55 protein-coding genes are annotated in these 53,627 nt (G+C 66.0%); 21 read left to right on the top strand and 34 right to left on the bottom strand.

The annotated features are described in order from the left end of the window. Positions 1 to 180: 180 nt before the first annotated feature. Both ACS8YF_RS14850 and ACS8YF_RS14845 read left to right on the top strand, forming a co-directional pair. Complete coding sequence (locus ACS8YF_RS14850; protein ID WP_440850928.1) at positions 181 to 1,848, top strand: chloride channel protein; 1,668 nt, start codon at positions 181 to 183, stop codon at positions 1,846 to 1,848. Between the two features lie 93 nt (positions 1,849 to 1,941). Beyond that, on the top strand, positions 1,942 to 2,370 hold the full coding sequence (locus ACS8YF_RS14845; protein WP_440850927.1) for a CopD family protein: 429 nt from the start codon (positions 1,942 to 1,944) through the stop codon (positions 2,368 to 2,370). An 82-nt stretch (positions 2,371 to 2,452) separates the two neighbouring features. Here ACS8YF_RS14845 and bfr read toward each other — a convergent pair whose 3' ends face one another. The 3 genes from bfr to ACS8YF_RS14830 all read right to left on the bottom strand — a co-directional run bounded on the left by bfr (position 2,453) and on the right by ACS8YF_RS14830 (position 3,920). Then, positions 2,453 to 2,950, bottom strand: a complete 498-nt coding sequence (bfr, locus tag ACS8YF_RS14840) for a bacterioferritin (protein ID WP_440850926.1) — start codon at positions 2,948 to 2,950, stop codon at positions 2,453 to 2,455. A 137-nt stretch (positions 2,951 to 3,087) separates the two neighbouring features. Then, complete coding sequence (locus tag ACS8YF_RS14835) at positions 3,088 to 3,309, bottom strand: (2Fe-2S)-binding protein (protein WP_440850925.1); 222 nt, start codon at positions 3,307 to 3,309, stop codon at positions 3,088 to 3,090. Positions 3,310 to 3,434: 125 nt separating this feature from the next. Continuing rightward, on the bottom strand, positions 3,435 to 3,920 hold the full coding sequence (locus ACS8YF_RS14830) for an RNA pyrophosphohydrolase (protein WP_440850924.1): 486 nt from the start codon (positions 3,918 to 3,920) through the stop codon (positions 3,435 to 3,437). A 195-nt stretch (positions 3,921 to 4,115) separates the two neighbouring features. Between ACS8YF_RS14830 and ACS8YF_RS14825 the strand changes: the two genes are divergently transcribed. Further along, positions 4,116 to 4,793, top strand: coding sequence for an HAD family hydrolase (locus ACS8YF_RS14825; protein ID WP_440850923.1), 678 nt, complete (start codon positions 4,116 to 4,118; stop codon positions 4,791 to 4,793). 21 nt (positions 4,794 to 4,814) lie between these two features. Here the strand turns inward: ACS8YF_RS14825 and ACS8YF_RS14820 are convergent, their stop codons facing one another. From ACS8YF_RS14820 to ACS8YF_RS14800, 5 genes are all read right to left on the bottom strand, one after another. Next, positions 4,815 to 5,624 (bottom strand): inositol monophosphatase family protein, encoded by an 810-nt coding sequence (locus tag ACS8YF_RS14820; RefSeq protein ID WP_440850922.1) that lies wholly within the window; start codon positions 5,622 to 5,624, stop codon positions 4,815 to 4,817. 87 nt (positions 5,625 to 5,711) lie between these two features. After that, positions 5,712 to 6,599 carry a regulatory signaling modulator protein AmpE gene (gene ampE, locus ACS8YF_RS14815; RefSeq protein WP_440850921.1) on the bottom strand — a complete coding sequence of 296 codons (888 nt, stop codon included), beginning with the start codon at positions 6,597 to 6,599 and terminating at the stop codon, positions 5,712 to 5,714. After that, the gene (gene ampD / locus ACS8YF_RS14810) at positions 6,590 to 7,168 is read right to left on the bottom strand and encodes a 1,6-anhydro-N-acetylmuramyl-L-alanine amidase AmpD (RefSeq protein WP_440850920.1); all 579 of its coding nucleotides are present in this window, start codon (positions 7,166 to 7,168) and stop codon (positions 6,590 to 6,592) included. The genes ampE and ampD overlap by 10 nt, the downstream gene beginning before the upstream one ends. Continuing rightward, positions 7,168 to 9,096 (bottom strand): Lnb N-terminal periplasmic domain-containing protein, encoded by a 1,929-nt coding sequence (locus ACS8YF_RS14805; RefSeq protein ID WP_440850919.1) that lies wholly within the window; start codon positions 9,094 to 9,096, stop codon positions 7,168 to 7,170. Before ACS8YF_RS14805 ends, ampD begins: the two co-directional genes overlap by 1 nt. 205 nt (positions 9,097 to 9,301) lie before the next feature. Next, positions 9,302 to 9,625: a hypothetical protein gene (locus ACS8YF_RS14800; RefSeq protein ID WP_440850918.1), complete on the bottom strand. Its 324-nt coding sequence runs from the start codon at positions 9,623 to 9,625 to the stop codon at positions 9,302 to 9,304. Positions 9,626 to 9,718: 93 nt separating this feature from the next. Between ACS8YF_RS14800 and ACS8YF_RS14795 the strand changes: the two genes are divergently transcribed. Beyond that, positions 9,719 to 10,045: a putative signal transducing protein gene (locus tag ACS8YF_RS14795; RefSeq protein WP_440850917.1), complete on the top strand. Its 327-nt coding sequence runs from the start codon at positions 9,719 to 9,721 to the stop codon at positions 10,043 to 10,045. Next, positions 10,036 to 10,482: a tRNA (cytidine(34)-2'-O)-methyltransferase gene (locus ACS8YF_RS14790; RefSeq protein ID WP_440850916.1), complete on the top strand. Its 447-nt coding sequence runs from the start codon at positions 10,036 to 10,038 to the stop codon at positions 10,480 to 10,482. Before ACS8YF_RS14795 ends, ACS8YF_RS14790 begins: the two co-directional genes overlap by 10 nt. An 11-nt stretch (positions 10,483 to 10,493) precedes the next feature. On the opposite strand, the gene ACS8YF_RS14785 is transcribed toward ACS8YF_RS14790, so the two are convergent. The 5 genes from ACS8YF_RS14785 to ACS8YF_RS14765 all read right to left on the bottom strand — a co-directional run bounded on the left by ACS8YF_RS14785 (position 10,494) and on the right by ACS8YF_RS14765 (position 14,058). After that, on the bottom strand, positions 10,494 to 11,150 hold the full coding sequence (locus ACS8YF_RS14785) for an HAD family hydrolase (RefSeq protein ID WP_440850915.1): 657 nt from the start codon (positions 11,148 to 11,150) through the stop codon (positions 10,494 to 10,496). Between the two features lies 1 nt (position 11,151). Further along, positions 11,152 to 11,766, bottom strand: a complete 615-nt coding sequence (locus ACS8YF_RS14780; RefSeq protein WP_158590681.1) for a CDP-alcohol phosphatidyltransferase family protein — start codon at positions 11,764 to 11,766, stop codon at positions 11,152 to 11,154. A 305-nt stretch (positions 11,767 to 12,071) separates the two neighbouring features. After that, positions 12,072 to 13,085: an NAD(P)H-dependent glycerol-3-phosphate dehydrogenase gene (locus tag ACS8YF_RS14775; protein WP_440850914.1), complete on the bottom strand. Its 1,014-nt coding sequence runs from the start codon at positions 13,083 to 13,085 to the stop codon at positions 12,072 to 12,074. Positions 13,086 to 13,105: 20 nt separating this feature from the next. Next, positions 13,106 to 13,600 carry a protein-export chaperone SecB gene (gene secB / locus ACS8YF_RS14770; RefSeq protein WP_440850913.1) on the bottom strand — a complete coding sequence of 165 codons (495 nt, stop codon included), beginning with the start codon at positions 13,598 to 13,600 and terminating at the stop codon, positions 13,106 to 13,108. A 32-nt stretch (positions 13,601 to 13,632) separates the two neighbouring features. Next, the gene (locus tag ACS8YF_RS14765) at positions 13,633 to 14,058 is read right to left on the bottom strand and encodes a rhodanese-like domain-containing protein (RefSeq protein WP_440850912.1); all 426 of its coding nucleotides are present in this window, start codon (positions 14,056 to 14,058) and stop codon (positions 13,633 to 13,635) included. 140 nt (positions 14,059 to 14,198) lie between these two features. Here ACS8YF_RS14765 and ACS8YF_RS14760 point away from each other — a divergent pair, with 140 nt between their 5' ends. Continuing rightward, positions 14,199 to 15,377 (top strand): murein hydrolase activator EnvC family protein, encoded by a 1,179-nt coding sequence (locus ACS8YF_RS14760; RefSeq protein ID WP_440850911.1) that lies wholly within the window; start codon positions 14,199 to 14,201, stop codon positions 15,375 to 15,377. Between the two features lie 149 nt (positions 15,378 to 15,526). Next, a complete protein-coding gene (locus ACS8YF_RS14755) occupies positions 15,527 to 17,149 on the top strand; it encodes a S41 family peptidase (RefSeq protein ID WP_440850910.1) in 1,623 nt (540 codons plus the stop codon). 49 nt (positions 17,150 to 17,198) lie between these two features. Here the strand turns inward: ACS8YF_RS14755 and ubiB are convergent, their stop codons facing one another. Genes ubiB through ubiE form a run of 3 tightly spaced genes read right to left on the bottom strand, consistent with a single transcriptional unit; the run spans position 17,199 to position 20,232 of the window. After that, positions 17,199 to 18,836, bottom strand: a complete 1,638-nt coding sequence (gene ubiB / locus ACS8YF_RS14750) for a ubiquinone biosynthesis regulatory protein kinase UbiB (protein WP_440850909.1) — start codon at positions 18,834 to 18,836, stop codon at positions 17,199 to 17,201. Next, positions 18,836 to 19,462 carry a ubiquinone biosynthesis accessory factor UbiJ gene (locus tag ACS8YF_RS14745; RefSeq protein WP_440850908.1) on the bottom strand — a complete coding sequence of 209 codons (627 nt, stop codon included), beginning with the start codon at positions 19,460 to 19,462 and terminating at the stop codon, positions 18,836 to 18,838. The genes ubiB and ACS8YF_RS14745 overlap by 1 nt, the downstream gene beginning before the upstream one ends. Beyond that, entirely contained in the window at positions 19,459 to 20,232 is a 774-nt protein-coding gene (gene ubiE, locus ACS8YF_RS14740) for a bifunctional demethylmenaquinone methyltransferase/2-methoxy-6-polyprenyl-1,4-benzoquinol methylase UbiE (RefSeq protein WP_440850907.1), read from the bottom strand. Before ubiE ends, ACS8YF_RS14745 begins: the two co-directional genes overlap by 4 nt. Before the next feature lie 392 nt (positions 20,233 to 20,624). On the opposite strand from ubiE, the gene dsbG reads away from it, so the two are divergent. The 3 genes from dsbG to ACS8YF_RS14725 all read left to right on the top strand — a co-directional run bounded on the left by dsbG (position 20,625) and on the right by ACS8YF_RS14725 (position 24,393). Continuing rightward, complete coding sequence (dsbG, locus tag ACS8YF_RS14735; protein ID WP_440850906.1) at positions 20,625 to 21,434, top strand: thiol:disulfide interchange protein DsbG; 810 nt, start codon at positions 20,625 to 20,627, stop codon at positions 21,432 to 21,434. Between the two features lie 246 nt (positions 21,435 to 21,680). Next, positions 21,681 to 23,192 (top strand): apolipoprotein N-acyltransferase, encoded by a 1,512-nt coding sequence (gene lnt, locus ACS8YF_RS14730; protein WP_440850905.1) that lies wholly within the window; start codon positions 21,681 to 21,683, stop codon positions 23,190 to 23,192. Positions 23,193 to 23,277: 85 nt separating this feature from the next. Beyond that, positions 23,278 to 24,393 (top strand): Rieske 2Fe-2S domain-containing protein, encoded by a 1,116-nt coding sequence (locus ACS8YF_RS14725; RefSeq protein WP_440850904.1) that lies wholly within the window; start codon positions 23,278 to 23,280, stop codon positions 24,391 to 24,393. 96 nt (positions 24,394 to 24,489) lie between these two features. Here ACS8YF_RS14725 and ACS8YF_RS14720 read toward each other — a convergent pair whose 3' ends face one another. Continuing rightward, on the bottom strand, positions 24,490 to 25,470 hold the full coding sequence (locus tag ACS8YF_RS14720) for a DMT family transporter (protein ID WP_440850903.1): 981 nt from the start codon (positions 25,468 to 25,470) through the stop codon (positions 24,490 to 24,492). Positions 25,471 to 25,571: 101 nt separating this feature from the next. Here ACS8YF_RS14720 and ACS8YF_RS14715 point away from each other — a divergent pair, with 101 nt between their 5' ends. Both ACS8YF_RS14715 and ACS8YF_RS14710 read left to right on the top strand, forming a co-directional pair. Continuing rightward, positions 25,572 to 26,480 carry a LysR substrate-binding domain-containing protein gene (locus tag ACS8YF_RS14715; RefSeq protein WP_440850902.1) on the top strand — a complete coding sequence of 303 codons (909 nt, stop codon included), beginning with the start codon at positions 25,572 to 25,574 and terminating at the stop codon, positions 26,478 to 26,480. 146 nt (positions 26,481 to 26,626) lie between these two features. Further along, a complete protein-coding gene (locus tag ACS8YF_RS14710) occupies positions 26,627 to 28,081 on the top strand; it encodes an aminoacyl-histidine dipeptidase (protein ID WP_440850901.1) in 1,455 nt (484 codons plus the stop codon). A 25-nt stretch (positions 28,082 to 28,106) separates the two neighbouring features. On the opposite strand, the gene ACS8YF_RS14705 is transcribed toward ACS8YF_RS14710, so the two are convergent. Beyond that, positions 28,107 to 28,565, bottom strand: a complete 459-nt coding sequence (locus ACS8YF_RS14705; protein WP_440850900.1) for a hypothetical protein — start codon at positions 28,563 to 28,565, stop codon at positions 28,107 to 28,109. A 206-nt stretch (positions 28,566 to 28,771) separates the two neighbouring features. On the opposite strand from ACS8YF_RS14705, the gene ACS8YF_RS14700 reads away from it, so the two are divergent. From ACS8YF_RS14700 to ACS8YF_RS14690, 3 genes are read left to right on the top strand one after another with little or no spacing between them, the layout of a single operon-like run. Further along, positions 28,772 to 30,484, top strand: coding sequence for a thiamine pyrophosphate-dependent enzyme (locus tag ACS8YF_RS14700; protein ID WP_440850899.1), 1,713 nt, complete (start codon positions 28,772 to 28,774; stop codon positions 30,482 to 30,484). Then, positions 30,481 to 30,966 carry a GNAT family N-acetyltransferase gene (locus ACS8YF_RS14695; RefSeq protein WP_440850898.1) on the top strand — a complete coding sequence of 162 codons (486 nt, stop codon included), beginning with the start codon at positions 30,481 to 30,483 and terminating at the stop codon, positions 30,964 to 30,966. Before ACS8YF_RS14700 ends, ACS8YF_RS14695 begins: the two co-directional genes overlap by 4 nt. Positions 30,967 to 31,025: 59 nt before the next feature. Beyond that, entirely contained in the window at positions 31,026 to 32,498 is a 1,473-nt protein-coding gene (locus tag ACS8YF_RS14690) for an AMP nucleosidase (protein ID WP_440850897.1), read from the top strand. A gap of 385 nt (positions 32,499 to 32,883) precedes the next feature. Here ACS8YF_RS14690 and ACS8YF_RS14685 read toward each other — a convergent pair whose 3' ends face one another. The 6 genes from ACS8YF_RS14685 to ACS8YF_RS14660 all read right to left on the bottom strand — a co-directional run bounded on the left by ACS8YF_RS14685 (position 32,884) and on the right by ACS8YF_RS14660 (position 36,871). Continuing rightward, on the bottom strand, positions 32,884 to 33,234 hold the full coding sequence (locus ACS8YF_RS14685) for a GFA family protein (RefSeq protein ID WP_440850896.1): 351 nt from the start codon (positions 33,232 to 33,234) through the stop codon (positions 32,884 to 32,886). Next, a complete protein-coding gene (locus ACS8YF_RS14680; RefSeq protein ID WP_440850895.1) occupies positions 33,231 to 33,638 on the bottom strand; it encodes a GFA family protein in 408 nt (135 codons plus the stop codon). The genes ACS8YF_RS14685 and ACS8YF_RS14680 overlap by 4 nt, the downstream gene beginning before the upstream one ends. Positions 33,639 to 33,648: 10 nt before the next feature. Beyond that, positions 33,649 to 34,293 (bottom strand): LysE family translocator, encoded by a 645-nt coding sequence (locus ACS8YF_RS14675; protein ID WP_440850894.1) that lies wholly within the window; start codon positions 34,291 to 34,293, stop codon positions 33,649 to 33,651. 6 nt (positions 34,294 to 34,299) lie between these two features. Then, complete coding sequence (locus ACS8YF_RS14670; protein ID WP_440850893.1) at positions 34,300 to 34,935, bottom strand: hypothetical protein; 636 nt, start codon at positions 34,933 to 34,935, stop codon at positions 34,300 to 34,302. Positions 34,936 to 35,059: 124 nt separating this feature from the next. Further along, positions 35,060 to 36,250, bottom strand: coding sequence for a putative hydroxymethylpyrimidine transporter CytX (cytX, locus tag ACS8YF_RS14665; RefSeq protein ID WP_440850892.1), 1,191 nt, complete (start codon positions 36,248 to 36,250; stop codon positions 35,060 to 35,062). A gap of 48 nt (positions 36,251 to 36,298) precedes the next feature. Next, positions 36,299 to 36,871: a helix-turn-helix domain-containing protein gene (locus ACS8YF_RS14660; protein WP_440850891.1), complete on the bottom strand. Its 573-nt coding sequence runs from the start codon at positions 36,869 to 36,871 to the stop codon at positions 36,299 to 36,301. A 95-nt stretch (positions 36,872 to 36,966) separates the two neighbouring features. On the opposite strand from ACS8YF_RS14660, the gene ACS8YF_RS14655 reads away from it, so the two are divergent. From ACS8YF_RS14655 to ACS8YF_RS14645, 3 genes are all read left to right on the top strand, one after another. Next, positions 36,967 to 37,869, top strand: coding sequence for an EamA family transporter (locus ACS8YF_RS14655; RefSeq protein ID WP_440850890.1), 903 nt, complete (start codon positions 36,967 to 36,969; stop codon positions 37,867 to 37,869). Between the two features lie 171 nt (positions 37,870 to 38,040). Continuing rightward, entirely contained in the window at positions 38,041 to 39,390 is a 1,350-nt protein-coding gene (locus ACS8YF_RS14650; protein ID WP_440850889.1) for an arylsulfotransferase family protein, read from the top strand. After that, entirely contained in the window at positions 39,380 to 39,949 is a 570-nt protein-coding gene (locus ACS8YF_RS14645; RefSeq protein ID WP_440850888.1) for a cysteine hydrolase family protein, read from the top strand. The genes ACS8YF_RS14650 and ACS8YF_RS14645 overlap by 11 nt, the downstream gene beginning before the upstream one ends. Before the next feature lie 7 nt (positions 39,950 to 39,956). Here the strand turns inward: ACS8YF_RS14645 and ACS8YF_RS14640 are convergent, their stop codons facing one another. From ACS8YF_RS14640 to ACS8YF_RS14610, 7 genes are all read right to left on the bottom strand, one after another. Continuing rightward, positions 39,957 to 40,442 (bottom strand): N-acetyltransferase family protein, encoded by a 486-nt coding sequence (locus ACS8YF_RS14640; protein WP_440850887.1) that lies wholly within the window; start codon positions 40,440 to 40,442, stop codon positions 39,957 to 39,959. 159 nt (positions 40,443 to 40,601) lie between these two features. Then, positions 40,602 to 42,023, bottom strand: a complete 1,422-nt coding sequence (locus tag ACS8YF_RS14635) for an amidase (RefSeq protein WP_440850886.1) — start codon at positions 42,021 to 42,023, stop codon at positions 40,602 to 40,604. A 203-nt stretch (positions 42,024 to 42,226) separates the two neighbouring features. Then, on the bottom strand, positions 42,227 to 43,147 hold the full coding sequence (locus ACS8YF_RS14630) for an oxygenase MpaB family protein (RefSeq protein WP_440850885.1): 921 nt from the start codon (positions 43,145 to 43,147) through the stop codon (positions 42,227 to 42,229). A 308-nt stretch (positions 43,148 to 43,455) separates the two neighbouring features. Beyond that, positions 43,456 to 45,225 (bottom strand): methyl-accepting chemotaxis protein, encoded by a 1,770-nt coding sequence (locus ACS8YF_RS14625; RefSeq protein WP_440850884.1) that lies wholly within the window; start codon positions 45,223 to 45,225, stop codon positions 43,456 to 43,458. A gap of 576 nt (positions 45,226 to 45,801) precedes the next feature. Continuing rightward, the gene (gene mgrA, locus ACS8YF_RS14620) at positions 45,802 to 46,830 is read right to left on the bottom strand and encodes an L-glyceraldehyde 3-phosphate reductase (RefSeq protein WP_440850883.1); all 1,029 of its coding nucleotides are present in this window, start codon (positions 46,828 to 46,830) and stop codon (positions 45,802 to 45,804) included. Positions 46,831 to 47,249: 419 nt separating this feature from the next. After that, positions 47,250 to 47,873: a PEP-CTERM sorting domain-containing protein gene (locus ACS8YF_RS14615; protein WP_440850882.1), complete on the bottom strand. Its 624-nt coding sequence runs from the start codon at positions 47,871 to 47,873 to the stop codon at positions 47,250 to 47,252. 535 nt (positions 47,874 to 48,408) lie between these two features. Then, complete coding sequence (locus tag ACS8YF_RS14610) at positions 48,409 to 48,966, bottom strand: hypothetical protein (RefSeq protein ID WP_440850881.1); 558 nt, start codon at positions 48,964 to 48,966, stop codon at positions 48,409 to 48,411. Between the two features lie 67 nt (positions 48,967 to 49,033). Between ACS8YF_RS14610 and ACS8YF_RS14605 the strand changes: the two genes are divergently transcribed. Further along, positions 49,034 to 49,384, top strand: coding sequence for a hypothetical protein (locus ACS8YF_RS14605; RefSeq protein ID WP_440850880.1), 351 nt, complete (start codon positions 49,034 to 49,036; stop codon positions 49,382 to 49,384). A gap of 150 nt (positions 49,385 to 49,534) precedes the next feature. Next, entirely contained in the window at positions 49,535 to 49,975 is a 441-nt protein-coding gene (locus ACS8YF_RS14600) for a hypothetical protein (RefSeq protein ID WP_440850879.1), read from the top strand. A gap of 118 nt (positions 49,976 to 50,093) precedes the next feature. Here the strand turns inward: ACS8YF_RS14600 and ACS8YF_RS14595 are convergent, their stop codons facing one another. The 3 genes from ACS8YF_RS14595 to ACS8YF_RS14585 all read right to left on the bottom strand — a co-directional run bounded on the left by ACS8YF_RS14595 (position 50,094) and on the right by ACS8YF_RS14585 (position 52,307). After that, the gene (locus ACS8YF_RS14595) at positions 50,094 to 50,834 is read right to left on the bottom strand and encodes a VC0807 family protein (protein ID WP_440850878.1); all 741 of its coding nucleotides are present in this window, start codon (positions 50,832 to 50,834) and stop codon (positions 50,094 to 50,096) included. A 412-nt stretch (positions 50,835 to 51,246) separates the two neighbouring features. Further along, positions 51,247 to 51,477, bottom strand: coding sequence for a hypothetical protein (locus ACS8YF_RS14590; protein ID WP_440850877.1), 231 nt, complete (start codon positions 51,475 to 51,477; stop codon positions 51,247 to 51,249). 302 nt (positions 51,478 to 51,779) lie between these two features. Beyond that, positions 51,780 to 52,307 (bottom strand): cysteine hydrolase family protein, encoded by a 528-nt coding sequence (locus ACS8YF_RS14585; protein WP_440850929.1) that lies wholly within the window; start codon positions 52,305 to 52,307, stop codon positions 51,780 to 51,782. A 189-nt stretch (positions 52,308 to 52,496) separates the two neighbouring features. Here ACS8YF_RS14585 and ACS8YF_RS14580 point away from each other — a divergent pair, with 189 nt between their 5' ends. Continuing rightward, the gene (locus tag ACS8YF_RS14580) at positions 52,497 to 53,363 is read left to right on the top strand and encodes a LysR family transcriptional regulator (protein ID WP_440850876.1); all 867 of its coding nucleotides are present in this window, start codon (positions 52,497 to 52,499) and stop codon (positions 53,361 to 53,363) included. Positions 53,364 to 53,627: the final 264 nt, after the last annotated feature.

Raw genomic sequence — 53,627 nt, 5'->3', positions numbered from 1 at the left:
CACGGCGCGCACTACGCCTCGTCTTGCCGCAAAACAGCGCTTGGCGCGGACTCGCACAAAACGGCAACAGGCCCTAGTCTCGCATTGGCGCCGGCAAGCCCGGCAGGCCTGGTCCCGCCGCACCGAGCGCTGGCGCAGCCAGCTTGCCGACATCGAAAACACGCCGGGCCTGGGCTTGCTTTGCCTGATGGGCGCGGCGACCGGGGCCTGGCGGGCTCGGCGATCCTGTTGCTCTACGGACTCATTCAGGCCCTGCAATTGCCACTGTTTGCGGCCTTCGGCGACCACCAGTCCACGTTCGTGGCATCCGGTCTCGCCTTCCGGCTGGCGGCGCCGATTCTCGGCGCACTCGTGCTCGGCCTGCTGGTCGAATGGCGCCGCAAGCCGCTCGAGAATGGCATCGTGCACGTGATCGAACGGCTGATGTATTACCAGGGCCTGCTGCCGCTGCGCGCGGCGCTGGTCGATCTGGCCGCCTCGGCAATCTCCATCGCCACCGGCCAGTCGGTCGGCCGCGAAGGCACGGCCGTGCATGCGGGCGCATTCACCGGCAGCTGGCTGGCCCGGCGGCTGTCGTTGCCCAACAACAGCGTGCGCACCCTGGTCGGCTGCGGCACGGCCGCCGGCATTGCCGCGTCGTTCAATACCCCGCTGGCGGCCGTGATTTTCGCCATGGAAGTGGTGATGATGGAATACACCATCGCCGGTTTCGCACCGATCATCCTGGCGGCGGTAACGGGCTCCCTGGTGACGCTGAACCTGCCCAACGTCCACCCGGGCCTGATCGGCGCCGCCGAGCATTTCCATGCCGCCGAACTGCCCGCCATGACGACGATGGGGCTGGTGCTGGGCGTGCTGGGCGGCGGTTTTACCCGCATGGTCGGCCAGATCATGCCGCACCTCGCCAAGGTGCGCATCAGCCTGCGCATGGCATCGGCCGGCCTGGTCACGGGCATTCTCGCGACCGTCTTGCCACAGATCATGGGCCTGGGCTTCGAGACCGTGAACCGCGCGCTGGACGGCGACTACGGCGCTACCCTATCGCTCGGCATCGGCCTGGCCAAGCTGGTGGCCACGCTATTCGCCGTCGCCGCGGCGATTCCGGGCGGCGTCATCCTGCCGATGTTCGTCTGCGGCGCCGCACTCGGCAGCGCGTTTGGTACCGCCGCCGCCGGTGTGCTGCCGATCCCGGTCAGCGGCCCCGGGCTGTACGCCCTGCTGGGCATCGGCGCGATGATGGCTGCGGTGCTGCAGGCGCCACTGTCTGCGCTGGTGGCGGTGCTGGAACTGTCCGGCCAGACCGACATGGTGCTGCCGGGCATGCTGGTGATCATTGCCGCACTCGTCGTCTCGCGCCGGATCGCGGTGTCGGATTCCATATTCCGACTGTTGTTGCGCCGTCGCGGACTGGACTATCGCAACGACCCGGTGTCGCAGTACCTGCGGCGTGCCAGTGTGCTGAATACCATGAACCGCCGCTTCCGTGTGCTCGATGCGAAAACCACCCGAGCCGCGGTCGCCGATGCGCTCGATGCCGGCATTGACTGGCTGCTGATCCGGCCGGCCGAGGGTCGCGCCCAACTCATGCGCCCCGACGAGCTCAAGCGCATACTGGCCGAAGACGATGGCGACGCGGACCGCGAGATCGATCTCATGGATATCCCGGCGCACCGGGCCGATGCTTATCCGATCGACGTCCGCGCCACGCTGCAAGAAGCCTACGATCAGTTCGAATCGACCGAGGCCGAGGCGCTGGTGGTGCAACGCGCGAGCGCGCTCAGCGGGCGCCGGCCGACGCCCTACGGCATTCTCACGCCGGATACGGTGGCCGCGACCTACCGCCGCTGACCGCGACGCGGGGTCGCGGCCGGACCGTCGGCGGCCAACCGCCGATACAATGGCCCGGTCGCCCGAGCCACCCACGTCTGCAGGAGTTACCGCATGCTTTTTCTATGGATCAAGGCCTTCCACGTCACTTTCATGGTGGCCTGGCTCGCCGGGCTGCTCTGCCTGCCCTGGCTGTTCGCCGCGCACGCCGAGGCGCGGGGTGCCACCGACCGCGGTCGATTCAGCGCGCTGGAACGCCAGCTATCGATGCTGATGTCGATTGCCGCACTCGGAACGATTGCGTTCGGCGTCTGGATGCTGGCAATGCTGGGCGGCGGCTGGATCGCCGGCAATGGCTGGTTCCACGCCAAGCTCGCGCTGGTCGTGGTATTGATCGGCTACCACGGCTGGTGTCAGGTCCAGGCCAAAAAGCTGCGTGAAGAGCGGGCCACCGGTACGCCGGCGTTCTATCGCATGATGAGCGCGGTACCGGCAGTCATTCTGCTGCTGATCATGCTGCTGATCTTCATCAAGCCGTTCTGACCGCCGTGCCCGACATGAAAAAACCCGCCGCGAGCACCCCGCGGCGGGTTTTCTGCCGGGCCGGCATGAACCATGCCGTTGCTTATTCGGCGTCCGGCGTCTGGTTGATGTTCGCACCGGTCTGAGACTGCAGGAAGTTCGCTTCGCCCATGCTCTTGATCAGATCGAGCTGGGTTTCGATATAGTCGATATGTTCCTCCTCATCGGAGAGAATCTCGACGAACAGATCGCGTGTGGCGTAATCGCCCGCGTCCTCGCAGACCTTGATGGCCTCCTTGTAGTGGGCGTGGCCCTCGTACTCGGCGGCGAGATCGCATTCGAGCATTTCCTGCGGCTTCTCGCCGATGCGCAGCTTGCCCAGGTCCTGCAGATTGGGCAGGCCATTGAGGAAGAGGATGCGCTTGATGAAGCGATCCGCGTGCTGCATTTCCTCGATCGACTCGTTGTACTCGTGCTTGCCGAGCTCGAAGAAGCCCATGTCCTCGTACATGCGCGCATGCAGGAAGTACTGGTTGATCGCGGTCAGCTCCAGCTTGAGCGCATCCTGCAGATACTTGATTACGGTCGCATCGCCTTTCATTGCCTGTCCTGTGTCGGCCTGAACTCCAGTCAAGGTTAGCGGAGGTCAGGTTGGCGTACAAACGAGGCGCGTGTTCGCCATCGGCCGCCGCGGCGCTGCCGCGACCCGTGCCGGGCAGCCGTTCCGAATACGATCGATCAGGCGGTCGCGACCGCCGGCGCTTCGGCGGTGGCAATGGCCTCCGCACGGTCGCGCTCCTGGCGACATTCGCGGAGCAGGTCACGTGCGCAGGGCGCACAGCGGCCACAGCAACCGGCCACACCGAGTTTCTGGCGCAGCAAGCGCATGCTGCAGACGCCCTCGCAATAGGCTTCGCGAATCTGGCAGTCGGTGACCGCGTTGCACACACAAACGTACATGAGCGTTACCTCCGACGCGCAGTACAACGCTAATGAGAATTATTGTCAACTACGAATGTCGACGCCATTTGCTGCCGGGCGATTTGCCGTCCCGCCGGCGCGGACGGGGTTCGCTGCCGCGCCGGTCAGGAGGCTGCGCCCGTATTCAGATAGCTGGCCAGTTCATCCAACGCGCGGCGGTAGACCTGGCGCTTGAAGAACACGACTTCATCGACCGGGTCCCAGTAATCGACCCAGCGGTAACCGTCGAATTCCGGTTTTTCGGTGGCATCGAAGCGCACGCAGGACTCGGGCGCAAGCAGTTGCAGCATAAACCATTTCTGTTTCTGACCGATGCATAACGGCTGTCGATGGCGCCGGATATAGCGCTTGGGCAGGCGGTAGCGCAACCAACTGCGGGTCGCGCCGATGATCTCCACGTGCTCGGGCCGCAGCCCGACCTCTTCTTCCAGCTCCCGATACAGCGCCGCCCGCGGCGCTTCACCTTCGCGGATACCACCTTGAGGGAATTGCCACGACTGCTGGCCGATGCGCTTGGCCCAGAACACCTTGCCTTGCTGATTGCTCAAGATGATGCCGACGTTCGCTCGGAACCCTTGTGCATCAATCACGACGCCACCCTCGGTAAAACTACTGAATCAATTCTTTCATAAAATCGCAAGAAACGAAAAAACACAGGCTGAATCGACGGAACCCATGCTTCGCCGGGCGCAATTCTATTGTGCTCCACTTCGGTCGCTTCCCACGGCTCCATGCAGGCGTCATCATTGGATATCTGCCATTTCATTTCCAGCCGGGGCGCCGACGTGCGACTGACCTTTTTTGATCTCGACAATACGCTGCTCGCTGGCGACAGCGATTATGAATGGGGCCGTTTCCTGGTCGACGAGGACGTGGTCGATCAATCGACATTCGCGCGCGCGAACGACACCTTCAGGGCTCAGTACGAGGCTGGCGTACTGGATATCCATGCGTATCAACGCTTCGTGCTGCAACCGCTGATCCAGGAGTCGGCGACGCGCATGGCCGCGCTGCGCGAGCGCTTCGTGGCCACGCGAATCGCGCCGATCGTGGCTCGTCATGCGGCTTCGGTGATCGATTTTCACCGCCAGCGCGGGGATCTGGTCGCGATCATTACCGCCACCAACCGCTTCGTCACTGAACCGATCGCGCACTTGCTGGCAGTCGAACACCTGATTGCAACCGAGCCAGAGATCGTCGACGGCGCGTATACCGGCGCCATCGCCGGCACCCCGTCTTATCGCGAGGGCAAGATCACCCGCGCCCGCAGTTTCCTGGCGGCGTTGTCCATTCAACCCGAGCACGTGACCTTCTACTCCGATTCACACAACGACCTGCCGCTGATGCGGTGGGCCGACCGCGCGGTCGCAGTCGACCCCGACGAGCGGCTCGCGGCGGCGGCGCGCGAAACCGGCTGGCCGGTGATCAGCCTGCGCGGCGAGACCATGCCGACACTCGCCTGAACAGACCCGCCGGTCGACCGATCAGCCGCCCGGCGCGTCGCGCTGTTCATCCCACGCGGCCAGGTAGGGCACAAGCTGCGGCCGGAGCCGCCCATTGGTCGCCATGATGGTGCACGATTCCAGATCGATCGGGCCACCGCCGAGTTCGGTGACATCGCCCCCGGCCTCGCGCACGATCACGGTGAGCGCGGCGATGTCGAGGATATTGAGATCCGACTCGATGATCGCGTCGATCGCGCCACTGGCCAGCAAATGGTAGTGGTAGAAATCGCCGTAGCCTCGGATGCGATGGGCGTCGCCGGCCAACTCGCCGATCTTCGCCCAGGCCGGAGACGCGCCCAGCGCGGCGATGTTGCCCAGCGACAGGCTGGCTTCGGCGATCTCGTCGACGGCCGACACATGGATCGGCTCGCCGTTGAGGAACGCGCCCTGCCCGCGCGCCGCCCAGGCCATATCGCCATTACCGAAGGCCGGGGCATTGGATACGCCCACGATCAACTCGCCCTGGTGCAGCAGCGCGATCTGGGTCGAGAAGAACGGATAACCGCGCACGAAGCTCTTGGTGCCGTCAATCGGATCGATCAGCCAGACATAATCGGCGTCGATCGACTCGCGGCCGAGTTCCTCGCCATAAAAGCCATGATCCGGAAACGCGTCCGATAACACGCGCTTGATGACGCGCTCGCACTCGACATCGGCGATGGTGACCGGCGAGGCGTCGGCCTTGCGTTCGACCTCGAAGTCACCGTGATAATAACGATTGATCACGGCCTCGGCGGCGCGCGCCGCCTCGATCGCGGTCTCCAGATAACGGCTCAGATCCTCGGCCACGGTCTCTCCTTGGTTGCATGTAAGGGGCTTATGCTAGGGCCTGTTACCGTTTCGTGCGACCGGCCGACGCGCGCCAGCTGCCGTGCCCTAGCGCAGGACGCCCGCCAGCGTGAACGCGGCGAATACGGCGAGCAGAATCAGTACTGCCCGCGAGATCAACGACAGCGCATCGATCAGGGCCTGGTTGAAGCGTTCGGCCGGCATGCCCGCGGCGTCGGTGCCGGTTTCGCCCAGCGCGGCGCGCCCCACCGCGGCCAGCAGCCGCCAGCTGGCCACGCCACTGACATGCGTCGTCGCGCGCGCCGTCCGCCAGGCGGCGAACCCATGTCGGGTCTGGCCGGCGACGGCATAGATCACGGCGACGATGCGCGCGGGGATCCAGGCGGCGATGCCGTGCACGTATTCAGCGACGCGGGCCGTCGCCCGGGTTGCCGGATCGCGCGCAGCCAGGGCCGGCAGCTCGCGCACCAGCCGATAGAACAGCGCCCCGGTCGGCCCGGCAACGAAGAACCACAGCAGCACGCCAAGCACGCGTTCGTGCCCCTGCACCAGGACCGCGCCGAGAATGGTCGGCGCCGTGACATCGGCGGAGCGGCGCCCGGTCGCCCGTCGGCACAGCGCGATCGCACGTGCCTCGGCTTCGTCGTGCGCGGCCTGAGTGCGGGCGTGGGCCAGCGCATAAACGTCTTCCCACAGATCACGCGGGCCCAGGCTGACCAGCAGGCCGGCCAGGCCGAAAAGAAGCTGGGCACCCAGCCAGAGATGGGTATCGACCGCCCATTGCGCTGCGCCGACGACGATCAGCGGCGGCAGAATGACCGCCACGCCAGCCGGCCGCGCCAGCCAGAGCCGGCCGATGCGGGTGCGCTCGATCAACCGCACGTAGGCGGCGAACGCATTGACCTGCCGCCAGCGCGTGAGCTGGCCCAACGTGCGCTCGATGAGCAGCGCGGCCACGATCACGATCAGATGCATGCGCGATCCAGCAAGCGGTTGAAGGCGGCCCAGTCGAATGCCGGCCCGGGATCGGTCTTGCGACCCGGGGCGATATCACTGTGGCCGACGATACGCGAACGATTCATGCCCGGATAATGAAGCAAAAGCGCGGCGCTGACAGCCGCCAGCCCGCGATACTGGGCCGGCGCGTAGGGACAGGCGTCGGTCCCCTCCAGCTCGATGCCGACGCCGAAATCGTTCACGCGCTCGCGGCCATCGAATCGCGACAAGCCCGCATGCCAGGCCCGATCGTCGAAACCGACGTACTGAGTCAGCCGGCCGGTGCGCTCGATCAGCAGGTGCGCGGACACCTGCAGATGCGCAATCCCGGCGTAGAACGGGTGTGCGGCCGGATTCAACGTGCGGCTGAACAGTGCATCGACCTGGCCATGGCCGAAGCGCCCGGGCGGCAGGGTGATCCCGTGGACCACCAGCGTATCCACAGCGATGCCCGCCGGGCGCGTGTCGTGGTTGGGCGAGAGCACACGGCGTACGCCGCGCAGCCAGCCGTGCTGGTCGATCCGCAGTCGGGTGCCGGTTGGGTCCATCAGAAATAAGCCTGAATGCCGAAATCCACGCGCAGACCATCACTTATCCGGGTGTTTTCATAGCCAACGGTGGAACGAAAAGCGAAATTATCCACGATCGGCACCTGCGCGCCGAGCGTCGCCCAGCCATAGTGTCCGTTCGCGCCGGCGGCGTATTGCAGCCAGCCGGCCTCGGCCTTGAGCTGGACACCCGGCACGGGATAAGCCAACAGCCCGGCGCTGCCGCCGGCGCCCAGCGCCCACGCCGGCTGCAATCCCGGATTGGCGTCGAAGGACATCAGGCCGAAGGTATAACCGATCAGATCGCGCCCGCCCCAGGCCAGCCCCGGCCCGCCCTGCAGGTAGTAACCGAGATCATTGCGCGCATCGGTGAACACATGAGCCGACGGCCGGCGCCGCAGGCCGGTGTCGACCGTGAACGAGACCGGTTTGAACCAGGCATTGCGCGGTGACAACGAAGTGATCGACAACAAACGCATGTCGCCGAGCCGGACGCGACCGTCGCTCGGGTCCAGGCGCAGGCCGATGTCGGCGAAATCGATCGCCGCCCCGCGCGTGTAACCGCCCGGATTGTCGAGCAGGTCGTGATAGGCGGGCCGGATACGAAAGCCGAGCGAAAAACGGCCGTCGGCATAGACGCCCGAGGCATTCACGCGCAGCGAGCGATGCCCGTCCTCGGGCGAGACCTTCGGCGCCGGCACGCGTCCGAATGGCGAACGACGCGGAATCGAGGCGCGCACCGCGAGAATGTGATTGGCATAGTCGCGCCCGGACCGGCCGGGCACCGCCGCCTTCACTTCCTTGCTCGACAACTGGTAGTTCAACGCGTCGTAGGCCACTTCCAGCACCGCCGCCCGACGTTCCGGCTTCAGCGCCCGCACGGCCGGCGCATCCGGCGCGAGTTCGCGCCGCGAGATCCGGCGCGCCAACGCCTGCGCCGTCGGCGAGAGTTGCTCGGTCTCCCAGCGCAGCGTCGTTTCCATCGACGGCCGATAGGTCGCCGACCCCATCAGACCGGGGACATCCGCCAGCGACCGGATCGTATCGGATGGAATCGCATACCAGCTGTACTGGCGCGTCAGATGCAGATGCGGCCGGGCAACATCGAGCAGGCTCAAGAGCTGGTAGGCGCAATTCTTGTTGAGGAAGTAATAGACGAAATGGACGCTGCCCATCTCCCAGACATGGTCGACCAGACGCGACAGCTGCGCCCGGGTCAGGTTCAGCGGATACGACCAGACATCGCGATTCTCGATCCAGGCGTATTGCTTGACCTTCTTGTAATACGGAAACAGGCCGAACACACCCGGATAGCCACCGGTCAGCCCCTTCCAGACGAACCCGAGGCCGTGCTTGCCCTGCGGCGCGGCCGCCGCGAAATTCACCGCGTACGACAACAACTCGGTCCCCGGGCCCTTGCGGGACGAATCGATGCGCAACAGCGTATGGCCGAACATCGACGACGGACTGTTCGGAAACGCGGTGGGAAAAACCAGGCTCGCCGAAGACGGTGCGATCAAGGCGCGCCAGCGACGATAACCGGGGCAGTCATGGACCGGAAGATGCGAGGTATCGATATCCAGCGCCTTGACCAGGAACTTGCGGCGCGCGACGAACAGGCAGTACACCGGCAACTGACGCGGGCCGATCGGCCGCTTCGAGAACAGCCCGGCCAGCGTGGCGTCGAGCTCCGCCGCCGGGTCGGTGCGGCCGTCGGCGGCCAGAAAGAACCAACCGGAGGCCACTTCGCTGTGGACGCCGCCGTGCAGCCAGTTCGGCTCATAATGCAACAGCGCATGCCATTCGTCGGTCGCCGCCAAGTGCGCGCTCGCAGCGCGCGCCTGGAGCCGTTGCAGTTCGCCGCCCGGCACCTTCGCGGCGGCGGTGCCGGCAACCAGTGACAGCACGGCCACCAGCGTCGCTGCCACGCCCTGCCGACGCCGCCGGCCGAACCGCACCGCCGTCGTCGCTTGCGACCGGCCGGCCGCCGCTCGGTCGAGCGCCGGAGCCGGCGGACCACAGCGCACCATGCGTCCGCCTGGCGCGTTCGCGGGGCGATATGCGGCGAATCGCGCCTTGCCGGACACGATTTGCGGACGCCAACGCGGCGCTCGCACGAAACGGCAACAGGCCCTAGTCGTTGCCCGGGGTCTGGGCGTCGAAATCGCCCAGCGGCCGGGTAAAGGTATACTTGGCCGGCTCAGCGACCAGACGTTCGCGTGCCTTGTCGGTGTTATGCCCAAGCAGCGAAAACGGCAGGGACACGATGAACAACCCGGTGCCTGCCACCGTGGCCACCAGACTCAACGGGCGTACCACCGCAGCGTCGAAGGTCATGGCGGCGGCCGAGGGGGTTGCGGCATCATCGTTGCTCGCCGCCAGCGCCGGGGCCGCGACCACCAGCGACAGGGCGACGACGCTTGCGACAAACGCGCGCCGGATCAGGAGAATAGACATGTGGCGACCCCCGGAGTGCTGCACCACCGAAAGATTAGGCGCTGGTGCCATTTCATACAAGCCCGTCAATCCAATCGAGCCTTGGGATCCATCATGACCGCGCGCGAAGTCTATCTGGCCGCCGATCCGGTCAACGCCGAGATCGTCAAGGATATGCTCGTCGACCGGGGGATTCCCGCCCACGTTCGTCGCCAGCATCTCTGGGGCGGCATGGGCGAGTTGCCGGCCAACCTCTATCCCCAGGTCTGGATCGACGACCCGGCCGACTTCGAGCGTGCACATGAGCTCTTGACCGCGTTCGAGCAGGGCCCGGTGGAGGGCGGCCGGGCGTGGCACTGCCCCGGCTGCGGCGAAACCGTCGAGGGCCAGTTCAACGCCTGCTGGCACTGTCAGCATCCCCGCCCACACCCATGCACCTGATCCTGCATCGGCCCGAGATCCCGCCCAACACCGGCAACGTGATCCGGCTTGCCGTCAATATCGGGGCCGAGCTGCATCTCATCCATCCGCTGGGGTTCTCGATCGACGACAAGCACCTGCGCCGCGCCGGGCTGGATTATCGTGAGCGCGCCGTGATTCGCGAATGGCCGGACTACGACAGCTGGCGCGCCGCGCATCCCGACAACCGCGTGTTCGCCGCCACCAAGCGCGGCGACGTGCGCTACGACCGCCTGCGCTATCGCGCCGACGACGCCTTGTTGTTCGGCTGCGAAACCAAGGGTCTGCCCGCCGAGCGAGTGAACGCCGCGGATGCCGCGATCTATCTGCCCATGCAGCCCGGCAATCGCAGTCTGAACCTGTCGAACAGCGTGGCGGTGATCGCCTTCGAGGCCTGGCGCCAACTCGGCTTCGCCTGAACGCTCGCGCGTCAGGCCTTCGCGCCCGGGTCCAGCACTTCCCAGCCGGCGTTGTCCGCCTCGGCCGAGAGCTTGCGGTCGGGCGCGACCGCCACTGCCCGCCCCACCATGCGGAACAGATAGGCATCGTTGATCGAATCGCCGAAGGCGACGGCGTCGGCCAGCGGCAACCCGGCCCGGCTCGCCAGGGTCTCCGCCGCGTCGACCTTGGTCGGCCCGTAGGGATGGCGCCGCGGCGGCGCCGGGGTGAAACGGCCGTTCTCGGTACAGCAGGCCGCCCCGATGCAAAGTTCGATATCGAGCGCTTCGCCGAGTGCGTCGGCCAGAAACTGGGGCGTACCGGACAGCAGCACCACAGTGTCGCCGGCCGCCTGATGCGCCTTGAGACGCTCGACCGCCGGCGCATGCAGCACCGGCACGAGCACGTCGGCCACGAACCGACGTGCGAGTTCGACGATATGCCCGTATTCATGGCCCGAGAGATAGGCCTTGTTCTTCTGCATCACATGCTTGCCGAAGCGCGGCAGGTAGCGCAGCGCGAACCCGGCGAAGGCCAGCAACTGGCGCGGCCCGAGTGCGCCCACCTGCCAGAGATAGCGCGCGAAGCGCATCTCCGAAGAGGCCCCCGGCACGAGCGTGCCATCGATGTCGAAGATGACCAGACGCATGTCAGCCTCTTTGTGCGGCAGGCCGCTCATTCACGCAGAACTCCACGATCACCGGCAGACCACGGGCGACGCAGATCGCCGCCGAGGCCCAGGCCAGCACCAGACCGGTCGCCGACAGCGCACCGCCCCAGGCCGCCCAGAATTCGGGCGCAATCGCCGGAAACGGCTGCCAGAGCAGTATCCAGGCAAAGGTCACGGCCTTGAGCACGGCATAGAAGCCGCGCATGAAACGCCCGGCGACCAGGAAACGACCGATGGGCGACTGCATCATGTCGAACGCCGCCGTGCCGCTCGCGGCCCCCTTGCTGCGGATGGCGTCGACCAGGTTGCCGCGAATGATGAACAGCAGCGGCACCCAGACCCCGATGAAGCCCAGATGCGCAAGCACCACCCACAGCACCGTTTCCACGATGCGATCGATGGCGATATCAAAAGTGGCGCCGAACAGTGTTTCCTCGTTGAAACGCCGCGCGACCCAGCCATCCACGCCGTCGAGCGCGATGATCAGAATCGTGAGCGGCGCATTGACCAGCTGCAAGGCGGGAACGCCCGAGTAGACGATGCCCAACAGCAGGAACAGCAACAGAAAACGCCCGAAAGTGACCCAGTTCGCCATATGCCCGTTTATGTCTCGCCGGGACTGGTCGATATATCGCACCATGCCGTTGGGGCGAGGGCGCATCGACCGCCCCCGGGGCGGTGCTTGGTTTTCGATTCCTCGGCCGTGCCCGCGCTGAACGCCGGCCGCACGATTTCACGATCCTGTCATACGTATTCTACATGAGCGGCGCGCGCCAAGGGTTAGCACGGCTGCGCCCGCATCGCGACCGGTCCCGCTCCCGGAGCCCGGCCGGCCCGCCGATCAGCGGCACCAGCGCTGGCGCTGGACCTCGACCGCGATATGGCAAAGGCAATGCGCCCCTATTCGGCCTCGGCTCGAGACGGGCGATCGGTCAGCCGGCGCGCCGCGGCCTGCGGCGAATCGCCTTCGTGGAGTACGCGATACGCCTGCGCCGCGATCGGCATGTCGATGCCGTGCGCCTGGGCCATGCGGTGCACCTCGCGTGCCGCCCGCACGCCTTCGACCACCTGGCCGATCCGCGCCTCGGCCGTGGACACGTCATCGCCGGCCGCCAGCGCCAGGCCCATGCGACGATTGCGCGACTGGTCATCGCTGCAGGTCAGCAGCAGATCGCCCAGACCGGCCATGCCGGTCAGCGTATCGCGACGGCCGCCGAGTTCCACGCCCAGGCGCATCATCTCCGACAGCCCGCGCGTGATCAGCAGTGCGCGGGCGTTGGCGCCGTAGCCCAGGCCGTCCGACATGCCGACCGCGATCGCCAACACGTTCTTCACCGCCCCGCCCACGCCGACGCCGATCACGTCGCTCGAGGTGTAGACCCGGAACACGCCGTCGTGGAACGCCCGCGCCATGTCGGCGGCCAATGCCGGGTCGGCCGAGGCGATGGTGACAGCGGTCGGCAGGCCCCGCCCCACCTCACCGGCGAAGCTCGGCCCCGACAGCACGCCGGTGGCGCGGGCAGAGCCCAGCACGGCCGTGGCGACCTCGTGCGGCAACAGGGCCGTATCGGGCTCCAGCCCCTTGGTCGCCCAGAGCACGCGCTGGTGCGGGGCCAGCCATGGGGCCAGCGCTTCCAGGCCGGCCCGCAGCGCGTGGCTGGGCAGCACGACCACGACATCGTCCGCGCCGTCCATCGCCGCGGCCAGATCGGCCACGGGCTCCAGCGTGGGCGGAAAGGTCACATCGGGCAGGTAACGCGCATTGACGCGCGTCCCGGCCATGGTCTCGATCGCGGCGGCGTCGCGGCCCCACAGGCGCACGGCATGGCCGCGCCGTGCCAACTGGACCGCAAGCGCCGTGCCCCAGGAACCGGCGCCGACGACGGCGAAACAGCGCGGCAGAGCCACCGACACGATCAAGCCTGCAGAAACGCCTAGTGCGTCGCCTGGCTGGCGTCGCCGGGCGTGCCGTCCTCGCCCGCAAGATGCTGGGCATACAGCAGGTCGAAGTTCACCGGCTGCAGCAGGAAGTGCGGAAAGCCCGCGCGCTGCACCATGTCGCCCACCGACTCGCGAATATAGGGGAACAGGATCGACGGGCAGTAGGCGCCAAGCACATGATCGCGCTCATCGTCGGCCGAAAAGCCCTCGAGCTGGAACACGCCGGCCTGCTGCACCTCGACGATATAGGCCGTGCGCTCGCCCTGCTTGGCGGTGACCGTCACGGTCAGAACCACCTGATGGGTCTCCTCGGACAGCGACTGGATCTGCGTGTTCAGATCGACGTTGACCTCGGGGTTGTACTCCTCTGTGAACACGCGCGGGCCATCCGGCACTTCGATCGAGGCATCGCGGATGTATATCTTCTGCAGACCGACCTGGCGCTGGGCCTCGGTCTGTTCGGTTTGGCTGTCGTTATCTTCGGCCATGATCCCTCCTGTGGGGCGCGAAAGCGCGCCGCTTATTTACTGGTGACCGGCAGACCGTCGGCCCGCCAGCCGTTGATGCCACCCTTGAGCGCATAAACCCGGGTATAGCCCTTGGCCCGCAATTTGGCCGCAGCCGCCGGCGCGGCATTGCCGGCGCCGCAATAGACGATGACCGGCTTGTTCGGGTCGCGCGAGATTTCCTTGGCGCGCTCGGCGATGCCGGCGGCGGGCACATGCTTGGCGTTGAGAATATGATGCTTCTTGTATTCCGACGACGAGCGCGTATCGACCACGACCGCGTCGTCACTGTTCATCAGCCGTACCGCCTCTCCTGACGAAATCGGCCCGCTGCCGGACAACGCCCGCCAGACCTCGTTCGCGATGAAGGCGATGACGATGACGCCCAGCGCGGCCCAGAGAAACGGATGATGGACGACGAATTCCAGCAACTGATTCATAAACGATGTGCCGAGTCTCAATAGATGCGTGCCCGAGGCGCGCGGACGGCGGGCCCGCGCGGGGTGAAGATCGCCCGGAACCCGGGCGTCGGCCGGGGATTATTGCATAGTCCGCCGCCCCCTGACCCGCACGCGGCCGCTTGTCTTACAATCGCCCGATGCGGTTGACCCACGTGCTCGGCGCCCTATTGCTTGCGCTGTCCATTCTTGCCCCGGCGACCGGCCTGGCCGACGGCGACTCGCGCGCCGCCCATGCCCGCGCCGAACTCTCGGCCTTGCGCGATCGCATCGCCAAGGTGCGCAAGCAGATCGCCTCGGACTCGAATCAGCGCAGCGACCTGTCGGACGCGCTGGCCAGGGCGCAATCGCGCATCAGCGCGACGCGCAAGCGGCTGGACACGCTCGACCACGCCATCGCCGAACACAAGAAACGCATCGCGCGCCTGAAAAGGCAGCGCGACGCCGAACGCGACAATCTATCCGGCGAACTCGAGACGCTGCGCGCCCAGGTGCGCTCGGCCTACGAGACCGGCCGCATGAGCCGGATGCGCCTGCTTCTGTCGGGGGCGGCGCCCGATCGCATCGGCCGCATGCTGAATTACTACCAGTATTTTTCCGATGCCCAGAGCCGGCAGGTCGCGCACCTCAAGACCGTGCTCACCCGCCTGGCCTCCAAGCAGCAATCGCTGGAAAACGAACGCTCACAACTGGCCGACCAGCGCGCCGAGCGCGCCCGGACGCTGGATGCGCTGGAAGCCACCGAAAAGAAACAGAAGACCACGCTGGCCGCGCTCGACCGACAGCTGTCATCGCACCAATCGAGCCTGTCGGACATGCGCGACCAGGAACAGCAACTCAAGAAACTGCTCGACTCGGTGCAGAGCCAGCTGTCGAACCTGCCGCCGGTGCCCTCGGGCGTACCGTTCTACAAACTCAAGGGCCGCATGCATCCGCCGGTGGCGGCCAAATCCGTGCTCGCGCGCTACGGCCAGACCAAGAACGGCGGCCCGCTGCGCTGGCAGGGCGATTGGTTCGCCGCCGCGCAGGGGACGCCGGTGCACGCGGTCGCCGGGGGCCGGGTCGTCTACGTCGGTTACATGAAAGGCTATGGCCTGATCGTGATCATCGATCACGGCCACGGCTATTATTCGTTGTACGGGCATGCCGCGGCGAGTTATGTCGACGTCGGCGACGCGGTATCCACCGGCCAGCCGATCGCCACCGCCGGGCATAGCGGCGGCCACGACAAGAACGGCATCTACTTCGAGATCCGCCACGGCCAGGACCCGGTCAACCCGAGCCGCTGGCTGGCGGGCTGATTGGCGCGAGACAGCCGTATGCTATCGTCGATAGCCGTTGCGGCAGGCCGGGCCCTGCAACGGACCGAACCGACCGACCCGAACCTATCGAGCGCCTGACCGAGCGCCTTCGGGCGCCGGAACCGACTGACAAGACACTGGAAAAAGACATGGACCCCAAACTGCGCGGCGCATCCCTGATCGTGCTCGGCGTGATCGTCGGCACGGTCATCACGATCGGAGAGAACAGTTTCGCCGACAGCGCGCCCGGGGCGGCCGATGTCCAGAGCCTGCAAAAGGCCAGTGATGCCAGCCAGGCCAATCAGAAGCTGCCATTGTCGGAACTGCGCAAGTTCGTGGCGATCATGCACCAGGTCAAGCAGGACTACGTCGAGAAAGTGTCGGACAAGACACTCCTGGACAACGCCCTGCACGGCATGGTCGACCGGCTGGACCCGCACTCGGCCTATCTCGATCCGGACCAGTACAAGCAGCTCACGGTATCCACCTCCGGCCAGTTCGGCGGGATCGGCGTGAAGGTGCAGATGGAGAACGGTTATCTGCAGGTGATCTCGCCGATCGACGACACCCCGGCGTCCCGGGCCGGCGTCCAGCCGGGCGACATGATCATTCGCATCGACGACAAGCCGGTCAAGGGCATGTCCATGAGCGATTCCGTGCACGCGATGCGCGGCAAGCCGGGCAGCAATATCTCACTGACCATTCTGCGTGATGGCCACGACAAACCGATCCACCTGCATCTGCAACGCGCCGATATCCAGGTCGCGAGCGTGAAGTCGCACATGCTGGCCCCGGGCTATGGCTACATCCGCATCAGCCAGTTCACCGACGGCACCGCCAAGGGCATGAACAAGGCGCTGGCCCAGCTCAAGAAAAAGGCCAACGGCCCGCTCAAGGGCGTCGTGCTCGACCTGCGCAACAATCCCGGCGGCGTACTCGGCGCCGCGGTGGACGTCTCCAACGATTTCGTCGGCAGCGGCACGATCGTCTCGATCCAGGGGCGCGCCGCCGATACCGAGCACAAGTTCAAGGCCACGCCGGGCGACAAGCTCAACGGCGCGCCGATGGTGGTGCTGGTGAATCAGGGCACGGCCTCGGCCGCCGAAATCGTCTCCGGCGCCCTGCAGGACGACCACCGTGCGGTGATCATGGGCACCCAGACCTTCGGCAAGGGCTCGGTGCAGACCGTCCTGCCGCTCAACGACGGCTCGGCGCTCAAGCTCACCACCGCGCGCTACTACACCCCGTCCGGCCGCTCGATCCAGGCCGAGGGCATCACGCCCGACATCAAGCTGGCGCCGGTCAAGATCACGCCGGCCCAGGCCAGCGGCGGCTTCGGCTATACCGAGGCCGACCTGCCCGGCGCGCTCAAGAATACCGGCGCGGAAGCCGGCGCCGGCCCGGCGGCCAACAACGCCAACAACGACGCCGGCCACAGCAGCGATACCGGCAAGGGCAAGGGCAACCACTCGAAACCCGAGTCGCAGACCCGGCCGCAGAGCGACACGGGCGCCAAATCGTCCGATACCGGCGCGGACGCGTCCGGCACGCCCGCTGCCGATTCCGGAAACCATGGCAGCGCCGACCAGCCCCACTCCGGCAAGCCACTGGTGGAAAAGGACTACGGTGTCTATGAAGCCCTGAACCTGCTCAAGGGGCTCAACACGCTCAATCAGAACCAGACGCGGGGGGCGAAGCCGAGCCGGCCGATGGCTGGACAGGCCCACAACAGTGCCCGGCACGACGGCAAGGCGGCCACGGCCGGCTCTTAGAACCGATGCCAACAGGGTGGCGTGAACGGCAGCGCGCGGCCGCGTTGCCTTATCTCGACGGGCGCGGCGTACCGTGCCAGGCCTTGGCCCAGCTGATCATGCCGGCCAACCCGGTGATGATGGCCATCCACACCGGCAACGGCGGATAAGCCAGCTCGGCGGCCGAGACCACGACCAGACCGGTGCCCACCAGCGTCCAGCGCATGGCCCGCCGCGCGGTGCGCAGTTCGTAGGTGATCTCGGTCAGCGCGGCTTCCAGCTGGTGCGCGCCGGGCGCCTCGCCGGCGCGGGTGCGTCGCACCACCGTATTCACCAGATCGGGCAGACCGTCCACGATCTGCGGCAACTGCTGACGAATGCGTTCAGCCGCGATGCGCGGATCGGCGCGGCGACGCATCCACTCTTCCAGAATCGGCTTGGCCGTCGCCCACAGGTCGAGCTGCGGATACAGGTCGCGCCCGAGGCCTTCGACGTTGAGTACGGTCTTCTGCAGCAGTACGAGTTGCGGCTGAACCTGATAGCGATAACGCCGGGCGATCTTGAACAGGCGCACCAGGAACAACCCGAACGAGATCTCGGCCAGCGGCTTGTTCATGATCGGCTCGGAGACCGTGCGGATCGCGCCCTCGAAATCCTCGATGCGGGTATCCGCCGGCATCCAGCCGGATTCCACGTGCAACTCGGCGATGCGCCGGTAATCCTGATTGAAGAAGGCCAGGAAATTCTCGGCCAGATAACGCTGGTCGTCGGCCGTCAGCGTGCCGACGATGCCGAAATCCAGCCCCACGTAACGCGGACGCCCGGGATTGTCGGTCTGCACGAAGATGTTGCCGGGGTGCATGTCGGCATGAAAGAAATTATCGCGAAAGACCTGCTTGAAGAATATCTCCACGCCGCGCTCGGCCAGCGCCTTGAAGTCCACGCCGGCGGCGACGAGCGTATCGACATCGTCGATCGGCACGCCTTCCATGCGCTCCATCACCAGCACCGACTCGGTGCTGTAGTCGAAATAGATGGTCGGATGCACGATCAGGTCCGAGCCGTGCCAGTTGCGCCCGAGCTGGCTGGCATTGGCACCTTCGCGCATCAGGTCCAGTTCGTCGTGGATGATGCGATCGTATTCGGCCACGATCTCCACCGGGCGCAGGCGCTCGGCTTCCGGATGGAAGCGCGCGGCCATCTTCGCCAGCGTGTAGAGCACCGCGATGTCGCGCGCCACACGCGCGTGCACGTCCGGGCGCAACACCTTGACCACCACGGCCGCGCCGCGCGTCTCGCCCGCGGCCGGGTGCAGGCGTGCGGCGTGCACCTGGGCGATCGAGGCCGCAGCCATGGGTTGCTCGTCGAACTCGGCGAAGAAGCGTTCCAGCTCGTGGCCATAGGCCGCCTCGATCAACGCGCGCGCCTCGGCGCCCTCGAACGGCGGCACATCGTCCTGCAGCTTGGACAGTTCCTCGGCCATGCCGTCGGGCAGCAGGTCGCGGCGCGTCGACAGGGTCTGGCCGAACTTGATGAACACCGGCCCGAGCGCTTCCAGCGCCAGGCGCAGGCGTACCGCCACCGGCTGGTCGAAGTGCTTCGGCCGGCCCACCAGCCAGGTCGGCGCATTGTCGCCGAACAGCTCGCCCAGGCCATAGCGGCGCATCGTGCGCAGGATTTCCAGCACACGCCGGGATTGTCCGAGCATCAGCGTCGCCGCTCCAGTCTCTTGATTCGAGCGGCAGTGCGCTCCACCTGGTCGCGGAACCCCGCGACTTCGCCGGCCAGTTTTTCGTGTTCCCAGGCGCCGACGACGTCACGGGTTTCCTCGCGCAGATACTCGGCCGTCTGCGCCGGCAGCTCGCGCCGCAGACGCGAGAACAGCCCGGCCGCGCCCTTGGCGCCCTGCTCGAGAAAATGCCCGACCACGGGCCCGAAGCGCTGATCCAGCAGATCGCCGAGATCGAAATCCACGCCGGAGAACAGATCCGCGAACTGCTGGGCGATGCCGATATCGCCCTCGATGCGCAGACCACCGCCGGTGAGCCCCTCGCGGCCGCCGGAAAAGAACACCCGGGCAAACACGGTGGAGCGCCCGGTCAGGCGCACGTCCGGCTCGCCTTCGGGCGAACCCGCGACCTGCAGGCCGTGCCGCTCGCCGATGAAGGTCACCGCCAGGCCCAGATCGGCGAAACATACGGTCAACGAACGCCCGGACAGCGCCGCCGCGCGTTCGAGCGCGGTCGCGTCGGCGCCGATATAGCGATTGAGCGCCATTTCGGCGGCGGCCCGCGCCGGCCCCGGCAGGCCGCGAAAATCCCCCGCCGGACTCATGGCGCGTAACCGCGATGCACGGCGACGATGCCGCCGGTGAGGTTGTGATAACCACAGCGCACGAAACCGGCTTCGCCCATCATCGACTTCAGCGTGTCCTGATCGGGATGCATGCGGATCGATTCGGCCAGATAGCGATAAGCCGCCTCGTCGCGCGCCACGTTCTTGCCCAGCCAGGGCAGCACCGAAAACGAATACACGTCGTAGAGCCGTCCCAGACCCGGCACCGCCGGCTTGGAGAATTCGAGCACGATGGTGCGCCCGCCCGGTTTGGTCACGCGCGCCATCTCGTTGAGCGCGCTCTGCTTGTCGGTGACATTGCGCAGGCCGAAGCCGATGGTCACGCAGTCGAAGGCGTCGTCGGCGAACGGCAGTTTCTCGGCATTGGCCAGGCAATAATCGACGTTCGAGACCAGCCCGCGCTCGATCATCCGGTCGCGGCCGTTGGAGAGCATGGCGTGGTTGATATCGGACATCAGCACCCGGCCGGAGGCGCCGACCTTGCGGGCAAAACCGGCCGCGAGATCGCCGGTGCCGCTGGCCAGATCGAGCACGCGCTCGCCCGGGCGCACCGCCGCCAGACTGATCGTGAACCGCTTCCATGCCCGATGGACGCCCATCGACATGAGATCGTTCATGATGTCGTAGTTGTCGGCCACCGAATCGAACACCGCACCCACGCGCTGGGCCTTGGCGCCGCGCGGCACGCGTTCGTAGCCGAAATCGATGGTGTCGGAATCGTCCGACGGCGGCTGTCGGGAATCGACCATGGCCGGGTGCGGGCAGTTGGGCGTGGCGGCAAGCTTACCGCACTGGCGGGCGTGGCGGCCAAGCATGCCCGCCGGTGGTACCGGCTTCGTTGTTCGGCGCCGGCATGCGATAGCGCGCGCGATTGGCCGGTGCCCGCGCGTCGCCCGGTGACGCATCCGGTTCGCAGAGAGGCGCCCGGGGCGCGTCGACACCAGCGAACGATCACCTCGTGCGACCGTTCGGCGTGAGGCAGCGGGCCGCACGCCCCGGCCGGCCCCGAGGCACAGGCTCGAGTGACGGCTTGCGTTCGTGCTCGCCAACTCGCGCCTCGGCTAGTACATTGCGTCCAGAGTCGCGCTCGGGCCGCCGCAATCCCCGGGCCGAGCCGTTATTGTCATCACCGGAGCCCTGCATGACCCTCGCCGTTTTCAAGCGCCTGGCCGCCGTGGCCGGTGCCGGACTGCTTGCCACCACCCTTGCCGCCAGCGCCCAGCCGACCCAGAAACCGGCGACAAGTGACCTGCCACCGGTGCTCGCCAAGGCGGTCAAAAACGGCTCGCTGACGGTCGATCGGCAGTTCAAGACCGATGTCCCGGGCGTGACCGGCTATGTGCTGGAGAACGACGGCCAGCATCAGATCGTCTATGGCGATCATGGTTATCTGTTCATGGGCCAGATGGTCTCGCCCGAGGGCAAGAACATGTCGGCGCAGTACACCGACAAGTACGTGCCCAAGCCGGATGTGGGCAAGGTGGTCGATCAGCTCAAGAAAACCGGGCATCTGGTTCAGCAGGGCCCGAATGATGCGCCGGTGATCTATGTCTTCGCCGACCCCAACTGCATCTATTGTCATCGCTTCTACCAGCAGGCCGAGCCGCTGGTCAAAGCCGGCAAGTTGCAGCTGCAGTGGGCCCTGGTCGGTTTCCTCAAGTCATCGAGCATGGGCCGCGCGGCCGCGATCCTGTCGGCCAAGGACCCGGCCAGGGCGCTGGTGGAAAACGAGAACGGGTTCGATGAGGATTCCGAAGAAGGCGGCATCAAACCGGTCGCTTCACCCTCGGCCAAACTCAAGCACGTGATCAACCGCCACTACAAGCAGATGTCGTCGGCCGGCGGCAACGGCACACCGACGCTGCTGTACAAGAAAGACGGCCACTGGGCGGCCAAGATCGGCGCGCCGGCCAAGGCCTGGCTCAAGAACTACATCCACCACCAGAGCTGATCGCCTTAGCGCGGCCCGCTGTTTTCGCGGACGACCGGCCTGAATTGCCGGTTGCCACTCGACTCTCAGGATTGCCACCGTGCCAGGACCGACCTTGCGCGCTCGTCCAGTGTCCTGTAACGCAAGTTCACGTCATGGGTTTCGCGTGATTTTTCGTGCCAGGCAAGGCGCGGTGATGAGCCGTATCGGGGAATACGGCGAATCGCCGCAACGCCGCATGGCGCGAAAAAGAGTCGAAACAGGGCGATGAATTTGCGTTACAGGACACTCGGGCCGGCGCTTGCCCTCGCCGCGATCATGGGCGCGATCTCGGTGACCGCGTTTGCCCCGTTCGGGGCATTCTGGGCGCTGCCCCTCCTGTTGGCGGCGCTGTTTCGCCTCGCCGACGGACTGAATATGCGGCGCGCCGCCGGCGTGGGGCTTGCATTCGGCATCGGCCAGTTCGGCGCCGGCACGTACTGGATCCTGATCGCACTGTCGGGGGTGGGCGGCGCGCCCCTGCCGCTGGCCCTGGCCCTGCTGGTGGGGTTGATCGTTGTGCTGGCCGGCTTCATTGCCCTCACGCTCGGCGTTGGTGCGCGCGTCGCCCCGACCCCGGGCGCGCTGCGATACCTGGTCTGGCTGCCGCTGCTTTGGACGCTGGTGGAATGGCTGCGCAGTTGGGTCTTCTCCGGCTTTCCCTGGCTGTCGATCGGTTATTCGCAGATCGCCTCGCCGCTGGTCGGCATCGTGCCGATATTCGGCGTGTTCGGCGCCAGCTGGGCAGTCGCCCTTTCGGCCGGGCTGCTGGCCTGGCTGAGCGCGCGCCCGAAGCGGGCGCCGACGGCGATCGCGGCGCTGATCGTGCTCTGGGCGGGTGCCTTCGGGCTTGGCCGTATCGACTGGACGCATCCCAGCGGCAAGCCGCTCACCGTTACCCTGGTACAGGGCAACATCACCCAGCAGGCCAAGTGGTCGCCGCAGTCGGTCGACAATGCGATCCATCGTTATTCCCGACTCACCCACGGCCACTGGCAGTCGGATCTGGTGATCTGGCCCGAAACCGCGATCCCGGACTACTATCGCGCGGTCAAACCGGCGCTCGACAATCTCGGCGCCCGCCTGGCCAAGCACCATACGACCCTGATCACTGGCCTGCTCAGCGCGAGCAAGAACGGACAACGCATCTATAACAGCGTGGTGGCGGTCGGCGCCGGCAAGGGCCTGTATTCCAAGCGCCATCTCGTGCCCTTCGGTGAATACTTCCCGGTACCGGAATTCGTGCGCCACTGGATGGCCGAGTGGGGTATGCCCTATTCGGACATCACGCCGGGCGCGACGCACCAGAAGCCGATCGTCGCCGGCCATGTCGCGCTCGGCATCTCGGTCTGCTACGAGGATATCTTCGGCGGCCTGATCGCCCGTGACGTGCCGCCGGCCAATGTGCTGGTCAACGTATCGGACGATGCCTGGTTCGGGCGGTCCATCGGGCCGAAACAGCATTTCGAGATGGCGCGCATGCGGGCGGTCGAAACCGGCCGCTATCTACTGCGCGCCGACAACAGCGCGGTCACCGGCATCGTCGCCCCGGACGGCCGGGTGGTCGCGCGTGCGCCGGACTTCACCGCGACCGCCGTCACCGGCCACTTCCGGCCCTATGCCGGCATGACACCATTCGCACGCTGGGGTAACTATGGTGTGGTGCTGTTGGCGCTTTGTGTCGCCGGCCTGGCCGGTATGGCGCGCGTTCTCGATCGTCGACGGCTACGCCGACGGTAGGGTCAATCACGGACTGTAGCTAAAGCCCAAATCCTGCTACAACGAGTCGAGTTCTATCTGCCGACCGCTTCGGAGGTTGTTGTTCATGTCATCGGTTTCCCCTACCCCCGTGGATCGTCGCGCGGACCGCGGCATCGCCGCTCCGCTGCCCCACGATATCCGCAAGACCGCCATCGACCCCGACTACTGGTATCCGCTGGCGCGCTCGCGCGATGTGCCGCGTGCCGGCACCAAGGGCGTGAGCTTTGCCGGCGAGCCGATCGTGCTCGCGCGCACCGAAACCGGACATATCTTCGCGCTCGAGGATCGTTGCGCCCATCGCCAGGTGCCGCTGTCGCTGGGCGAAGTCCGCGGCGAGCGCCTGCTCTGCGGCTACCATTGCTGGGCCTACAACACCGCCGGCGCCTGCATCAACGTGCCCTATCTCGACCAGGGCAAATCACTGCCCAACGGGGTGAAAAGTTACCCCTGCGTGGAAGCCTACGGCCTGATCTTCGTCTATCCGGGTAACGTGAACGCCGCCGGCATCGATCGCTTTCCGTCTATCCCGACCTGGGGCGACCCCCACTACAAGACCCGCTACCTCGATCGGCGCATCGACTGCCACTACAGCTTCATGCACGAAAACCTGATGGACATGAATCATCAGTTCCTGCATCGCAGCCTGATGGGCAGCATCAACCCCACCGCGCTGGATATCCGCGAAGGCGACGGCTGGGTGGAAGTCGACTACACCTTTCATCGCGCCCGCGGCAAGCAGCCGATCGGCGAGAAATTCATGCTCGGCCGTCGCTCGAAGGCCCCCGATGCCAAATCGGACGCGCGCGAGGACAAGGACATCATGACCATCCGCACGGGCTATCCGTACCAGACGCTGCAGTTCTGGACCGCGGGCTCGAGCGAACCGGCGCTGGATCTGTGGAACGCCTACGTGCCCATCGACGCCGAGCAGCGCAAGAACCACACCTTCGGCCTGATGATGGTGAGAAAACCCGGTATCCCAGGCGCCATCCATGTCCTGTGGCCGTTCATCATCGCCTTCACCAACGGCATCTTCGGCCAGGACGAGGATATCGTCGAAGCCGAGCAGCGCGCTTTCGACGCCCAGGGCGAGGACCGCAACAACGAGATCTTTCCCATCATCCAGAAGCTGCGCCATCTGCTGGTCGAACAGGGACGGCCGCTGGGCGCCCGGACCTGATCATCGGCCGGCGCGGGGCGGCGGCGGCCAAGATGACCGGGCCGGCCGGGGCGCATTGGCTTCGGCGCGTTCGCGTCAGCCAGCGTGGCCGCCGGGTTATCGGTGGCCTGGCTCGGACCGGCCCCTGTTCACCGCATGGCGGCCGCGTTCACCGCGCGTCGCTGCGATGCCCGCCAGCGCGATCAGCGCCATGCCGAGCACGGCCAGCCGGTCGGGAATCTGCCCGAACAACACCAGGCTCCAGAATCCGGAGAACGCGAGGTAGCTGTAATCGCCCGCTGCCACCATCGGCGCCGGCGCCATCTGGTAGGCCCGCGCCATGGCGATACTCGCCGTAACCGCGATCACGGCCAGCCCGACAATGAGCGGCGCCAACCGGACGAACACCTCGATATCCATGGCCTGCCAGCCATGCGCCAGGAAGGCCACGCCGGAGCCCAGGTCACCCGCGGGCGCGAGCATCGGCGCGATCACGAGCCCAATCCCGCCGACCACGAGAAACAGCAATTGCATGCCCAGCGCCAGACAAACGGGCGACTCCTCGCGGCACCGCGATGCCGTGATCACGGCCGCGAATGCATACAGCGCCGCCGCCACCAGCGGCAGCAGCAGCATCGGCGAGAACGCCGCCCCGCCGGGACGCAGCAGAATCAATACACCGGCGAAGCCGAGTGTCACGCCCACGGTTTCCCGCCTCGACAATGACCGGCCGGGGCGCACGGCCACCATCAGCGCGATGATAATCGGCGAACTATAGAGCCCGGCGGAGACGACCGGCAGCGGCAACCGGGTCAGCGCCAGATAGACCAACAGCCACATCAAAACCAGCAACAGGCTGCGCAGCGCCACCCATGACACACGTTTGGGCCAGACCCCGCCCCGGCTTGCGCCCGATGCCATCACGATGGCGATCAGCGGCAACGCCACCAACGCGCGCAGAAAGACCAGTTGCCATACACTGATCTCGGCCGAGGCGATCTTTACCAGACCGTCGCCCAGCGCCAGAATAACCGCGGCCAGGACAATACAGCCGACACCGCCGGCCGCGGGCGACGAACGCATTCCAGTCCAAGACATGACATCACCTGCACGACACGGAGAGCCGATACTCGGTCAGTGCCGATGCGTCGTCACGCGATGAATACGCCGACTGCCATAATCTGCGGTAATGTGACGACATGAGCCGACTGCGCCACACCCTGCCGCCGCTGGCGACGCTGCTGCCCTTCGAAGCGGCCGCGCGGCTGGAAAGCTTCACCCGGGCCGCGCACGAACTGCACCTGACCCAGGCCGCGGTCAGTCGCCAGATTCGCGCGCTGGAAGACGACCTCGGGCTTGCCTTGTTCACGCGCGGGCATCGCTCGGTCGCGCTTACCGATGCCGGCGCCGAACTGGCCCGCGCCATCGGCCACGGCCTGGAAACGATCGCGACTACCGCCGAACGGCTGCGATCGCGACGCGAAAGCGACGACATCGTTCTGCTGGCGGAAATGTACGTCGCGATGTACTGGCTCATTCCGCGCCTGCCGGCCTTTCAGGCCACGCACCCGGATATCCGCCTGCGGGTGAACGCCTCCACCCAGCCGCTTACCCATGCCGAGGAATCCTTCGATCTCGCCCTGCAGTGCAGCACCCGGCCCGCGGGTGCGCTGACACCGCTGTTTTCCGTGCCCGACGAGGTCTTCCCGGTGTGCGCGCCGAGCGTGGCCGAGGCGGACTCGTTGACGGCGGCCGATCTGCGCGCGCATCGCATTCTGCATTGCCGGGACGACCCGCGGGACGGCTGGCTGAGCTGGGCGGACTGGCTGTCGGCGGTCGGGCTCCACGTCACTCTGCCCGAGGGCGTGATGTTCGACAGCTACCCGGTGGTCCTGCAGGCCGCCGTCATGGGCCAGGGCGTCGGGCTCGGCTGGGGCCGCGGGCTCGAACATCTGTTGGCGCGCGGACAACTCGTGCGCCCGATGCGGGCGTCGCTGACCCTGCCGCGCGGACTGTCGGTCTATGCCGCGGCCGGCCACGCCGACGAGGCCCGCACCGCGACCGTGGTCGACTGGCTGTCCGATGCGCTGACCGCGGCCACGGCCTGAGGCGGCGGTTCAGCGCTCGATCCGCGCTTGCGGCGTGCAACCGACGCCCGGGTCCGACAAAGTGATGACAGCGTCGTAGCATGGCCTCGCGGCCAACGATTGCCTATGCTCTGCCGCTATCGTATTGATCAAGGAACCACGACGCCGTGAACGCGCACCTCGAGCAACTCGAACCGACGCTGCTATGGCAGCATTTCCGTACCTTCTGCGACACCCCGCGCCCGTCCTGGCACGAGGACGCGATCCTGTCGAAGATCGAAGCCTGGGCGGATGATCGCGGCTTCGCGCATGAACGCGACGAAGCCAATAACCTGCGTATCGTCAAGCCCGCTACGCCGGGCCGCGAGAACGCGCCGGGTGTGGTGCTGCAAGGCCATGTCGACATGGTCGCCGAAACCGATGCCGGCGTGGACCACGATTTCCAGAGGGATCCGATCGAAACCTTCGTCGAGGACGGCTGGCTGAAGGCGCGCGGCACCACGCTCGGCGCCGACAATGGCATCGGCGCCGCCGCGGCTCTGGCCATCCTGGACGACGACACACTCGAACATGGCCCCATCGAGGTGTTGCTGACGGTGGCCGAGGAAGTCTCGCTGGTGGGCGCGGCCAACCTCGCGCCCCACTGGCTCGACGGTCGCCTGCTGCTCAACCTGGACACGGAGGAGGAAGGCGAGGTCTGTATCGGCTGTGCCGGCGGCGCCAACGTCACCACCGAAACCGAGCTGGCCGAGCACCCGCTGGAAGGTAACCTCACCGTGTTCAAGGTCGGCGTGCGCGGCCTGACCGGGGGGCACTCGGGCATGGACATCCACACCGGACGCGCCAGTGCGAACCGCCTGCTGGCGCGTGCGCTGCATCAACTGCTCCCGCTCGGCCTGCGCCTGGTCGACTACGACGGCGGGCGCATGGACAACGCCATCACCCGGGCGGCCTGGGCGACCGTGGCGCTGCCGGATGCCGCCTTCGATGAAGCCACGGCGGAACTGGTGGAGCTGGAAGCGGTATTCAAGAAGGAACTGGCCGGCGTGGATGGCCATGTCAGCGTCGACCAGGATCGCGCCGACGCCGACAAGGCCTTGTCGGCCAGCGACACCAAGCGCCTGGTGCGCCTGCTCTATGCCCTGCCCTATGGCGTGGAGCGCATGAGCCTGGCGGCCCCCGGCGTGGTCGAAACCTCCAACAATATCGGCGTAGTGCAGGTCGCCGATGGGGTGTTCACCGCCCAGCTCATGGTGCGCTCGCTGATGGATTCCGCGCGCGACTCGCTGGCCGACCGGATTGCGACGATGTTCGAGCTGGCCGGCTTTCCGGTGACGCGCGAACGCGGCTACCCCGGCTGGGCGCCGAACCCGAAGTCGTCACTGCTGGCGCGCTTCGTGGCCGTGCATGAGCGCGTGACCGGGCAAAAACCGCAGGTCAAGGTCATCCACGCCGGGCTGGAATGCGGGCTGATCGGAGCGCGTTACCCGAAGATGGACATGATCTCGTTCGGGCCGACCATTCGCGGCGCACACTCGCCCGCGGAGCGGGTGGATATCGCCGCGGTCGCCAATTTCCACGAGATCCTGCGCGCAACCCTCACCGAACTGGCCCGGGACTGAAACAAGGGTTCGGCGCGCCCGGTTCTCACACCGGGGCGCCCAGGGCCATCGTGCGCAACGCCAGGGCATGCCGTTCGACCGCGGACAGGCACCGCCGGGCCCGGGCGAGCAGATCCGTTTCCTCGTGCTGCATCGATTCCGCGCCGTCGCGCAGGGCGGCCGTGAGTTGATGGCGCAGATCCAACCGGGCCGCGCCCCCGGTGGCCGACACCAGCCATGCGCGGATCGTGGTCCAGTCGTGGGCCGGCTCGCCGAACCCGGGCGGCACCTCGACCCCGTCGCGCGCTGCCAGATAGGCGCGCAGCCAGGCCTCGCGCGGCTCGTGCACGCGCTGTTCATACGCGACATAGCCGGCCACCAGCATGCGAAGCCGTGCCGCCGAATGCGGACGGGCGCGCACGTAGCGCGGCAACTCATCCACGATCCGGCGCGCCAGACTCGTGAGATAGCCATGATCGGCACGCAAGGTGTCGACAATATCCATCGCCTTACTCTCCATCGTGTCCGGAAGGACGTCCAGCACAGCCTGTCCGATCGCCGTCCGGGGCTATTTGATCCAGATCAACGGCATTCCGCCAACGGCTGCGCAGGCCTCGTCAGCCCGGGCCGCGTAACACCACGGATAGCACCCGGGCCCGACCCAGGTTGTATGATCGAGCGATCGAGAAATTCCCGGACCCGAGCCGCGCAATGAGTCAGAACGTCGCAGAAATCATGGTCGCCACCCTGCTTGAAGCGGGCGCCAAGCGCTGCTATGGCGTGGTCGGCGACACCATCAACCACCTCACCGATGCCATCCGCCGCTCGGCAATGGACTGGGTCCACGTTCGCCACGAGGAAGTCGGCGGCTTCGCGGCTGGCGGCGAGGCCTACATGACCGGCGAGCTGGCCTGCTGTGCGGGCACCTGCGGGCCCGGCAGCACCCATTTCATCAACGGCTTGCTGGAATCGCACCGCAACGGCGCGCCAGTGGTGTTCATCGCCTCGCAGGTGGCGACCGCCGAGATGGGTGTCGGCTTTCCGCAGGACGTGGACCAGCGTCCGCTGTACGCGCAGTACAGCGTGTTCTGCGAATACGTCGCCAGCCCCGAGAACGCCAGACGCCTGACCGCGATCGCCGCGCAGAAGGCGCTCAACGAAGGCGGCGTCGCCGTGTTGATCGTGCCGGGCGATATCTTCACCGCCAAGCCGGAGAACTCTCTGCCGTGGCGCACGATGCGCTTCGATCCGGTCATCCGCCCGTCGGAATCCGAACTGGACACCGTGGTCGCCGCGCTCGACGCGGGCAGGAAAGTCTCCATCTATGCCGGCTACGGCTGCGCCGACGCGCATGACGAAGTGATCGCGCTGGCCGACAAGCTCGGCGCGCCCATCGCCTGGACCTCGCGCGCCAAGGATTTCATCGAATACGACAACGAACTGGAAGTGGGCATGACCGGCGTGTTCGGCCTGGCCGGCGGTTATCGTGCGGTCTCCGAATGCGACACCCTGCTGCTGCTCGGCTGCAGTTTCGCCTGGGCCCAGTTCTACCCCGAGGACGCGACCCTCATCCAGGTCGATATCGCCGCCGGCCAGATCGGTCTGCGCCATCCGGTGGATATCGGCGTGATCGGCTCGGTGCGCGATACCTGCGCCGCCCTCGTCGAACGTATCCAGCCCCACGACGACCGCGACTGGGTCAACGCCTGCCGCCAGACCTATCTCGAGTCACTCGACGAGGCAGCGGTCGAATCGGACGACGACGGATTGATCCATCCCCAGGAACTCACACTCGCGCTGGATCGACACGGGGCCGACGATGCCGTGTTCACCGCCGACGGCGGCAGCCCGATGGTGTGGTGTCTGCGTCATATCAAGGCCAACGGCAAGCGCCGGACCCTGCCGAGCCTGGTCCACGGCACCATGGCCAATGCCTATCCGCAGGCGCTCGGCATCAGCCAGGCGTATCCGGGCCGGCAGGTGATCGCCATGTGCGGCGACGGCGGGCTGTCCATGCTCATGGGCGATCTGCTCACGCTGGCCCAGTTCGAGATCCCGCTCAAGATCGTGATCTTCAACAACAGCTCGCTCGGGTTCGTGGAACTGGAACAGAAGGTCGACGGCCTGCTGGATGCGTATACCGAACTCAAGAACCCGGATTTCGGCGCGCTGGCGCATGCCATCGGCCTGTGGGGCCGCAAGGTCGAGGCCAAGCACGAGCTCGACGGCGCCGTGGCCGAACTGCTCGCCCACAACGGGCCCGGCATTCTCGATGTGAAGGTCAATCGCATGGAACTGGTGATGCCGCCGCACATCGAGTTCGGCCAGGTCGCCTCCACCGCACTGTATTCGACCAAGGCCGTGCTGTCCGGGCGCATGGGCGAAGTGGTTGATCTGGTACGCAACAACTTCTGGACGCGATGACCCCGACCGCCGACGCCGGGCTTGCGCAGCGCAAGCCCGAACCCGGCGACTACGCGCAACTGGCCGGCTGGATCCCGGATGTCCATGCCGCGCAGCGTTGGGCCGGTCCGAATACGCCCTGGCCGCTGGACGGTCCGGGCCTGGCGCTCGCGTTGTATCGCGAACAAGCCTGCCCCCACGTGTTGGTCGACGAAACCGGCAGCTTGATCGCCTTCGGCGAATACCATTTCAAGCCGCCCGCCATCGTGCGCTTCGCCCGCCTGATCGTGAACCCGGCCCGGCGTGGCCAGCACATCATAGATACACTGATTTTCCGGCTTGCCGCAGAGGCCGACCGGCATCGCGCGTCCGACACGCTCGAACTGGCCGTGTTTGCCGACAATGCGCATGCAGTCCGCGCATACAAGCGGCTCGGTTTTGGCATCTGCCGGGGGACGGTTGGCGACGACATCATGACCTTGCAGCGAGAGCCGTTCGACTGACGCCGCGAGCTGCTAATCTCGCCCCGACAACGGAACCGACGCACAAGGACCACCACGAAATGCCCGGCACCGCACATGGCAACGCCCGCGACCTGCAATCCTTCGACACCGCCGAGGCCGCCCTCGCCCGGATCGAATCGCTGTATGCCGCCGCGCATGCGCAGATGGCCGACCGGCATCGTCGGTTCGTGGCCGGTGAGCACGCGCCGGAACCCCTGCCGGCGGCCTACTACCCCTACGTCGGGATCGAAACCACGCCGGATCGACTGGTCAGCTCGGTACGGCCGACCTACGGCTCGCTGCGCAAGGGCGGTGTGCACGGCACCACCGTCACCCGGCCGGATCTGTTCCACGACTATCTGCTGGAGCAGCTGTCGTTGCTGATCGAAAACCACGGCGCGCCAATCCAGGTCGGCCTGTCGGATCAGCCGATCCCGTTGCCGTTCATGATCGAACAGGCCACGGCCAATCTCACCCCGGCGGCGGTACGGGCGATGGAACGGGCCTTCGATCTGCCGGATCTGGCCAACATGAACGACGCGATTCCCAACAGTACGCATCGCACCCAGCCCGGCCAGCCGTTCCCGCTGGCGCTGTTCGATGCCCAGCGCACCGATCTGGCCCTGCAGCGCCTGGCGCACTACACCGGCACCGACCCGTCGTATTTCCAGGGTTTCGTGCTGCTGACCAACTACCAGCGCTATGTCGACGATTTCGCCACCTATGCCCATGAACAGATCGCCCACCACGACGAGTACACCGGCTTCATCTCGCCGGGCGACGTGGTCGAGCCCAACCCCCGCTTCGATCATCTGAGTGCCGGCGGCGAGACGCCGAAGCATCTGCCGCCGATGCCGGCCTACCACCTGACCCGCGAGGACGGCCTCGGCGTCACGCTGATCAACATCGGCATGGGCCCGGCGAATGCCAAGACCATCACCGATCATGTGGCCGTACTGCGCCCGCATTGCTGGCTGATGATCGGCCACTGCGGCGGCCTGCGCCGCTCCCAGCAGCTGGGCGACTACGTGCTCGCCCATGCCTACGTGCGCGAGGATCATGTCCTCGATCAGGACCTGCCGCCGTGGGTGCCGATCCCGCCGATCGCCGAAATGCAGATCGCGCTCGAGCAGGCCGTGTCCGGCGTGACCGGGCTGTCCAAGCGCGATCTCAAGAACCGGCTGCGCACCGGCACCGTCGCCAGCACCGACAACCGCAACTGGGAATTCCGCTACGACGAACTCTACGAGCGCTTCTCCCAGTCGCGCGCCATCGCCATCGACATGGAAAGCGCGACCATCGCCGCCAACGGCTTTCGCCTGCGCGTACCCTACGGCACCCTGCTGTGCGTATCCGACAAGCCCATGCACGGCGAACTCAAGCTGCGCAGCATGGCCAACGCCTTCTACCAGAGCCAGGTCCAGCAGCATCTGACCATCGGCCTGGAAACACTCAAGCTGATTCGTGAGTCGGGCGTCGAGGCCCTGCATTCACGCAAGCTGCGCTCGTTCGACGAGCCAGCGTTTCGCTGACCCGCCGCCAGCCTCGGGCCCACGCCATAGGCCGTGGGCGCGCGCCCGGCCATTGGGACGCCTCCGCGGCCGTGTAGCCCGTCGTTGATGGCGCTCGGCCCGGCCAACCGGCCCCATGGAAGCTCCCGGGGCCTGCGCGCCGCGAATGCCCGGGGCCCCTCAGCCCCGCGGTTCGAACCCCGGATAACGCGGTGCGCCATCGTCCAAACGATAATAAAACCTGGCACAAAAACAGCTGAAAATCAGCTGTTTTTCAACGCCGACAAAGCCAAAGACGGCGCCTGTCCGTCTTTTGTTTGTGTCGGCTTCGCGGCCGATGGCCGCGGCGAGGGTGCTTGCGCATACTCGCGTTATTAATCCGGCATGAAGGTATTTTCATGCCGGATTAATAATAATCGCCCGCTTCGGCACAGAAGATATGGGTCGTGGTTGTCTCGCCGGTAGGCTCGTCGAAGGCGCCGGGGCTGATTTCGATCCACGGGCTGTCCGTCTCGTCGAACAACAGACTCGAGCCGCAACGGCTGCAAAAGCCACGCGCCGCCGCTGCCGAGGATCGCCACCAGGCCAATGCGCCCGCCGCGGTCAGTTCGAATCGCCCGCGCGGGATTTCCATTGCGGCCCAGTAGTAGCCCGACCAGCGCCGACAGCTTTCACAATGGCAGGCGCCGACCGGCGCCAGATCGCCGTGCACCACAAAACGCACGCCGCCACAGGCACAGCCGCCCGCATGCGTCACGAGTCCATGTCCGGGCCGGGAAACCGCGGCGTGTTCGGGTCGATCGCATAATAATCGCCGGCCTCGGCGACACAGATATGGGCCGTGGTGGCGAGATGCGTGGGCGCATCGAGCGCGCCCGGCGCCACCGACACACGATCGGCGTCGTGCCGCCGATAGAACAGGCTCGACCCACAGTGGCTGCAGAAACCGCGTTCGGCGAATTCCGACGAGGCCCACCAGGCGAGCTCGGCCTCGGCATCGATGATCAAGGCATCGCGCGGCACATGGGTCGCCGCCCAGTAATACCCGGACCAGCGTCGGCAGGTCTGGCAGTGGCAGGCGATGACGTCGGTCGGTTGGCCGACCAGGCGGAAACGTACGGCGCCGCAGGCGCAGCGGCCGGCGTGTTCATGTTCGCTCATGGCGCCCGCCTCAGCGATGCGCGGCGGCCAGGCGCGCGCCGAGCCCGATGAAAATCACGCCCACGCCGCGCTCGGCCCAGGCCGCCAGACGACGCCGCCCCTCGAGGAGTCGAATCAGCCGATCACCGACCACGATCAGGGCCGGTTCGATGATGCCCGCCACCACGAACAACAACAGCCCGTGCAAGGCCAGCTGTGCCGTTACCGGCCCGGCGCCGTCGACCACGAACTGCGGGATGAAGGCCAGGAAGAACAACGCGACCTTGGGATTGAGCAGATCGACCAGAATGCCCTGTCTATAGGCGGCCCGGCGGCTGGGCGCGGCCAGCGCCGAGGGCGTGTCGGCGGCGTCGGCGTCGCGCCGGGCCGAGACCAGTGACTGAAGGCCCAGCCAGACCAGATAGGCGGCCCCGACATACTTGATGATCGAGAACGCCATCGCCGAACGCGCGAGGATCGCGGCCAGGCCGAGCACCGTGGCCGCGACATGCACGAGCGCGCCGGTCCATACGCCGAACATGGCCGCAAAGCCATGGCCACGCCCGTGCCGCCCGGTCTGGGCAGCAATGAACAGCAGGTCCGGCCCCGGCGCGATCTCGAGCGCGAACGCCGCGCCGAAGAACGTCAGCCAGTGGGCCAGCGAGTAATCGAACATGGCTTTTCAATCCTGAAAGCGATCGATGTCGCCAGTGAGTTTAACCCGAACCAGGGCCGCAACCAGCCGCGGGAAATCATCCCGCCCGATCAGCCGCGCCAGCTTCGCCGCGTCGGCCGGCAGACCGAGCTTGTCGGCGGTCGTCAGGCTCGCCTTGTCGGCGAACGGATAGAACTCGCCCCAGACCGCCTGCACCTCGCGCAGAAAGATCGCCGCGCCGGTATTGCCGATGCCCTTGAAGCGCTTCAATGCACGCTTCGCAGCGTCGATATCGCCATCGGCCTCTGTGCGCAGCCGGCGCAGATCGCCGGCGTAGGCTTCGCGCAGATGGCCGTTGAAATCCATGATCTGGGTGGCGGTCTTCTCATCCACTCTGGCATAGCCGGCGCCGTTGAATACGTCAACGCGCTGGCGCCACGTGCTGGCCGCCAGCTTGTCGGGCGTAGTCCAGCCGGCCGCGGCCATGGCCTGCGCGGCCCGCATCGCGATATCGGCCTGCACCGGGGCGCTCGTGAGTAGCGCCAGACACAGCAGCCGAAACAGCGGCGACGGTGTGTTCTTAGCGATCGGCGCGCCCAGTTCGGCGGCGAAGGTACGGCCATGCTCGGCCAACAGCGCGTCGATCAATTCGCTTTGTTTCATGGCGAGGCCACATCAACGCAGGGGCTGATGCCCAGCCTACCGCCTGTGCTGCGACGTGTATTGGCGCGCGGCTTCATCGTCCGCGACAACAGCCCGCCGCGCACGACCGGGCCCCCGACACGCGTCAGACCGCGTGCGCGATGGCCCGGGCGCGGCGGCTGAGCACGTAGAGCAGCGCGGTGACCGCGAACGAAGGCAAGGTCGCGCCGATCGGCGTATCCAGCGCCAGAAAACCGTAGTAGCTCGCCACCCCGATGGCCCATACGCCCAAGGCCGGCCAGGCCAGCACGCCGGGCTCGTCGACGCGCTCGCCGAGCGCGAAATAGCGCGCCAGCACCACGGCATACAGCGGCGAGAACAGCGCGCCGATGGTATAGAGAAATCCTTCGTAGGCCGAGATCGGCGCCACCAACGCAATCACGGTGCCGATCGCCGTCATCGCGAGCGCCAGTACGCGCGGCGAGGCGACCGGCGCGACATGGCGCAGGCTCACGCCCGCCGAATAGGTGTCCATGAAGGTCGTGGTGACGGTCGAGAGCACGATCACCGCCAGGGCCGCCACGAGCGCCGGCGCGCCCGAGACCAGCGCGCCGAGATCCAGCCCACCGAAATGCAGCGCCATGAGCAGGCCGATCGCATACATCCACGCGCTGCCGATCGCGTACCCCAGCCAGGTGAACACGGCCGCGGCGCCGCCGTTTGTCGCGTGGCGGTTGTAGTCGGCCACCAGCGGCAGCCAGGACAACGGCATGACCACCACCAGTTCCAGCGCCGCACCGAAGCGCATCGACGTCGCCATCGGCGCCGGGGCGGCGCCGGCGACGAAGAACAGGCGCACGAACACGGTCAGCAGCAGCCCGATCAACAACACCACGGCCAGCGTGTTGAGCCGACCGATACCGGCCCGGGCGAAAGCCGCCCAGCCGGCGACCAGCAGCCCCAGCACGCCGATCCACAGACCGATCGGCCCGACCGCCCCGAGGTGCCCGGCCAGGCTCGCGAACTGGCGCGCGCCGGTGGCCAGCATGATCGCCGTCCAGCCGACCAGTTGCAGCACATTGAGGGCCGCGAACAGGCGCCGCCCGGCCGACCCGAAGGCCGCGCCCGCCGTACCCATCGCGCTCTGGTTTTCGCGGCTGCCGATCAGTCCGGCGGCCACCAGCAGCGTGGTGCCGATGACATGGCCGAGCACGATCGCGACCAGCGCACGCCACAGCCCCAGCGGCGCGAGCAGCGTGCCGGCGAGCATCTCCGACAACGACACAGCGGCGCCGAACCAGAGGAAAAAGAACGGAATGTCGCGAAACCCGCGCATGGGCATGCTCTCCAGACAGTTTCAGGCCGGGCCGGCCTGTCGGCCAGATCAATAGACGACGTTGCGCACGAAACGCAACAGCATATCGCCCCCGTTGGCATAACGATGCGGCCGATCGCTGGGAAAGACCCGGAAATCGCCCGCCACGATCACGAAGTGCTCGTCGCCGAGCGTGACCGTCAGTTCGCCGGTCAGCACCACGATCATGTTGGCCCAGCCCGCCGGATCGGCAGCCGAGGCATAAACCTCGCCGGGCGCCATCGACCAGGACCACAGCTCCACTTGTTCGCGCGCCGTCTTGCTGGCGAGCAGCCGGGCCTGGCTGTCGGCGCTCGCGCCCGCCCAGGCGACCTCGTCGATCCGGGTCGCGTCGGGGGTTTCCGGCGGCGCCACCAGCGCATAGAACGCCACGCCCAACGCCTCCGCCAACCGATCGAGGGTATTGAGGCTGACGTTGACGTCGCCTTTTTCGATGTTGACCAGCATGCGCCGGCTCAGCCCGGCGGCTTCGGCAAGGGCCGCCTGGCTCAAGCCGGCGGCCGCGCGCAGGCGACGCACGTTGGCCGCGACATGCACGAGCACATCGGGCCGCTCACCAGGACTGTGCAATATATTGCTCATCGCGTTATTTTGCGCCATCATGCGCCACCGGCCAAGCCGGATCGAGGTTCCGGCGCCACCGCGCGCCGGCGATACGACGTGGTGTCGAACCGCTCATGCAAGCCCATCATCGTGCCCTCATTGCCCGGAGCTGGCCCGTAGCGCTGCTTCTGATCGCCATGAGCGCGATCCAGAGCGGCGCCTCGCTGGCGAAGATGCTGTTCCCGGTCGCGGGCGCGGCCGGTACCACATCGGTGCGCCTGATCATCGCGTCGCTACTGCTACTGGCCGTGCTGCGCCCGTGGCGCAAGACCATCTCCGCCGAGGCCTGGAAGGCGATCGCGGTCTACGGCGTCGCGCTCGGTGCCATGAACTTCCTGTTCTACCAGGCGCTGGACCGGATTCCGCTCGGCATCGCGGTGGCCTTCGAGTTCACCGGCCCGCTCACCGTGGCCGTGGCCTCCTCGCGCCGGGTATTCGACCTGCTCTGGATCATGCTGGCCATCGCCGGGCTCGCCGTGCTGCTGTGGCCGGGCTCCGACACCACGGGCGCGGTCAACTGGCCCGGGGCCGCCTGCGCGCTCGGGGCCGGCGCCTGCTGGGCGCTGTATATCCTGTTCGGGCAGAAGGCCGGCGCGGTTCACGGCATGCACAGCGCGGTACTCGGCGTGACCATCGCGGCGATCGTGGTCGCCCCGATCGGCATCTGGCAGGCCGGCGCGACCCTGCTCACGCCGCATGTCCTGGCGATGGGCGCCGGGGTTGCGATTCTGTCGACCGCGCTACCCTATACGCTCGAGATGATCGCACTGCCAAGGCTGCCCACCGCCATGTTCGGCACCTTGATGAGCCTGGAGCCTGCGGTTGGCGCCCTGTCCGGCTTATTGTTTCTCGGCCAGGAACTGGATCTATGGCAATGGCTGGCGATCGGCGCGGTGATGTGTGCTTCCATCGGCACCACGCTCACACCGGGCGCCGAAACCGAGCCGCATGTCGAGGAACCGCCGCGGCCGGACTGACCCGGATCGCCCGCCGCGACGGACGGTCGCGGTGACGGTGCAGGGGTTTGCCAGGGCCTGTAGCCGCTTCACACGGCACCGCGGCGTCGCGTGAAACGGCCACAGGCCCTAGACTCTTTGGCTAGTTTTCGCGTCATGATCCCGGGTTCATGACGCCAAGCCCGGCGGATCATGAAACTGAGCTATCTCGCGAACGCATTGCATGTCCTGGCGGTCCTGTTTCTGGCTTTCGCGGCCGGCATCGCCGTCAGTCTGACCCAGGTCTGGCCCTATCCGCTGTTTCACGATGCCTACAAGGCCGGGATGGCCGAATGGTCGCAGTCGCAGACCGCGGTCAACCCGCTGGCCACCGATCTATGGCGTCGTGCGCGCACCAATGCCCGCGGTGTCACCGTGCACGACGCCGCGAAGATGCAGCCGGGCTATACGCTGTTCACCTCGGGTGACGGCAACGTCGCGCGCCTGATCGATGCCGACGGCCGCGTCGTCCATGAATGGAAGATGCCGTTTTCCAGGGTGTGGACGAAAAACGCCGCCGTTCAGCATCCGCAGAAGGATGACCTGATCTACATGCGCCGGGCCAAGCTGCTGCCCAACGGGCATCTGCTGGCGATCTATATCTCGGGCAACGATACGCCCTGGGGTTATGGCCTGGTCGAGCTCGACGCCGATTCCCACATCGTCTGGCGCTATCTGGCGCATGTGCATCACGATCTGGATGTCACCAACGATGGCCGCATCGTTACGCTGACCCACGACTTCACCGATCAACCGTTGTCGGGCTACCGCTTCGTGCCCACGCCTTATCTTGAGGATTTCCTGGTCACCCTGTCACCGAACGGCAAACAGCTGTCAAAGCTGTCGCTCACCCGTATGCTGGCACGCTCGCCCTACGGCATATCGCTGCGTCGCGGCGAGCCCTGGTTCGCCGATTTCGACCCGCTGCACGTGAATACGGTCGACTGGCTCGGCCCGAAGGACATCGCCGCCCTCGGTTTCGGCAAACCCGGCGACGTACTCGTCATGTTCCGCCAGATCAACCTGCTGGCGCTGGTCGATCCCGAGGCCCAACGCATCGTCTGGGCCATGCACGGTAACTGGCTGGCGCCGCACGACCCGCACGTGCTGGCCAACGGCAATATCCTGATGTTCGACAACCTCGGTAACATGAAGCCGCACAACCCGTCGCGCGTGATCGAATTCAATCCGCGCAACGACAAGATCGTGTGGTCCTACGATGGTAGCCCGGGTCAGCCGCTGGACAGCCGCATCCGTTCCACCGACCAACGCCTGGCCAACGGCGACACGCTGATCACTGAATCCGACGGCGGCCGGATGCTCGAAGTCACCAAGGCCGGGCAGATCGTGTGGGAATACGTCAGTCCGATCCGGGCCGGCGATCATAACCAGTTCATCCCGGTGCTCTCCGGCGGGTATCGCATCGATCCGGCCTCGCTGGACCCGGCGTTCCGCCAACGGCTGGCAACCCGGGAAAAACAGATCCAGGCCCATGCCAAATAACGCGACGGCACTGCTGCTGGTGGATTTTCAGCGGGCCTTCGACGCGCCCGGGCTCGGCCCGCGCAGCAATCCGCGGGCCGAAGACAACGCGCTCGCGTTGCTCGAATGCTGGCGCCGCACCGGCTCGCCCGTGGTGCATATCCAGCACAGCTCCACCGAAACCGGCTCGGCGCTGGCCCCGAACCGGACCGGGCATGCGTTCAAAACCGGTTTCGACCCGGCGCCGGGCGAACTGTGGCTCACCAGGCGCGTCAACAGTGCATTCATCGGCACCGACCTCGAAGCCGAACTCGAACGCCTGGGCAGCCGATCCCTGGTCGTTGCCGGCCTGACCACCGACCATTGTGTCTCGACCACCGTTCGCATGGCGGGCAATCTCGGCTTCGAGGTCGTGCTGGCCGGCGATGCGAGCGCGACCTTCGAACGCCGGGCGGCCGACCCCACCCGGATCGATGCCGACACGGTGCAACGCGTCCACTTGGCCAGCCTCGATGGCGAGTTCTGTCGCGTACGCAGTACCGCCGCGATCCTCGACTCGATGACCGGCCAGGCGTCGTGACAGTCGGTCAGGCGCCGCTGGCGAACGCCTTCAAACGCTCACCTTCCAGCCGATAACCGATCCACTCGCTCTGCGGGGTAGCGCCAATCGACTCATAGAAAGCGATCGCCGGCGCGTTCCAGTCGAGCACGTTCCACTCGAAGCGGCCATAGCCGTACTCGACCGCCATGCGCGCGAGATGGCGCAACAGCCGGGTGGCATGGCCCTGGCCGCGCGCCGAGGGCGTGATATAGAGATCTTCCAGAAAGATCCCGTGGCGCCCGAGCCAGGTCGAAAAGTTGAGAAAATACACCGCAAAGCCAACCGGCTCGCCTTGGACCTCGGCCATCAGGGCATGCACGGTGGCACCCGTACCGAACAGACGCTCGCGGATATCGTCGACCGTGGCCACGACTTCACGCTCGGCTTTTTCGTAGATCGCCAGTTCCCGTATGAAGCCGAGAATACGCTCGGCGTCGGCGGGTTCGGCGGGACGAATCACAAGTTCAGACATCGTTGCGGGACTCGGAAACAGACAATCAGGCGCCCCATTATCCGGAAACCGGACAAAAGCGCGAGCCGGAGGCATCGCGTGGTATACGCCACGGCAGGTGACGTCGATCATCACTGCCGGCGCGCGACCAGACTCTCCGCTCCCGGCCAAGCGGTTCGATCAGCCGTCAAGCGCCGGATCCGGTACGCGCGGCAAACGCGCGGGATACGCATCGAGGTAGGCATTGGCCGCGCGCAGCACGCGAATGTCATCGAACATGCCGCCGGCGAGCTGGAAGCCCACGGGCAGCCCCGAATCCGTGAAACCGCAGGGGATAGAGGCCGCTGGTTGCTGGCTGATATTGAATGGATAGGAGAATGGCGCCCATTCTTCCCAGTCGGTCATATCGCTGCCCGGCGGCACTTCGTGATTGATCTCGAACGGCTCGATCGGTACCGACGGCGTCATCAGCAGATGATAGTCCTGGTTGAAATGTTCCAATTGCTGGGTCAGCTTGGCGCGTTGGTCGAACGCTTGGAACAGATCGAGCGCGCTCCAACGCTCGGCCTTCCGGGCATTGCGCACCAGGCCCGGATCCAGCAACTGCCTGGTCGCTTCGTCGCATTGCGCCCAGACCGCGAGCGAGGCAGTGAACCAGAGCCGACGGAACACCTCGATCGGCGACGAAAAACCCGGGTGAATTTCGACGATCTCGGCGCCGAGAGCTTCCAGTTTTTCGGCCGCTTCGGCGACCCGTGCGGCGATCTGCGGGTCGACCTGGGCATAGCCCAGATCTTTCGAATAGGCGATGCGCAGACCGCGCAGATCACATGCCAGATCCTCGCCCCAATCATTGGGCTGGCCACGCTTGGCATAAGGGTCGCGAAAATCGTAGCGGCCGATCACGTTCAGCATACGGGCCGCGTCACGTGGATGCCGGGTGATCGGGCCGATGTGTGACAGGGTGGCCATCTTCGACGGCGGCCACTGGGGAACCCAGCCGAAGCTCGGCTTGAGACCGAACACGCCGGTGAACGCCGCCGGGATACGGATCGAACCGCCGGAATCGCCCCCTTGATGCAGCACGCCCATATTGAGCGCGGCGGCGGCAGCAGCCCCGCCGGAGGAGCCGCCGGGCGTGAGACGCGTGTCCCACGGATTGCAGGTGGCGCCGAACACACGGTTGTCGGTCACCGCCTTCCAGCCGAACTCGGGTGTGTTGGTCTTGCCCAGCAATACGGCGCCGGCCTCGCGCAGGCGCGCAGCCGGCGGGGCATCGGTCTCGCACAGCGCCGTACCGGTCGTCGCCGAGCCCTCACGAGCCGGCATGCCGGCGACCTCGGTCAGATCCTTGAGTGAGACCGGCACACCGTCGATGTCCGAGCGTTGCGTGCCCTGCCCCCAACGCCGCGCCGACTCGGCGGCGGCTTGTTCCGCGCCTTCGCGGTCGACGTAGACATAGGCGTTGACGTCGTCATTGAAGCGATCGATACGATCGAGCGCGGCGCGGGTGGCCTCCAGGGGTGAAGCCTCGCCGGAGGCAAACAGTTCGGACAGCTGGCCGGCGTCCATCAGGCCGAGATCGGTATCGTGATCGCTCATGGTGTCGTGCTCGACGGGTCGAATGATCAATTCTGACCGTAACGCCCGGATGTCAACCCGGCTATCCGTATTGGTACGCAACCCTTTGACAACACAGGCGCCTGTGGTCCGCTGACGCGGCGCCGACCGCGTTCACCCGGCCCATGCCGAGCCGGCCGTACAACTGACCGCCGGGAACGGGTAGTACCTGTTCCAATCGGCGCTTAGTCGAAGACCAGCGCCTCGCGACCGGCGCCGCAGCGCCGCGCCGAACGCATGGCCACGCCTTCGCTCATGGCGGCCCGGATCAGTGGTGCAACCCGCCCGAGCGCGGCCGCCGCGGCCCGGTCGAGCACCCGCTCGCGCCGTGTCCGCCCCATGTGGACCCGCGCCCATTCCGGCAACAAGGCGCCCCCGGCGCCGAGAAAGGTCCGGCGCGATACGCCGGCCACCGGCACCGGCAGTTCCATCGCCTCGAGCACCGCCAATGTGGCGCGCGAACGTTCGTCGAAGCGCAGCTGGGACTGGATGGCCGCGAAATAATCGGTCATTTCGGCTTTCGAAGCCGGCACGTTACGCGCCCCGAGGCGTTCGGCGATGCGGCGCGTCTCGTCGAAATAACGATCCTCCGCACCGGCCGGCAGAGCGGCGCGGCGATAACGCTTGTAGCCTTCGATGAACATCGCCATCTCGGTGCAGTGCACCCAGGTCAGCAATTCCGGATCGCGCGCGTCGTAGGGCTCGCCTTCCGGCGTCTCGCCCACCACGCGGGCATGCATGCGATCCACGATATCGATCAGGCGCTCGGCGTCGGCCATCGGCGCGTAGCTGGTCGCGGCCACGAAGGTGGTGGTGTTGCGCAGCCGGCCGAGCGGGTCCTCGCGAAAACGTGAATGATCCCACACGCCGGCCAGCGCGCGGGGGTGCAGCGTCTGCAGCATGAGCGCGGCGATACCGCCGGCCATCATGCCCGGGAAGTCGGCATGGATCTTCCATGTCACCGAATCCGGGCCGAACAGCCCGCGGTCGCCGACCGGCGCATCGTAGTCGATGCCGAACTTGTCGTGCGTGGCCACGGTATCGATGATCCAGCCCCGCACGCGCTCGTGTATGGGGTCGAGCCAGCCACGAGGTAGCCAAGGCACTCCGGAGCGCAAGCCTGTTTCTCCGCACTGAAAGAACAATCCGGCAATGACTATAACCCACCGTCCCTTTCGCCGGGGCGCCCCTACCGCCCTGGGGGCTGTGCAGGATGCTCACCCGGCCGAGCACCGCGGACGGGTCGCGAATCAGTCAGCTGCGGCAAGATACGAGGGCCTGTTGCAGCGCAAGCCGACAGTCGACGAACCGCGACCTCGCGCATTGCGCGCCGGATTACACGCGGAGTGCCAGGGCCTTGCTTTAACGTTGGTGGACGGAACGAGCATGGATCGATACCCGTGAGGACAACGCGCTAAAACGTCGCCCACTCGTCGGCTTCGGCGGCCGGCTCGGCGGCCGCCGGTGTCTGCGCGGACTCGCGCGCTCGAGTCGGCGCCCGCCGGGTCTCGGGCTGCTCGGACGCCTCGGACGCCGCCGAAGACTCGGAAGACGCCGCAGGCGGGGCCCCAGCCTGCCTGTCCTCGTGCACCGGGGCGGCATCGGCCGACTCGTCCGATAGCTGTTCCTGGCGGGTCGTCGGCGCATGCTGCCCCAGGTGGAAAACCGACATCTTGGTGAACAGTTCCTGCGCACGGCTTTGCAGATCGTGGCTCGCCGCGGCGGATTGCTCGACCAGCGCCGCGTTCTCCTGCGTGCTCGAATCCATGTCGGCGATCGCCAGATTGACCTGCTCGATGCCCCCGGCCTGTTCGCGACTGGCCGAGGCGATCTCGGCGATCAGCGCGCTCACCTTGTGGATGCGCGTATTAATGGTCTCCAGCGCTTCGCCGCACAGGCTGACCTGCTTGGAGCCATCCGCGACTTTCGAGGCACTGTCGGCCACAAGCGCCTTGATATCGTCGACCGCGCTGGCACTGCGATTGGCCAGGTTGCGCACTTCGCTGGCCACCACGGCAAAGCCCCGTCCCTGCTCGCCGGCCCGGGCCGCCTCGACCGAGGCATTGAGCGCCAACAGATTGGTCTGAAAGGCGATATCTTCAATCAGGCTTACAATGTCGGTGATCTGGCGGCTGGAGGCGTCGATCTCGCCCATGGCCGCCACGGCGCTGCGCGCCACCGAACTGCCGTCGTCGGACCGGGTCTGCACATCACGCGCCAGTGTTTCCGCCTCGACCGCGTTATCGGCGTTCTGCTTCACGGTGGCCGTCATCTGCTCCATGGACGCCGCGGTCTGCTCGAGACTGGCCGCCTGGCGCTGGGTCCGGGCATTGAGTTCCTCGCTGCCACTGGCAATCTGGGACGCGCTGGCGCCGACCGACTCCGAACTGCTCCGGACGTCGCTCACGGTATCGACCAGGCGCTGCTGCATCCCGCCGAGGGCGGTCAGCATGGCGCCGAACTCGTCGCGGCGCGAATGGGCGATCTCGTTATCCAGGTGGCCATCGCCGATCGACTCGGCCAACCGCCGAGCCTGGGCCAGCGGCCGCGTCACCAGACGCACCAGGATCACGGCCACGATCACGCCCGCCAGGAGCGCACCCGCACACGTGCCCGCGATCAGCAACGACAGCCATTGGGCAATCTGCCCGCTTCTGGCGTGTACACGCTTGGCGGCGGCCATTTCGCTATCGCGCAAATCGTAGAGCTTGCGCGCGGCGATGGTCAGCGGCAGCGACAGCCGGGCGTTGTAATAGGCTTTGGCCAGAAAGGTCTTGCCCTGGCGCAGCACTTTCGCGAACTTGTCCAGCTTCGGATTGAGCTTGTCGAACGTCTTCTGCAGCTTGTCGGCCTGCTTGCGCTCGGCAGGCGACGAAACACGCGCCGGGTAATAATCGCTCCAGTGAGTCTGCAGCGTCTGGCGCGCGTCCTTCAATTCATCGGCCAGGGCCTTGATGTCGCCAGGCTGGCCGGCATGCAGACGGCCGCGGACGTTCTGCAGCATGGTCGCGTAGGTCTGGCTGGTCTCGGCCAGCGCACTCACGCCCCGCAGATTCGTGGAATACAACGCGTCGTTTTTCGCATTGAGCTGTGCCACCGCATAGAGCGACAGCGCGCAGAGCACCACCCACGCCAGAATAGTGCTCCCGAAGGCCCAGGTGATTTTAGCTTTGACACTCGACAAGAATTGCACAGCTCCTCCCTTCGCGTTCAGAACAGGCACAACCTTGTCCGGGTGGCCTGCCCGATATGTCGCGTATCGGCGGACGGGCTTTTTTCTTGAGCGTCTCGACTGCTCGTGCGCCTGAAGCAGCGCCTTGATCTTCCTTCTTGTTTGCGCTCATTCGCATGCATTGTTGGACCAATGCCCGGGCTTGTTCAGCCCGCCGCGTATCGGACACCATCAAGACCGACGCTGAAGAACAGACCGCGCCGCCCCCGATGCCGGGAACGGGCGGCCCGAGACCATCGGGAGTCGCGCATGGTGGCGATTTCGCGTCCGACCCGGACCGCTTCTTCGCGGCTCGGCGTCTTGCGCTCCGGGTGCTTCGGCGACGTGCCGTTATCGAAGCGGACTTCGACTTCCCAGCCACTGTGGCCTTCACGGCCCCTGATTTCGTAGATGTCGCTCGGCAGCGCGCTCGAGCGATTGCCAGTCGGCCAGATTCGGCTTCGTGACGTCTGCAATCGATTCGGGATAACGGCGCCGCGCCTGCGGACCATTAAAGACCCGGGTCGGGCGCGGCGCACACCGGGCGTATCAGGCGTTGCTGGACGCCGCCCAGAGATTGATGTCCTCGTCCGTGGCATAGTTGTCGATTTCGTCCAGCTCGGCCGCGGTAAACGACAGATTGTCGGCGGCCCGGGCGCAGTCCTCGACCTGCTCGGGCCGCGAGGCGCCAATCAACGCCGAGGTGATCCGCTCGTCGCGCAGCACCCAGGCAATCGCCATCTGGGCCAGTGTCTGCCCGCGGCGCCCGGCGATGTCGTTGAGCTTGTTGAGATGCGACACTGCCCGCTCCGAGAGCATGTCCGGATCCAGCGATTTGCCCTGCGTGGCACGCGAGCCTTGCGGGATACCGCCGAGATATTTCGAGGTGAGCATGCCCTGGGCCAGCGGTGTGAACGCGATCGCGCCCATGCCGATTTCGGCCAGGGTATCGGCCAGCCCGTCGCGCTCCACCCAGCGATTGAGCATGTTGTAGCTCGGCTGGTGGATCAGGCACGGCGTACCCATCTCGGCGAGTAGCGCCGCGGCCTCGCGCGTGCGCTCCGCGTTGTAGGACGAAATGCCCACGTACAGCGCCTTGCCCTGTTTCACCAGGCTGTCGAGCGCGCCCATCGTCTCTTCCAGCGGCGTCTCCGGGTCGACCCGGTGCGAATAGAAGATGTCGACATAATCCACGCCCAGCCGCTGGAGCGATTGATCGCAGGAGGCGATCAGGTACTTACGGCTGCCCCAGTTGCCGTAGGGGCCGGGCCACATGTCGTAGCCGGCCTTGGACGAGATGATCAATTCGTCGCGATAGCCGGCGAAGTCGGTCTTCAGGATCTGGCCGAAGGCGCGCTCGGCCGAGCCCGGCGGCGGGCCATAGTTATTGGCCAGATCGAAGTGCGTGATGCCGTGATCAAACGCCGTGCGACAGATCGCCCGCTTGGTTTCGTGCGGCGTGTCTTCACCGAAGTTGTGCCACAGCCCGAGCGATACCACGGGCAGCTTCAGCCCGGAGCGCCCACAGCGGCGATAGACCATGGACTCGTAGCGGCTCTCCGACGGGGTATAGGACATCGCGTGCTCTCCTGTTCGCGACACAGGCACCGTGCGACCGATCGATCTTCGCCAACGCTTGCGGCTGCCGGTCGCACGCTACATGCAGGATTGGTCGGGTGACTCTATCACCGACGATCCTCCAGCGCGGCGCACGCAAAGCGAAGGCGATCGCATCGGCGGCCGAGGCAGGCCATGCGCTATTAACCCGGCACAAAAACAGATGATTTTTCGGGTTAATAGCGCGAGTATGCGACCGCATGCTCGCCGCGGCCATTGGCCGCGAAGCCTTTGAAAATAAAAAACGGACAGGCGCCGGCTTTTATTTTTGAAGGCGTTGAAAACAGCTGATGAAGCCAGCTGTTTTGATGCCGGATTAATAAAACAAATCGGCCGGCGCCCGAGGGGGCACCGGCCGATTCGCAGCCTGCGCAGCAGTACTACTCGGACAACGAACGGCGCCGATAGGCGGCGAAGCCGAGCAGGCCCAAGGCGAGAGCGAACAGCGCGAAGTTGCCGGGCTCCGGCACATCGGCGGGGCTCGGGTCAGAGACATACTTCAGCGTCGCCTTGACGGTGGCGCCGTCGCAGGGGCCACTGTCGAGCCCCCAAAGGCCGCGGTTGAACGTCTCGTCCGACAAGCTGACCTGGATCAGGCCGTCGCCGTTGGGGCCGAAGGCGAAGTTCAGCGGGTTATTCCAGTGCACGACGCCCTCTTGATACCAGTCGAGGAAGCCAGTGAAGGTGCCGTAGGTTTGGCCGTTGATCGTACCCTGACCGCTCGTCGGCGACGTGAAGCCAAACTGCACGCTGATCGGCTCAGACGTGAACCCCTGCAACAGGCTGTATTCATTTGTCCAGATATCGAACAGACCGAACGTTTTGGACTGTCCGACGTTCAAGTCATAGCTGAACGGGTTGTGCGAATAATCCTGCGTATGAATCGCAAGCCCCGGATAGGAGGAATTGGCGGTAACGCTATAGGACGACGAGATCATCGTCGCATTCGCGCTGACCGACACCAGAACTAACAACGCAAGCGCGCCCCACTGCAACATTTTCATGCTTAACCCTCGTGAATTTTCGGCGCTGAAGCGGCAGCATACCGCGCGCCATTCCCGGGCGTAGAGCAAGCAATGTGCCAAACACCGATCACTTTATGTGCGGCATCGGTATCGACGGAGACCGGAATCAAGCGCCCCGAAAATATACAAACAAAACAATATGATATAAGCATGATATAAGGTTGCGCGATGCATCGATCTCTTGTTTTCCCGAATGGGCGAACCGCGGACAGGGCAAACCCACGCCACCACAGCACGACGCTGTAAGATGACCCGACGCCCGGGGCATCACCCGAATCGGCCCGGCCGGGCCGTACTGATCGGATTACGGCCTTCAGTCGGGCGAGTGGGCGGGCCAACCCTCGAAGCCAAAACGAATTATTGGCCGCCCGACAATCCGGCACCGGCATGGTCCAACGTATCGAGCTGACGGGCCACATGACAGCCGAGCCGACACCACAGGCGCGGCGCCCGCCGCCGATGATGCCATTGGATCGGGCCGCAATGCCGTGCCGATCCGGCGGCCGTCGGCTTGTTACAGAACCCTGCCGGGCGCGGCCCTGCCCGCGGCCGGAGGCGACCGGTCGTGCCGCGGCACCGAGCCGGGCGTGGCCGCCAGCTGCCTGACCGCGGCTTCCAGTCGAGCCTGGTGGCTTTGCAGGTCGGCAACCTGGATACGCAAGCGTCCGACCTCGGCCGAATTGGCCGCCGGCTTGTTCAGCGCGAACAGCGACACGACCACGGCCAGCGTGGAGATACCGATATGCGTCCAGTTGCGGACCCTCTCCTCGGACTCGGCGCGCGACTTCTTGCGAAAATACGGCCCGAGCCCGCCCGTGCGCATCACCCGCCTGGCCTCCACGCCCAGGCGAAAGTAGCGGATATTATCCTCCGCGTGGCCGCAGTCCTCCAAAAGCCCCGGATCAACCCGGGCCAGCCAGGCGATCATGCGCTGGACCCCTTCGCCGTTGTCACCCATGCCGCAACGGTCGGCAATGTGGGCCCAGTAGAAGTACGGCTCGTGCTGATCGGTAAAATCGATACAGGCCTGGAGCATGCGATCGAGCTCGTTTATCGGGAACGGCGCTTTCATCGGTTGGGCCTCGCTCAACGCAATCGTTCAACACCCCGCCTCGTTCGATAACAACGAATACGCCGCATTGAGCGCGGTGGCAATATCCGGGCGGCGCGGCACGCCATGCGCCGCTGACCGCGCACCGCTTGCGAGGGCGGGCGCCGCCGTCGTCCCCTGTACCCAGCGCGCACCGGCATGCCGAATACGGCAGAATAACCGTGACAAGGCGCTGTGGCCGGTTGCCGTGCTCGGCATTATCGTCGTGGTCACCCTCGTCAGGGGTATCCACTACGAATTGCGCTATCACATGACACTCCTCTTGCCGCGGCTGCCGGTCCGGCATCGCTTGCGTATCGTGCTCGGCATATTCGGCGCGTCGTTTCTTTTCCTCGCAATGCAACGCTACTGGACCCGCCGGGATGTGGCCGACCATTGAGGCGGCGAACCCACCGCGCGCCACCCCTCGATTCCGCGGCTCGCAGCCGTGGATCCGCGCACGCCGGGGGCGCGACTGGAATTTTCCCGCCCATGCCCATAGCGTTGCTTCCGATCCATCGCAGACCAACGCCCGAGCCGTAAAAGACCCATGAGTGAAAACGACCTCGTCGAAGCCAGCCCCTGCAAACTGCGCAATGGCAACTGGGGCTGCAAGACCCAGCAGCCGGTCCAGGTGGGCGACACCGTGCGCATCGTCACACGCGCCAACAAGCAGTGGCGCGCCGAGATCACGCAGGTCGTGTGGACCGACGACCAGACCTGCATCTGCGAAACGGCCAGCGAGAACAGCAAGCCCTCCGCGGCATCGCAGCCCGGGAAGACCCAGCCTGCGGCCCAAAACGGCCCGTCCCGAGCGGGCGCCCCCGGAACGTCGCCAGCCCGCGAAGACGACGCGCCGGCGCCGCCCCGTACCGAAAATATCCCGACCGACGATCTCGATGCCATGGCCGATTCAGCGGCCGAACACGACGGCGAGCTCGACGACCTGATGAGTGCACTGCAGGAATTCGAGCGGGAGCCGCGCCAATAAGGCGCCCAGCTGCAGCGCCACGACACGCCCGGCAACCGGCGCCGCACCGACATGCGGCTCACGCCGGCCGATCACTCACGCCCGGGCAGCGTGGCGGCCGATCTGCCCCGGCCCGTGGCTACGGCTCCTGCGCGCTTTCAAGCACGGCGGCCCAGTCGGCGCGTTTTTGCAGATAGCGCCGGTATCCGAGCGTCCAGAGCACCAGCAAACCCATGGTGCCGTAACCGATGAAGGGCTGGACGATCAGGTATTCGTGGATGCTGACCGAGAAAACCAGCACGCATGCCGCGGCGGTCGACAACAGCAGGCCCACGCCCCAGGTGAGTGTCATGACCGTCATCGCTCGATGAAAATGCGGCTGGTGGCGAAGCGCTTCGAACACGGCGGCCTGATCCGGAGCGCTGCGCTCGATGCCGGCCCGGGCGAGATAATAGATCAGCGGCCTCCGGACCAGCACCGAGCCGAGAAAAACCATACCGATCAGTGCGGTCACCAGATTCTCGCGCAGCTGAAGAAACCGCGCCGACCCCGAGCCGATCATCGCAAGCAGCGACAGCGCGATACCCCCGAGCACCATGACGGAAACGGCATCCAGCCGTCGTCGCCGCACGAACTCGATGATGGCCCACAGCATCGGCGGCACCGATGATGCCATCAGCGCCCGCACATCCCCCAGGGTCGGCGCCAGCTGATCGTAGATCAAAAGCGGCAGCACACAATTGACGCCGAGCTCCGCGGCGAGGCGCGCACCGTGATGCCAAAATGGATGGATGAAACGGCTCATGAGCATTGGCCCCGCGTCGGCCACGCCATCAATGGCGAGTCCCCGATCGATGGTACGCCCAACCCACGCTGCCATACAGACCCGGCCAGGTGAAGCGCGTCGACCGCCGCCGGCCGCCCGGACAACCGCCCGCTTGATTATGTATAAAGTTCAGTCAAAGGCTAGACGACGCGCTTGCTCGCGCATGTGAAGCAGCAATGCGCTGACTTCACTTCTTGTTTGCGCTCATTCGTGTGCATTTGCGGACAAGATGCCCTGGCGTATTCAGCCAGCTGCGTGTCGTACATAATCAAGACCACTCCTTAGCGGACCGGCCGCGCCTGGCCGGGAATGGAGCCGGCATATCCGGCGCGCCCCGAGCAGACGGCACCTCGCCTGTCGCCACGTCCGAGTGGGCCACATGCGCTGGCGCGGGTTGCTCAATGCCGCGCCGGCCGTGCGACGATCGTGGCTCCCCGACGCCGCTGTTGCTACGCCGCTTTCGACACTACTGCAGGCCGGTCATCAGCTCCGGCTGCCCCCAACCCGCGAGTCGGGCATGCGAGCGCTGGAAATAAGCCCGCCAGAAATCTTCGAGGCTTTTAAGCGTGTCTTCGCCGCGATAGCCCCTGTCAGCCGCAAACCCGGCCCCGGTCACATAGACCTTCGCGTCGCCCCGTTTGAAATAAACCCCGCGCCGGCGATCTTTTTCAACGCCTCGCCGGCGTTGGTTGTGCACTCAGGGCCACCTGCCCCGCCACTCGAGGCGCGACGCACGCAACGGGCGGCCGGCACGACACGGGGCGCCACACCCCTGGGCATACGGCGATGCGCCGGGGCAGTTACCGGGGCACAGCCCGACTATTTATCCGGCATCAAAACAGCTGACTTCATCAGCTGTTTTCAACGCCTTCAAAAATAAAAGCCGGTGCCTGTCCGTCTTTTATTTTCAAAGGCTTCACGGCTGATGGCCGCGGCGAGAATGCTTGCCCATACTCGCGTTATTAACCCGGCATGAAGCTATTTTCATGCCGGGTTAATTTAAGCGGCGATTATCGCGTCAACAGCGACCACCCGGGCGAAGATGTCCGACAACATCGCCAGTTCGGCGCGCTGCAGCTCGGCGGCCGGCAAGATCCCGTCACCGTCAGCACGCGGCAGATCACGGGTCGCCACGGCATCTTCCGCGATCGTGACCGGATAGCCCAACTCGTTTGCCACCCGCGCCGTGGTCGACACGCAGACATGCGTCATGAACCCGGCCAGCACCACCTGACCGACGCCGCGCTCTTGCAGGCGCGCCTGAAGATCGGTGCCACCGAAGGCGCTCGGCACACGCTTGATCACAACCGGCTCCTCGCCGTGCGGCGCGACTTCCGGCATGATCGAAACGTACGGCCCCTCGGGATCGAACATGGGGCCTCCGGCCTCCCCATGATGCGCGATATGGATCAGCGTCCCGCCATGAGCGCGCCAATGCGCGATCAGCCCTGCGATGTGCTCGAGCGCCGGGGCGAGACCGGATAACGGCAACGCGCCTTTGCGGTATTCCTCCTGTGCATCGATCACGATCAACGCGGCGGTTGCCGGCGTACCGACAGGCAGGCTTGCGCCGGCAATCTCAAGCATTGTGTGTGTGGCCATGTCTCGTCTCCTTGATTGCGAGCGCACATCATGATCCGGCTGATTGGCAATTCAAATCCGTTCGTTTGCAGGCATGCTCTGCGTATACGCAGATGCTAGACCAGACGAACCGCGATGAGCACATTGGATTGGGAAGGACTGAAAACCCTGGCGCTGGTTTGTCGCGGCGGCACGATGAGCGCCGCCGCCCGTGAGATCGGCGTCAACCAGACCACCGTGGCACGCCGCCTGCAGCGACTCGAGGCACAGCTGGGGTACCCCCTGCTACGCCGCGACGGTCAGCGCTTGCGCGCCACGCTGCGCGCCGAACCCCTGCTGCAGACCGCCCGGGCAATGGAAGATCGACTTGCCGCCACCCTGATTCAGACACAGACGGAACCGCGGCGCGAACGGATCGCCGGCGTGGTCCGCGTGACCGGGGTGGATGGTGTGCTCGAATACGCCGTCGGGCCCAGGGTCGACAGCCTGCTGTCGGCCCATCCGCGTCTACGGCTCGACTTGGTCGGCGGGAATCGCAATTTTCGTGTCGCGCAACGCGAGGCCGATATCGCCCTGCGCCTGGCACGCCCGACAAGCGGCGTCTTTCATGCCCGACGACTCGGCGATCTCGCCTACGGCGTCTATGCCACCGCCACGGACACAGACCCCGACAGCGCACCCTGGGTGGATCTGAATGAGCAATTCATCGACAAGCCCGAGCAACAATGGCTGGCGGCGCATTTTCCCGATCGGCGAACCATCGCACGCGCCAACCGCGGCGGCATCATGGTGCAATTGGCCCTGGCGACCGGCGCCTGTTGTTTGATGCCGCGCTGTATTGGCGATCATGTCGCAGGCTTGAGTCGGCTCGACATGACACCGGCCGGACGCGAACTCTGGCTACTGACCCATCAGGACATGGCCCATCTGCCCCGCGTCCGCGTGGTGGCCGATTGGCTGGCCGCCACGTTGTGCGACGGCGTGACCGTGACGCCTGCTTGATGATGCCTTCATGCCCGGGGCGCGTTCGCGTTACTGCGCGCGCGATCACAGCCCGAACATCAAACGCCGAGGCACCGACAAGCCAACCACCGCAGCATCCGCGATCGCCAAGATAACCGAGCCCGCCCGCACGCATGCGCATGTCACAAGGCCTTCTTGACATGCGTGCGTAAAGCGGCACCGGGCTCTAAACAGAGCCGCCCACCTTGGCTGCCAGCAAGCGGGCCATTTCATCTGCCGGCAAGGGTCGGCTGAACCAGTACC

Origin of the sequence: Salinisphaera sp. SWV1 (assembly GCF_052044155.1) — a bacterium.
In the GTDB taxonomy this organism is placed as follows: Bacteria; Pseudomonadota; Gammaproteobacteria; order Nevskiales; family Salinisphaeraceae; genus Salinisphaera.
Note: the sequence above shows the minus strand (reverse complement) of the source record. Positions and strands in the feature narration are given on the sequence as shown.

What these genes read in the sequence shown, in the direction of transcription:
- ACS8YF_RS14845 (WP_440850927.1), top strand. Translation starts at nt 1,942, where the DNA reads ATGCTTTTTCTATGGATCAAGGCCTTCCACGTCACTTTCATGGTGGCC.
- bfr (WP_440850926.1), bottom strand. Translation starts at nt 2,950, where the DNA reads ATGAAAGGCGATGCGACCGTAATCAAGTATCTGCAGGATGCGCTCAAG.
- ACS8YF_RS14835 (WP_440850925.1), bottom strand. Translation starts at nt 3,309, where the DNA reads ATGTACGTTTGTGTGTGCAACGCGGTCACCGACTGCCAGATTCGCGAA.
- ampE (WP_440850921.1), bottom strand. Translation starts at nt 6,599, where the DNA reads ATGCATCTGATCGTGATCGTGGCCGCGCTGCTCATCGAGCGCACGTTG.
- ampD (WP_440850920.1), bottom strand. Translation starts at nt 7,168, where the DNA reads ATGGACCCAACCGGCACCCGACTGCGGATCGACCAGCACGGCTGGCTG.
- ACS8YF_RS14800 (WP_440850918.1), bottom strand. Translation starts at nt 9,625, where the DNA reads ATGTCTATTCTCCTGATCCGGCGCGCGTTTGTCGCAAGCGTCGTCGCC.
- ACS8YF_RS14795 (WP_440850917.1), top strand. Translation starts at nt 9,719, where the DNA reads ATGACCGCGCGCGAAGTCTATCTGGCCGCCGATCCGGTCAACGCCGAG.
- ACS8YF_RS14790 (WP_440850916.1), top strand. Translation starts at nt 10,036, where the DNA reads ATGCACCTGATCCTGCATCGGCCCGAGATCCCGCCCAACACCGGCAAC.
- ACS8YF_RS14785 (WP_440850915.1), bottom strand. Translation starts at nt 11,150, where the DNA reads ATGCGTCTGGTCATCTTCGACATCGATGGCACGCTCGTGCCGGGGGCC.
- ACS8YF_RS14780 (WP_158590681.1), bottom strand. Translation starts at nt 11,766, where the DNA reads ATGGCGAACTGGGTCACTTTCGGGCGTTTTCTGTTGCTGTTCCTGCTG.
- secB (WP_440850913.1), bottom strand. Translation starts at nt 13,600, where the DNA reads ATGGCCGAAGATAACGACAGCCAAACCGAACAGACCGAGGCCCAGCGC.
- ACS8YF_RS14765 (WP_440850912.1), bottom strand. Translation starts at nt 14,058, where the DNA reads ATGAATCAGTTGCTGGAATTCGTCGTCCATCATCCGTTTCTCTGGGCC.
- ACS8YF_RS14755 (WP_440850910.1), top strand. Translation starts at nt 15,527, where the DNA reads ATGGACCCCAAACTGCGCGGCGCATCCCTGATCGTGCTCGGCGTGATC.
- ubiB (WP_440850909.1), bottom strand. Translation starts at nt 18,836, where the DNA reads ATGCTCGGACAATCCCGGCGTGTGCTGGAAATCCTGCGCACGATGCGC.
- ACS8YF_RS14745 (WP_440850908.1), bottom strand. Translation starts at nt 19,462, where the DNA reads ATGAGTCCGGCGGGGGATTTTCGCGGCCTGCCGGGGCCGGCGCGGGCC.
- ubiE (WP_440850907.1), bottom strand. Translation starts at nt 20,232, where the DNA reads ATGGTCGATTCCCGACAGCCGCCGTCGGACGATTCCGACACCATCGAT.
- dsbG (WP_440850906.1), top strand. Translation starts at nt 20,625, where the DNA reads ATGACCCTCGCCGTTTTCAAGCGCCTGGCCGCCGTGGCCGGTGCCGGA.
- lnt (WP_440850905.1), top strand. Translation starts at nt 21,681, where the DNA reads ATGAATTTGCGTTACAGGACACTCGGGCCGGCGCTTGCCCTCGCCGCG.
- ACS8YF_RS14725 (WP_440850904.1), top strand. Translation starts at nt 23,278, where the DNA reads ATGTCATCGGTTTCCCCTACCCCCGTGGATCGTCGCGCGGACCGCGGC.
- ACS8YF_RS14720 (WP_440850903.1), bottom strand. Translation starts at nt 25,470, where the DNA reads ATGTCTTGGACTGGAATGCGTTCGTCGCCCGCGGCCGGCGGTGTCGGC.
- ACS8YF_RS14715 (WP_440850902.1), top strand. Translation starts at nt 25,572, where the DNA reads ATGAGCCGACTGCGCCACACCCTGCCGCCGCTGGCGACGCTGCTGCCC.
- ACS8YF_RS14705 (WP_440850900.1), bottom strand. Translation starts at nt 28,565, where the DNA reads ATGGATATTGTCGACACCTTGCGTGCCGATCATGGCTATCTCACGAGT.
- ACS8YF_RS14700 (WP_440850899.1), top strand. Translation starts at nt 28,772, where the DNA reads ATGAGTCAGAACGTCGCAGAAATCATGGTCGCCACCCTGCTTGAAGCG.
- ACS8YF_RS14695 (WP_440850898.1), top strand. Translation starts at nt 30,481, where the DNA reads ATGACCCCGACCGCCGACGCCGGGCTTGCGCAGCGCAAGCCCGAACCC.
- ACS8YF_RS14690 (WP_440850897.1), top strand. Translation starts at nt 31,026, where the DNA reads ATGCCCGGCACCGCACATGGCAACGCCCGCGACCTGCAATCCTTCGAC.
- ACS8YF_RS14680 (WP_440850895.1), bottom strand. Translation starts at nt 33,638, where the DNA reads ATGAGCGAACATGAACACGCCGGCCGCTGCGCCTGCGGCGCCGTACGT.
- ACS8YF_RS14675 (WP_440850894.1), bottom strand. Translation starts at nt 34,293, where the DNA reads ATGTTCGATTACTCGCTGGCCCACTGGCTGACGTTCTTCGGCGCGGCG.
- ACS8YF_RS14670 (WP_440850893.1), bottom strand. Translation starts at nt 34,935, where the DNA reads ATGAAACAAAGCGAATTGATCGACGCGCTGTTGGCCGAGCATGGCCGT.
- cytX (WP_440850892.1), bottom strand. Translation starts at nt 36,250, where the DNA reads ATGCGCGGGTTTCGCGACATTCCGTTCTTTTTCCTCTGGTTCGGCGCC.
- ACS8YF_RS14660 (WP_440850891.1), bottom strand. Translation starts at nt 36,871, where the DNA reads ATGAGCAATATATTGCACAGTCCTGGTGAGCGGCCCGATGTGCTCGTG.
- ACS8YF_RS14655 (WP_440850890.1), top strand. Translation starts at nt 36,967, where the DNA reads ATGCAAGCCCATCATCGTGCCCTCATTGCCCGGAGCTGGCCCGTAGCG.
- ACS8YF_RS14650 (WP_440850889.1), top strand. Translation starts at nt 38,041, where the DNA reads ATGAAACTGAGCTATCTCGCGAACGCATTGCATGTCCTGGCGGTCCTG.
- ACS8YF_RS14645 (WP_440850888.1), top strand. Translation starts at nt 39,380, where the DNA reads ATGCCAAATAACGCGACGGCACTGCTGCTGGTGGATTTTCAGCGGGCC.
- ACS8YF_RS14640 (WP_440850887.1), bottom strand. Translation starts at nt 40,442, where the DNA reads ATGTCTGAACTTGTGATTCGTCCCGCCGAACCCGCCGACGCCGAGCGT.
- ACS8YF_RS14635 (WP_440850886.1), bottom strand. Translation starts at nt 42,023, where the DNA reads ATGAGCGATCACGATACCGATCTCGGCCTGATGGACGCCGGCCAGCTG.
- mgrA (WP_440850883.1), bottom strand. Translation starts at nt 46,830, where the DNA reads ATGTCCTATACCCCGTCGGAGAGCCGCTACGAGTCCATGGTCTATCGC.
- ACS8YF_RS14615 (WP_440850882.1), bottom strand. Translation starts at nt 47,873, where the DNA reads ATGAAAATGTTGCAGTGGGGCGCGCTTGCGTTGTTAGTTCTGGTGTCG.
- ACS8YF_RS14610 (WP_440850881.1), bottom strand. Translation starts at nt 48,966, where the DNA reads ATGAAAGCGCCGTTCCCGATAAACGAGCTCGATCGCATGCTCCAGGCC.
- ACS8YF_RS14600 (WP_440850879.1), top strand. Translation starts at nt 49,535, where the DNA reads ATGAGTGAAAACGACCTCGTCGAAGCCAGCCCCTGCAAACTGCGCAAT.
- ACS8YF_RS14595 (WP_440850878.1), bottom strand. Translation starts at nt 50,834, where the DNA reads ATGGCAGCGTGGGTTGGGCGTACCATCGATCGGGGACTCGCCATTGAT.
- ACS8YF_RS14580 (WP_440850876.1), top strand. Translation starts at nt 52,497, where the DNA reads ATGAGCACATTGGATTGGGAAGGACTGAAAACCCTGGCGCTGGTTTGT.